The organism is Pelagibacterium xiamenense, from assembly GCF_021166475.1.
GTDB classification, from domain to species: Bacteria; Pseudomonadota; Alphaproteobacteria; order Rhizobiales; family Devosiaceae; genus Pelagibacterium; species Pelagibacterium xiamenense.
On sequence record NZ_JAJOYS010000002.1, the window covers coordinates 166,291 to 221,811 of the forward strand.

General features: G+C 62.6%; 59 protein-coding genes (2 of these 59 cut by a window edge). 26 read left to right on the forward strand and 33 right to left on the reverse strand.

All coding sequences use genetic code 11. From position 1 onward, the window contains the following. The 5 genes in view from fliR to flgB are tightly spaced (at most 44 nt apart) and all read right to left on the reverse strand, a layout consistent with a single transcriptional unit that may run on beyond the window. Positions 1–495, reverse strand: partial view of a flagellar biosynthetic protein FliR gene (gene fliR, locus LSG43_RS08785; protein ID WP_231803193.1) — the 5' portion only. 267 nt of this gene lie to the left of the window's left edge; 495 of the gene's 762 nt are visible here — the first part of the coding sequence; its start codon is at positions 493–495; its stop codon lies off the left edge, out of view. 1 nt (position 496) lies between these two features. Continuing rightward, the gene (gene fliQ / locus LSG43_RS08790; RefSeq protein WP_231803195.1) at positions 497–763 is read right to left on the reverse strand and encodes a flagellar biosynthesis protein FliQ; all 267 of its coding nucleotides are present in this window, start codon (positions 761–763) and stop codon (positions 497–499) included. A gap of 44 nt (positions 764–807) precedes the next feature. Next, complete coding sequence (fliE, locus tag LSG43_RS08795; protein WP_231803197.1) at positions 808–1,131, reverse strand: flagellar hook-basal body complex protein FliE; 324 nt, start codon at positions 1,129–1,131, stop codon at positions 808–810. Between the two features lie 13 nt (positions 1,132–1,144). Further along, positions 1,145–1,546: a flagellar basal body rod protein FlgC gene (gene flgC, locus LSG43_RS08800; RefSeq protein ID WP_439652018.1), complete on the reverse strand. Its 402-nt coding sequence runs from the start codon at positions 1,544–1,546 to the stop codon at positions 1,145–1,147. A gap of 26 nt (positions 1,547–1,572) precedes the next feature. Further along, positions 1,573–1,977: a flagellar basal body rod protein FlgB gene (flgB, locus tag LSG43_RS08805; protein ID WP_231803201.1), complete on the reverse strand. Its 405-nt coding sequence runs from the start codon at positions 1,975–1,977 to the stop codon at positions 1,573–1,575. A 207-nt stretch (positions 1,978–2,184) separates the two neighbouring features. Between flgB and LSG43_RS08810 the strand changes: the two genes are divergently transcribed. Further along, on the forward strand, positions 2,185–2,811 hold the full coding sequence (locus tag LSG43_RS08810; protein ID WP_369412469.1) for a hypothetical protein: 627 nt from the start codon (positions 2,185–2,187) through the stop codon (positions 2,809–2,811). A 31-nt stretch (positions 2,812–2,842) separates the two neighbouring features. Continuing rightward, positions 2,843–3,583 (forward strand): flagellar type III secretion system pore protein FliP, encoded by a 741-nt coding sequence (gene fliP / locus LSG43_RS08815; RefSeq protein ID WP_231803203.1) that lies wholly within the window; start codon positions 2,843–2,845, stop codon positions 3,581–3,583. A gap of 79 nt (positions 3,584–3,662) precedes the next feature. Here fliP and LSG43_RS08820 read toward each other — a convergent pair whose 3' ends face one another. The 8 genes from LSG43_RS08820 to LSG43_RS08855 form a co-directional block, all read right to left on the reverse strand. Then, positions 3,663–4,076 (reverse strand): hypothetical protein, encoded by a 414-nt coding sequence (locus LSG43_RS08820; protein WP_231803205.1) that lies wholly within the window; start codon positions 4,074–4,076, stop codon positions 3,663–3,665. Positions 4,077–4,092: 16 nt separating this feature from the next. Continuing rightward, on the reverse strand, positions 4,093–5,001 hold the full coding sequence (locus LSG43_RS08825; RefSeq protein ID WP_231803207.1) for a hypothetical protein: 909 nt from the start codon (positions 4,999–5,001) through the stop codon (positions 4,093–4,095). A gap of 136 nt (positions 5,002–5,137) precedes the next feature. Continuing rightward, positions 5,138–6,115, reverse strand: coding sequence for a helix-turn-helix domain-containing protein (locus tag LSG43_RS08830; protein WP_231803209.1), 978 nt, complete (start codon positions 6,113–6,115; stop codon positions 5,138–5,140). Between the two features lie 62 nt (positions 6,116–6,177). Next, on the reverse strand, positions 6,178–9,402 hold the full coding sequence (locus LSG43_RS08835; protein ID WP_231803211.1) for a hypothetical protein: 3,225 nt from the start codon (positions 9,400–9,402) through the stop codon (positions 6,178–6,180). Between the two features lie 307 nt (positions 9,403–9,709). Continuing rightward, a complete protein-coding gene (locus LSG43_RS08840) occupies positions 9,710–10,492 on the reverse strand; it encodes a MotE family protein (RefSeq protein ID WP_231803213.1) in 783 nt (260 codons plus the stop codon). Beyond that, complete coding sequence (locus LSG43_RS08845) at positions 10,489–10,911, reverse strand: DUF6468 domain-containing protein (RefSeq protein ID WP_231803215.1); 423 nt, start codon at positions 10,909–10,911, stop codon at positions 10,489–10,491. The genes LSG43_RS08840 and LSG43_RS08845 overlap by 4 nt, the downstream gene beginning before the upstream one ends. Further along, the gene (fliM, locus tag LSG43_RS08850) at positions 10,911–11,999 is read right to left on the reverse strand and encodes a flagellar motor switch protein FliM (protein WP_231803218.1); all 1,089 of its coding nucleotides are present in this window, start codon (positions 11,997–11,999) and stop codon (positions 10,911–10,913) included. Before fliM ends, LSG43_RS08845 begins: the two co-directional genes overlap by 1 nt. Positions 12,000–12,007: 8 nt before the next feature. Next, positions 12,008–12,499: a flagellar basal body-associated FliL family protein gene (locus LSG43_RS08855; RefSeq protein ID WP_231803220.1), complete on the reverse strand. Its 492-nt coding sequence runs from the start codon at positions 12,497–12,499 to the stop codon at positions 12,008–12,010. A 278-nt stretch (positions 12,500–12,777) separates the two neighbouring features. Here LSG43_RS08855 and flgF point away from each other — a divergent pair, with 278 nt between their 5' ends. From flgF to flgH, 4 genes are all read left to right on the forward strand, one after another. After that, entirely contained in the window at positions 12,778–13,521 is a 744-nt protein-coding gene (gene flgF / locus LSG43_RS08860; RefSeq protein ID WP_231803222.1) for a flagellar basal-body rod protein FlgF, read from the forward strand. Between the two features lie 79 nt (positions 13,522–13,600). Beyond that, positions 13,601–14,386, forward strand: coding sequence for a flagellar basal-body rod protein FlgG (gene flgG / locus LSG43_RS08865; protein WP_231803224.1), 786 nt, complete (start codon positions 13,601–13,603; stop codon positions 14,384–14,386). Between the two features lie 21 nt (positions 14,387–14,407). Then, the gene (gene flgA, locus LSG43_RS08870; protein WP_231803226.1) at positions 14,408–15,361 is read left to right on the forward strand and encodes a flagellar basal body P-ring formation chaperone FlgA; all 954 of its coding nucleotides are present in this window, start codon (positions 14,408–14,410) and stop codon (positions 15,359–15,361) included. A gap of 56 nt (positions 15,362–15,417) precedes the next feature. Then, positions 15,418–16,158 carry a flagellar basal body L-ring protein FlgH gene (gene flgH / locus LSG43_RS08875; protein WP_231803228.1) on the forward strand — a complete coding sequence of 247 codons (741 nt, stop codon included), beginning with the start codon at positions 15,418–15,420 and terminating at the stop codon, positions 16,156–16,158. A gap of 182 nt (positions 16,159–16,340) precedes the next feature. Here flgH and LSG43_RS08880 read toward each other — a convergent pair whose 3' ends face one another. From LSG43_RS08880 to LSG43_RS08895, 4 genes are all read right to left on the reverse strand, one after another. Next, positions 16,341–16,778 carry a hypothetical protein gene (locus LSG43_RS08880; RefSeq protein ID WP_231803230.1) on the reverse strand — a complete coding sequence of 146 codons (438 nt, stop codon included), beginning with the start codon at positions 16,776–16,778 and terminating at the stop codon, positions 16,341–16,343. A 123-nt stretch (positions 16,779–16,901) separates the two neighbouring features. Further along, entirely contained in the window at positions 16,902–18,158 is a 1,257-nt protein-coding gene (locus LSG43_RS08885; protein ID WP_231803232.1) for an RNA polymerase sigma factor, read from the reverse strand. Positions 18,159–18,165: 7 nt separating this feature from the next. After that, a complete protein-coding gene (locus LSG43_RS08890; RefSeq protein WP_231803234.1) occupies positions 18,166–18,525 on the reverse strand; it encodes a YciI family protein in 360 nt (119 codons plus the stop codon). Next, positions 18,522–18,884, reverse strand: coding sequence for a YciI family protein (locus tag LSG43_RS08895; protein ID WP_231803236.1), 363 nt, complete (start codon positions 18,882–18,884; stop codon positions 18,522–18,524). Before LSG43_RS08895 ends, LSG43_RS08890 begins: the two co-directional genes overlap by 4 nt. A 155-nt stretch (positions 18,885–19,039) precedes the next feature. On the opposite strand from LSG43_RS08895, the gene LSG43_RS08900 reads away from it, so the two are divergent. From LSG43_RS08900 to LSG43_RS08910, 3 genes are read left to right on the forward strand one after another with little or no spacing between them, the layout of a single operon-like run. After that, entirely contained in the window at positions 19,040–19,252 is a 213-nt protein-coding gene (locus LSG43_RS08900) for a hypothetical protein (protein ID WP_231803238.1), read from the forward strand. A gap of 32 nt (positions 19,253–19,284) precedes the next feature. Continuing rightward, positions 19,285–20,778 carry a carboxypeptidase M32 gene (locus LSG43_RS08905; protein ID WP_231803240.1) on the forward strand — a complete coding sequence of 498 codons (1,494 nt, stop codon included), beginning with the start codon at positions 19,285–19,287 and terminating at the stop codon, positions 20,776–20,778. A gap of 45 nt (positions 20,779–20,823) precedes the next feature. Further along, a complete protein-coding gene (locus LSG43_RS08910) occupies positions 20,824–21,387 on the forward strand; it encodes a dihydrofolate reductase family protein (protein ID WP_231803242.1) in 564 nt (187 codons plus the stop codon). A gap of 432 nt (positions 21,388–21,819) precedes the next feature. Here LSG43_RS08910 and LSG43_RS08915 read toward each other — a convergent pair whose 3' ends face one another. After that, positions 21,820–22,071: a GlsB/YeaQ/YmgE family stress response membrane protein gene (locus tag LSG43_RS08915; protein ID WP_231803245.1), complete on the reverse strand. Its 252-nt coding sequence runs from the start codon at positions 22,069–22,071 to the stop codon at positions 21,820–21,822. 182 nt (positions 22,072–22,253) lie between these two features. On the opposite strand from LSG43_RS08915, the gene LSG43_RS08920 reads away from it, so the two are divergent. Continuing rightward, positions 22,254–24,695 carry a S8 family peptidase gene (locus LSG43_RS08920; RefSeq protein WP_231803247.1) on the forward strand — a complete coding sequence of 814 codons (2,442 nt, stop codon included), beginning with the start codon at positions 22,254–22,256 and terminating at the stop codon, positions 24,693–24,695. A gap of 160 nt (positions 24,696–24,855) precedes the next feature. Continuing rightward, complete coding sequence (locus tag LSG43_RS08925; RefSeq protein ID WP_231803249.1) at positions 24,856–26,436, forward strand: ABC-F family ATP-binding cassette domain-containing protein; 1,581 nt, start codon at positions 24,856–24,858, stop codon at positions 26,434–26,436. Between the two features lie 3 nt (positions 26,437–26,439). Here the strand turns inward: LSG43_RS08925 and LSG43_RS08930 are convergent, their stop codons facing one another. The 3 genes from LSG43_RS08930 to LSG43_RS08940 form a co-directional block, all read right to left on the reverse strand. Next, a complete protein-coding gene (locus LSG43_RS08930) occupies positions 26,440–27,411 on the reverse strand; it encodes an OmpA family protein (protein WP_231803251.1) in 972 nt (323 codons plus the stop codon). 148 nt (positions 27,412–27,559) lie between these two features. Next, on the reverse strand, positions 27,560–27,979 hold the full coding sequence (gene dksA, locus LSG43_RS08935) for an RNA polymerase-binding protein DksA (RefSeq protein ID WP_231803253.1): 420 nt from the start codon (positions 27,977–27,979) through the stop codon (positions 27,560–27,562). A gap of 192 nt (positions 27,980–28,171) precedes the next feature. Continuing rightward, positions 28,172–28,594 (reverse strand): flagellar assembly protein FliX, encoded by a 423-nt coding sequence (locus LSG43_RS08940; protein ID WP_231803255.1) that lies wholly within the window; start codon positions 28,592–28,594, stop codon positions 28,172–28,174. Positions 28,595–28,841: 247 nt separating this feature from the next. Here LSG43_RS08940 and LSG43_RS08945 point away from each other — a divergent pair, with 247 nt between their 5' ends. The 7 genes from LSG43_RS08945 to flaF all read left to right on the forward strand — a co-directional run bounded on the left by LSG43_RS08945 (position 28,842) and on the right by flaF (position 35,584). Continuing rightward, on the forward strand, positions 28,842–29,966 hold the full coding sequence (locus tag LSG43_RS08945; RefSeq protein WP_231803257.1) for a flagellar basal body P-ring protein FlgI: 1,125 nt from the start codon (positions 28,842–28,844) through the stop codon (positions 29,964–29,966). Next, complete coding sequence (locus tag LSG43_RS08950; RefSeq protein ID WP_231803259.1) at positions 29,966–30,295, forward strand: rod-binding protein; 330 nt, start codon at positions 29,966–29,968, stop codon at positions 30,293–30,295. Before LSG43_RS08945 ends, LSG43_RS08950 begins: the two co-directional genes overlap by 1 nt. Further along, positions 30,292–30,759: a hypothetical protein gene (locus LSG43_RS08955; RefSeq protein ID WP_231803261.1), complete on the forward strand. Its 468-nt coding sequence runs from the start codon at positions 30,292–30,294 to the stop codon at positions 30,757–30,759. The genes LSG43_RS08950 and LSG43_RS08955 overlap by 4 nt, the downstream gene beginning before the upstream one ends. Before the next feature lie 601 nt (positions 30,760–31,360). Beyond that, entirely contained in the window at positions 31,361–32,920 is a 1,560-nt protein-coding gene (locus tag LSG43_RS08960; RefSeq protein ID WP_231803263.1) for a flagellin N-terminal helical domain-containing protein, read from the forward strand. 247 nt (positions 32,921–33,167) lie between these two features. Beyond that, on the forward strand, positions 33,168–34,718 hold the full coding sequence (locus LSG43_RS08965; RefSeq protein WP_231803265.1) for a flagellin N-terminal helical domain-containing protein: 1,551 nt from the start codon (positions 33,168–33,170) through the stop codon (positions 34,716–34,718). Between the two features lie 109 nt (positions 34,719–34,827). Then, complete coding sequence (flbT, locus tag LSG43_RS08970) at positions 34,828–35,256, forward strand: flagellar biosynthesis repressor FlbT (RefSeq protein ID WP_231803279.1); 429 nt, start codon at positions 34,828–34,830, stop codon at positions 35,254–35,256. Next, on the forward strand, positions 35,204–35,584 hold the full coding sequence (gene flaF, locus LSG43_RS08975; protein ID WP_231803281.1) for a flagellar biosynthesis regulator FlaF: 381 nt from the start codon (positions 35,204–35,206) through the stop codon (positions 35,582–35,584). Before flbT ends, flaF begins: the two co-directional genes overlap by 53 nt. Positions 35,585–35,952: 368 nt before the next feature. Here flaF and LSG43_RS08980 read toward each other — a convergent pair whose 3' ends face one another. From LSG43_RS08980 to LSG43_RS08990, 3 genes are all read right to left on the reverse strand, one after another. After that, entirely contained in the window at positions 35,953–37,479 is a 1,527-nt protein-coding gene (locus LSG43_RS08980; protein ID WP_231803283.1) for a flagellin N-terminal helical domain-containing protein, read from the reverse strand. Between the two features lie 9 nt (positions 37,480–37,488). Next, positions 37,489–39,333: a flagellar hook-associated protein FlgK gene (gene flgK, locus LSG43_RS08985; RefSeq protein WP_369412471.1), complete on the reverse strand. Its 1,845-nt coding sequence runs from the start codon at positions 39,331–39,333 to the stop codon at positions 37,489–37,491. Positions 39,334–39,407: 74 nt separating this feature from the next. Further along, positions 39,408–40,997: a flagellar hook protein FlgE gene (locus LSG43_RS08990; RefSeq protein WP_231803287.1), complete on the reverse strand. Its 1,590-nt coding sequence runs from the start codon at positions 40,995–40,997 to the stop codon at positions 39,408–39,410. A 252-nt stretch (positions 40,998–41,249) separates the two neighbouring features. Here LSG43_RS08990 and LSG43_RS08995 point away from each other — a divergent pair, with 252 nt between their 5' ends. From LSG43_RS08995 to LSG43_RS09010, 4 genes are all read left to right on the forward strand, one after another. Continuing rightward, entirely contained in the window at positions 41,250–42,116 is an 867-nt protein-coding gene (locus LSG43_RS08995; protein WP_231803289.1) for an ATPase, read from the forward strand. 32 nt (positions 42,117–42,148) lie between these two features. Beyond that, the gene (locus LSG43_RS09000) at positions 42,149–43,069 is read left to right on the forward strand and encodes a homoserine O-succinyltransferase (protein ID WP_231803291.1); all 921 of its coding nucleotides are present in this window, start codon (positions 42,149–42,151) and stop codon (positions 43,067–43,069) included. Between the two features lie 206 nt (positions 43,070–43,275). Further along, positions 43,276–44,736, forward strand: a complete 1,461-nt coding sequence (locus tag LSG43_RS09005; RefSeq protein ID WP_231803292.1) for a YcjX family GTP-binding protein — start codon at positions 43,276–43,278, stop codon at positions 44,734–44,736. Continuing rightward, complete coding sequence (locus LSG43_RS09010; protein WP_231803294.1) at positions 44,733–45,761, forward strand: YcjF family protein; 1,029 nt, start codon at positions 44,733–44,735, stop codon at positions 45,759–45,761. The genes LSG43_RS09005 and LSG43_RS09010 overlap by 4 nt, the downstream gene beginning before the upstream one ends. 65 nt (positions 45,762–45,826) lie before the next feature. On the opposite strand, the gene LSG43_RS09015 is transcribed toward LSG43_RS09010, so the two are convergent. Continuing rightward, positions 45,827–46,093 carry a DUF2147 domain-containing protein gene (locus tag LSG43_RS09015; protein ID WP_231803296.1) on the reverse strand — a complete coding sequence of 89 codons (267 nt, stop codon included), beginning with the start codon at positions 46,091–46,093 and terminating at the stop codon, positions 45,827–45,829. A gap of 332 nt (positions 46,094–46,425) precedes the next feature. Then, positions 46,426–46,704 (reverse strand): hypothetical protein, encoded by a 279-nt coding sequence (locus LSG43_RS09020; protein WP_231803298.1) that lies wholly within the window; start codon positions 46,702–46,704, stop codon positions 46,426–46,428. 161 nt (positions 46,705–46,865) lie between these two features. On the opposite strand from LSG43_RS09020, the gene LSG43_RS09025 reads away from it, so the two are divergent. The 4 genes from LSG43_RS09025 to arsC are packed head-to-tail and all read left to right on the forward strand — an operon-like array spanning position 46,866 to position 49,245. Next, positions 46,866–47,225 (forward strand): ArsR/SmtB family transcription factor, encoded by a 360-nt coding sequence (locus LSG43_RS09025; protein WP_231803300.1) that lies wholly within the window; start codon positions 46,866–46,868, stop codon positions 47,223–47,225. Further along, the gene (locus tag LSG43_RS09030; RefSeq protein WP_231803302.1) at positions 47,218–47,718 is read left to right on the forward strand and encodes an arsenate reductase ArsC; all 501 of its coding nucleotides are present in this window, start codon (positions 47,218–47,220) and stop codon (positions 47,716–47,718) included. Before LSG43_RS09025 ends, LSG43_RS09030 begins: the two co-directional genes overlap by 8 nt. 6 nt (positions 47,719–47,724) lie before the next feature. Beyond that, complete coding sequence (gene arsB / locus LSG43_RS09035; protein WP_231803304.1) at positions 47,725–48,786, forward strand: ACR3 family arsenite efflux transporter; 1,062 nt, start codon at positions 47,725–47,727, stop codon at positions 48,784–48,786. A 36-nt stretch (positions 48,787–48,822) separates the two neighbouring features. Continuing rightward, positions 48,823–49,245 (forward strand): arsenate reductase (glutaredoxin), encoded by a 423-nt coding sequence (gene arsC, locus LSG43_RS09040; RefSeq protein ID WP_231803306.1) that lies wholly within the window; start codon positions 48,823–48,825, stop codon positions 49,243–49,245. Positions 49,246–49,248: 3 nt separating this feature from the next. Here arsC and LSG43_RS09045 read toward each other — a convergent pair whose 3' ends face one another. From LSG43_RS09045 to cysG, 7 genes are all read right to left on the reverse strand, one after another. Continuing rightward, positions 49,249–49,863, reverse strand: coding sequence for a LysE family translocator (locus tag LSG43_RS09045; protein WP_231803308.1), 615 nt, complete (start codon positions 49,861–49,863; stop codon positions 49,249–49,251). Positions 49,864–49,951: 88 nt separating this feature from the next. Further along, positions 49,952–50,281, reverse strand: a complete 330-nt coding sequence (locus tag LSG43_RS09050; protein WP_231803310.1) for a 2Fe-2S iron-sulfur cluster-binding protein — start codon at positions 50,279–50,281, stop codon at positions 49,952–49,954. 2 nt (positions 50,282–50,283) lie between these two features. After that, positions 50,284–51,315 carry an NAD(P)/FAD-dependent oxidoreductase gene (locus LSG43_RS09055; RefSeq protein WP_231803312.1) on the reverse strand — a complete coding sequence of 344 codons (1,032 nt, stop codon included), beginning with the start codon at positions 51,313–51,315 and terminating at the stop codon, positions 50,284–50,286. Positions 51,316–51,376: 61 nt separating this feature from the next. Beyond that, a complete protein-coding gene (locus LSG43_RS09060; protein ID WP_231803314.1) occupies positions 51,377–52,663 on the reverse strand; it encodes a phosphoadenylyl-sulfate reductase in 1,287 nt (428 codons plus the stop codon). Beyond that, positions 52,650–54,308, reverse strand: a complete 1,659-nt coding sequence (locus tag LSG43_RS09065; protein WP_231803316.1) for a nitrite/sulfite reductase — start codon at positions 54,306–54,308, stop codon at positions 52,650–52,652. The genes LSG43_RS09060 and LSG43_RS09065 overlap by 14 nt, the downstream gene beginning before the upstream one ends. Then, on the reverse strand, positions 54,295–54,600 hold the full coding sequence (locus LSG43_RS09070) for a DUF2849 domain-containing protein (RefSeq protein ID WP_231803318.1): 306 nt from the start codon (positions 54,598–54,600) through the stop codon (positions 54,295–54,297). The genes LSG43_RS09065 and LSG43_RS09070 overlap by 14 nt, the downstream gene beginning before the upstream one ends. A gap of 7 nt (positions 54,601–54,607) precedes the next feature. After that, positions 54,608–55,521, reverse strand: partial view of a siroheme synthase CysG gene (gene cysG, locus LSG43_RS09075; RefSeq protein ID WP_231803320.1) — the 3' portion only. 481 nt of this gene lie beyond the right edge of the window; the window shows 914 of its 1,395 coding nt (coding positions 482–1,395); its start codon lies off the right edge, out of view; its stop codon occupies positions 54,608–54,610.

Sequence of the window (55,521 nt, forward strand, 5' to 3'; positions counted from 1 at the left end):
CAGCATCAGCGGCGCATCCGGCGGGAAATAGGCGTAGCTTTCGTAAACCCCCGCCAGCAGCATGTGGTGCATATCGGTGGCGAAAATCAGCGTGACGCCGGTAAACGCGAGGAAATTCCCCACGATCGCCCCCTGCACGCCATCCTGCGTAGGGTCCGCGGTCTGCGCGGTTGAAAGCCCCATCTGATAGGCAATCACCGCACCGGCCACCTGGGCGGCGGTCAGCAACAGCCGGATAAGCCCTCCGATGATGAATCCAATCGCCAACTCGTGCCCGTAAGCCACTGCAAGTCCAGCCAGATTGCTCGGCATAGGTCCGAGTGAGGGCACGATGAGAGGATAAAGCACAAACGCAAAGATCAGCGCGAATGTGAGCCGCATTCGCGCCGGAATCGTCTGTTCGCCCAGCGCCGGCAGCAGCATCATTATCGTGCCCAGCCGCGCGAAAAGCAGGAAGAAATGATAAGCGACCTCCGGGCCCCAGGTGATCGTCATGCTAGCCGCCGAAGATGATCATGTCGGCGATCCGGTTCATATATCCCGCCATCGTCGCCCCCATGAACGGCAGCGCGATCAGGAGCGTGACGAAGATCGCGAGGATTTTCGGCACGAACACCAGCGTCATTTCCTGGATTTGCGTAAGGGCCTGAAAAAGCGCGATGATGACGCCGACGACCAGCCCCACCACCATCATCGGAGCCGATATGATGATGAGCACCCAGATCCCTTCCCGGGCGATGTCGAGCACTTCTGCGCCGCTCATGGCTCCTGCCGTTCAGTAACGAATCGTTAAGGCGAGCTTACACCCTAGATCGGCATCCGCATGATCTCTTCGTACGCCGAGATCACCCGGTCGCGCACCGTCACCATGGTTTCCATCGTGGATTCGGTTTCCGCAAGCGCGGTCACCACGTCGACCACGGAAGCCTTGCCGTTGACCAGATCCATGCTCGCCTGGTCGGACACCTTGCCCGCCTCGACGACGTTCTGGAGCTGGTCGGCCAGAAGCTGTCCGAAATCGGCACCCGGCGCTTCGGCCTGCTGCAGCGGCGATTTGCCGGATGCCTGGTCGGAAACCAGCCGCGAAATATTCCCGTAAGCATTCGCTGCCGCGGTAAATGGTGTGGACATCTTCTCTTACCCCTTATCCGCGCAGGATATCGAGCGTCCGCCCCAGCATCTGGCGCGAGACGGAAACGACATTGAGATTGGCTTCGTAGGTGCGCTGAGCCTCGCGCATATCCATGGTTTCGATCAGCGTGTTGACGTTGGGATATTTGACATACCCGTTCTCGTCAGCCGCCGGATGCCCCGGCTCGTAGCGCGATGTAAAATCGCTCATGTCGTACGAAAGCCGCCCCACCCGGACCTCGTAGGCGTTAAGGTCGTCGTTGAGCATGGCGTGGAACGTGGGGATCTTGCGTCGATAAGGGTCCTCGTCGGGCGTGGTGCCCGCAGAATCCGCGTTCGCCATATTCTCCGCGATCACCCGCATGCGGGCCGTCTGGGCGGAAAGCCCGCTCGCGGCGACCTTTATTGAGTCCATAAAGTCGTTCATTGCGCCTCAGCCCCTTAAGCCTGCTTACCCAGTGCGATCCGCAGCAGCCGCATCGAACGCGTGTAGATCGTTGTCGCGGCCTGGTAATCCATCTGGTTGGTGGTAACCTTCATCATCTCTTCTTCGAGCGTCACCCCGTTACCCTCGGGCATGATCTCGAAATTGTTGAGCTGCCGCGCCCCGTACGCATCGGCCCGCGATCCGCCCACCGAAAAGTGCCGCGGATCGGTTGCGCGCGCCGCCACGCTCACCCGCGAACCTTCGAGTTCCTGATCGAACGTGTAGGGCGCAAGGTCCCGTCCGCGATATCCAGGCGTCTCGGCGTTCGCCACGTTCTCCGCCAGAAGCGTCTGGCGGGTCTGATGCCATTGCATCCGGTCCTTGAGTGCGGCAAAGATCGGCAGGTCGCCCATGGCCATGGTGATCGTGCTCCGGCAAGCGGCAAAAGGTGAATCTACTAGGCAAATCTTGCCCGCCTCATGGTTAACGACACGTTAACCGCAATCGGGACCCTTTCGCATTTTGGCCGCACGAGCGATTATGCTAGGCAGAACTTGCCGCCCGATTCCGGTCTTCCGGACGGTAGGCGCTGGTGCAATTCTTAACGACTTCGGGGAGACTCGCTCTTGGACACCATGGCCAACCTGCTTGGCTTCGAGAACAACTATCTCACCGCGATCCTCGCGTTGGGCATAGTGATCGTTCTGATCGTTCTCGGCGTCTGGCTCGTCAAGCTTCTCGGCGACGCCACCCGCTCGGTTGGGCGCAACCGTAACCGGCGCCTGATGCTGGTCGACAGCGTGGCACTCGACCAGAAGCGTCAGGCCCTGCTGATCCGGCGCGACAATGTCGAGCATCTGATTGTCACCGGTGGACCCAACGACCTCGTCGTCGAAACCGGGATCGAGCCGCCGGCCCAGCCGGCCATGCCGCGCTCCCGGCGCCTGCGAAATGGCAATACCGAGCTTGAATCCGCCGGCGAGGCGACAGAAACGTCCGATAAGCCAGTCGCCCGACTGCGCGCCATAGGCGGCCGAAAATCCTCCGGTTCGCTCCGCCACACCGGCTTCCTGCGCAGCGCCGAGGGCGACGAACCGCAACTCGGCGGTGGAAAGACCGACAATACGGCCCGAGTCGTTCCCGACTCAGCTAAAACCGGCTCAGAGCCGGTCGTCTCCGAAGACGATCGGCCGCAAAAGGAAACTGAGCCAGCCCATGGGGAATTCGCCGAGGACGGCGCCAAGAACCGCTAAGACGCCGATGGGGCGGGCCTTCGGGCCCGCTATGGCGTTTCGCCGTTTCATCCTCCCCGCGCTGGCACTGGGACTGATCGTCCTCATTCCCGCTGCCGGCATCGCGCAAGACATCTCCATCGACTTTGGCGATGACACTACGCTGACCGAGCGCGCCGTCCAGCTCATTGCGCTCATCACGCTCCTCTCGCTCGCCCCCTCCATCCTCGTGATGGTGACGAGCTTCACGCGCATCGTCGTCGTCCTGTCGTTGCTGCGCACGGCCATCGGTCTGCAGACCGCCCCACCCAACTCGGTCATGATTTCGCTGGCGCTGTTCCTCACCGCCTTCATCATGGCCCCCACTCTGCAGCAAAGCTACGATCAGGGCATAGCCCCATTGATCGCGGGCGATGTCGAACTGACCGAGGCGATCGAGCTGGGTGCCGGGCCCCTGCATGAGTTCATGCGCACCCACGTGCGCGAGCGCGACGTCATGCTCTTTATGGACCTGACAGGAACAGAACCGCCCGAAACACCCGAGGAACTCGAACTGCGCATCCTCATCCCGGCCTTCATGATCTCCGAACTGCGCCGCGCCTTCGAGATCGGCTTCCTTTTGTTCCTGCCCTTCGTCGTCATCGACATGGTCGTCGCGTCCGTGCTCATGAGCATGGGCATGATGATGCTGCCGCCAGTGATCATCTCCCTGCCGTTCAAGCTCATCTTCTTCGTTCTGGTAGACGGCTGGCACCTCGTCGCGGGATCGCTAATCCGCAGCTTCACGGGGTGAAGCCGCGATTTCAGAGTCCCGGGAAGCCCCTCGACAGCGAAAGCCGTCAGGGGCGCGTTAGCCTTCCAGGGCGCGGCTTTTAAGGCTCCAATTCGCTGCCGGTGCCCGACCCGGCGAGACCGCTTTGAACAAGAGACGGCACAGGCATTTCGGTAAGGGAGTCGATCGCGAGCTTTTCCAGTTGTCCCCTGCCGAGCAATCCCTCGTCCGCCGCGATCTGGGCATAAACTGCGGCAAAGCCGTCCAGATCCGCTGGGGAAAGCCGCTGCAGCAGCACGATAACCTCATCGATCGTCATGCCAGTACTTTCCTGCAGCGCCTTGATTGTCTCGGCCTGCGCGGCCATCTCATCGCTGTACTCCCCCGTTTCAAGCGCAACCACCAGCGCTTCGATGTCCTCCTCAGTGATGGCCTGGGCCATCGAGGGCGTGGCGAGCCACGGCGCGCTCAGCACCGCGACAAGGGCAAAACGGCACGCGTTGAGCGCTTTCATGTGAGCCTCCTGCGGTCTAGAAATACGTTGCGATGCCGAGCCGCGCCGTCACCGACCCCTGCCGTATGCCGCCGACAACGACACCGGCATTTCCATAGATCGAGAATTGCGGACTCAGTTCGTGTGAAGCGCCAACCGAGATGACGCCGTAGTTCTCATCGAGCGGATTTTCGCCCGCGAGCGGCTCGGCCACGAAAAGATGAACGAAGGACGCGCTCGCGTTCAAGGTCGTGGCGTCGGTTACGTCCCAGGTCCCGGTTATCTTGAGGCTGTTGGCGAGGCTAGTTGCCTGGCTCGCGTCGACGCTGTTCTGCGGCGCATAATCGGCATGAAGCCGCGCGAACTCGAGCATATTGGAAATCGCGACTGTAGCCTCGTCGCCCTTGTAGATGTCGACGCCGAACCCGGCGCGCGCCGAAATGCGCCTGATATCGGTCAAGCTCGTGTCCGCATCGTTGAAAACGACTTCCTGCGTACCGGCGGCGGCGCCGGCACCGAGGTACATCCGCACGTGTGGCGTCAGCGCGATTGCTGCAGACAGGTCGCCCCCAAGCACGGTTCCGGTCGCCTCGGTGGTGGCGAAGGGGTTGGAGCCCGTACCGGAGGAACGCTCCACGGTGAGCGAAGGCAGCACAACGGCGTTGGCGTCCGGAACGGCAACCATGAGCCCCAACCTGACGCCGCCGGTACCGGTATTTGCCGGATGGGCGACCGAATCGTCCTGTCGTACAGATGAATAGCTCAGTTCCGCAAAGGCTCCGAACGGACCGCGCGGGGATGAAGACACGGCGACGTCCTGGGACCTTTCGGTTTGATCCACCACATTCTGCGCCCGAGCGGCAACGGACGACGTGCCCGTTGCGAAAACCGACAATGCAAGTGCCGCCCCGATCCGCAGGCCCGTCCTGTAAGCACGCGCGGTCATGTCTATCCTCCGGAATTTTCAAAGGAGCGTGACGTTCGCGCCGCCCCACTTCACGTATGGACCGAATGTTAGAGATGAACGGTCATGCAGTGGGTCTCAATTGTATGCGAATGGTCTCAAATGGCCTGCCGGGGGGCTATTGGCCGCATTCGTGCCGATAGGCCTGCGGCGTGCAGCCGGCATGAGCGCGAAAGGCGCGTGCGAAAGATGCGGCGCTTGTGTAGCCGCACCGGTATGCGATCTGATCGATGTTCAGCCTCTGATGCGCGACCAGAAGATGCGCGGCGTACGCAAGTCGCGCCGAGCGGATCGACCCGCCTATACTGGCGCCGTGCCTTTCAAAGACGCGGAACAGTTGCGCCCGCGAACACCCGAGCGCGCCTGCGATATCGGCTGCAGTCAGCCCCGGCTCACTCAGGTGGAGTGCGATATAACGCTTCGCTGCCTCAAGCACGGCGCTTCCCCCGGCGACCTCGTCGACCCCAATCGAACGCGGTGTCGCCTGCGCCAGCGCTCCGGCCGTAAGGTCAACCGCGGCACCCATCGCCACCTGCGCCTCGTCCGCACCGAGCGTCCCGGCTGCACCAGCCAGTGTGCGCAGATGCTCCAGAACGAAATGTCCCAGTCCCGATTCTGGCAGCACGAACGCTCCGCGCTCGCCCACGGCCCGCTCCCCGCCCAGTGACACAGCGACCCGCGCGCGTGGAACGGTGAGGCAGAACTGCCGGTGCTCTCGGGTATGGGTCGTCAGGGGGCGGCTGCTATCCATCACGACAATGCCCGTTTTCGGCGTCACCACACGTTCCGCACCGGTTGCATCGATCAGCATCGCCGACCCCGAGATCGTGACGCTCAAAAGGACGAAGGCGCCGTCCGGCTTGCCGAAATGCGTGGTGGTGTCGTCATTATAGGCGAGCGCGAAGGTCTCGCCTCCCGTGCCGCGATAGTGCAACATCTCGCCCCGAAAGCGAGCCGAACGATCCCGCCGCGTGAGTTCGAGCGAAACGCGGGGAAACAGGCTGCGCCAGTAGTCGAACCGCTCGGCCTCCGGGAATCGTGTTGTCGAAATCTGCCGGAAGCCGTTCTCCGGCTTGCGCTGCTGTTCGTTTGCCATCGCCGGACCCTCGTAGCGGCCCAAGGTTATGGCAACTCGACGAGCGGTGTCAAAAATCGAGCTTAACTGTTTCCTGTCGCCCCGACCGCACGCAACGGCGTAAGCGCGTCCTGCGCCGTATAGGCCTGCCGGTAGGCGTTGAGGAACGCGTTAAGCGAATCCACCCCCGCGACCTGCCGCGCAATATCGCGGAATGCCCCGCCTGCCGGCTCGACCGTCGAGGTCACGTAGTCGAACATCGGCCATTCGGGCGCCCGCGACATCGCCTCGGAATACCGGCCCCGCAGCCGCGACAGGCTGAGCTGGTCCTGCGCAAGCACATACCCCACCGCCGCCTTGACGATTTGCGTCCGCGCAACTGGGCTTAGCTGCCCGTCTTCCAGATCGGGGGCATAAAGCAACTCGATCAGTTCGGATGCCTGGCTGTAGTGCTCGCCGTTCCACAGCGCCTCGATGCGCAGCAGCTCTGTATCCCGCCCGGTCACGCCCGAAAGCAGGTCGAGCGCGAGGTCGTTCCGGTTCGCATCGATCAGCGCACGCGCCTCGAGGACGCGCCTCTGCCGGTCGAGCGTCACCGGCAGCCCCGAAATCCGTGTCTCTCCCAGAACCTGCAGTGCCGCCCCTGGTTGACGGTTGGCGATGTAGACGATCGCGAGGTCTGCGGCAACCTGCGCCCGCGCGGCGCCCTCAAGACGATGATCGATCTGATATCGCAAGAGCTCGGACGCCTGATCGAGCAGGTCGACCTTGATCAGCCGCTGCGCCAGATTGCGGATCATGAGATCGCCCTCGGTGCCCGGCGGCGTCAGATGCCGGAAGTCGTAATAGATGCTGAGCGCTGAAACCGCATCGAGCCGGTCCGCCTCGCCGTCGAGAAAAAGCCCGGTGAATTCGTCCCGTGCCCGCTCGACCAGGCCCGCAATGACCGTAGTGTCGTCATACATCGCCGCAGCCTGCCGCGTTGCATTCAAGGCTTCGCGATAGTTTCCATTTCGGTACTGCAGGTCCGTGAGCTTCTCGATGATGCCGAGCTCGACCTGATCGCCGCGCCAAAGTGTCGCCTGCACCGAAAGCGTGTCCACCGCCCGCGCGACGTCGAGCCGTTCCATCTTGTCCAGCAGCTTGATAGTCCGGAGGACTGCCTCCGCGGTCGTCGGCCGGTTGTCGATATTGATGACGCGCCCGTAGCTTTCGAGGGCTTCGGTATGCCGCCCGCCGAGCTCGTCCAGCATCCCGCCCAGGAGCTCGTATTCGGCGAGTTGAGGGCGCGCGAGCATGCCCATCTCGATATTCCCGAGAAATGCCGCGGCATTGTCCTCGTCGCCACGCTCGATCGCCGCGCGCGCTGCCGCAAGATGGAACCGCGTCCGCACCCAGCGCGGATAAAGCGCGATCACGGCCTGCGCCCCGAGCGCATCGAGCCGCGCGCCGTCATAATCGCCGAGCTCCGTGCGAGCGATGGCCCGCCAGACCATCGCGTCCGCCTGATCCGAGAGGATGCTGGCCTCGAGAATGTCCATCGCCGCCTCGGGCCGGTGCGCCGCGACATTGGCCGCCGCTTCGGCCATCATGACAACCGGTTCGATATCCCGCAGGCGCAGATCGTCGTCGAGGACTGACAGCACGCCCAGGGATTCGTGCGCCAATCCATTGGCCAGGTAGAATTGCGCAAGCATCAGCCGCGCCCGATCGAGCGCATTGCCCTCGGCTTCGGCCACAATGTTCATGATGTCGTCACGGCGCACGAAAAACGCGTCCGGCGTCTCGGCGACAAGTTCGATGAGATCCAGCGCCGTCTCGCGGTTCTCCGTCGGCGTGCGATAGCGCAATTCGTCCGCTGGCGACACGGTCAGCCCGTCGACCGCCGAAACCACCGCCAGGTGGTCCTCGATGGTGACCTCGACCTGCTCATGCAGGGGCCGGATGACAAGCCCATGCACCGTCCGTGGCGCCGAGAAATCCACATAGTTCAGGTCGCGCACGATGCCCTTGGCCGGCGGGTACGCCGTCACGACCTCGAGAACGTCCCCGACATCCGGATCGCGCAGTTCGTGCACATGGGCGGGCTGCCCCAGGTTGGCCGTGATCTCGTAAAGCCCGGTATCGGTCATCCGCCGTTCGAGCGCCAGTGCCTCGGTCGCGTTGAGAAGCACGTCGCCCAGCGAGAGCACCCATGCACGGCCTTCCGACCCGATGGTCGCGAGCCTGTCCTCATCGAGCGCCAGCCGGATGACCTGCGCGTTCCCCGTCCCCTGCACGGAAAACGCATCGACCAGCGAAGCCGCCTGTTCCCCCGTCCGGTCCTCCGGTGCGTTGATGCGCACCTCGGTGTCGAAAATCAGCCAGACCGTATAGCCCCGCTTGAAAACGGCCGCAGGCACGTCCGAGGGGAATGGAAAAACGATGCGCTCGGTCGCGCCCACGCGCGTCACGAACGGCGTGATTTCGTCGACCATCGCCGCATCGACCGCCGGGGTGTCCGTAGCATTTTCGGCCGTAGCGCTGGCTTCCCCGCCCTCTTCCTCTCCGGCGACATCGAGGCTCGCAAGATCGATACCGGCGGGCGGGATGTCGGGCCGGTCGATATCGAGCACGAAGGTCGTCGGGCTTTCCGAATAGAACCGTATGCCCGTCTCGGTAGCCAGTTCGAGCGCAACGACGCTCCCCGCCGGGCTCACCGTATTTTCCACCCCCGCGAGCTCCTCGGGCAGATCGGACAGGATCTGGTAAAGATCGACGGGCACGGGCCAATCGAACGTAATCTGCCCGTTCCCCTCCTCGTCGCGCGCGAAGTCTGCGGTCGTGCCGACATTCCAGTCGAAGAGGATACGCGTAAAGGTCGGGTGCCTGCCGACATGGACCGTCGCGGTCGGATTGTACTCCTCGACGAGTTCCGCCCGCCGCCGTTGCGCCGCCAGTTCCTCGGCCTCTTCGGCCCGTTCCGCCAGCCGCGCGACGACCTCCTCGGGCAGGCTCGGTGGCAGCCCGACCCAGTCCTCGGGCAGAAGATCGACGTAAAGCTGCTCGCCGGCCACGATCGTGTTGACCTGGAGCGGCTTGCGCAGCCCCATGCGGAACGCCCGCCGGTCCGGATCCATCCGCGCGATGGCCACATATTCGCCAAGCACTGTGCCGAAATCCGGAACCACGGCATCCATAGCCGCGTCGAACGCGATGACGAGGACCCCGTTCTCGCTCGTAACGTCGTGCTCTGGCAGCGTGAACCTGTCGGGAAAGGTCACGATAATGCGGCCGTAGTCCTCAAAACGCTGAGCTTCGACCGTCACGTCTTCCTGAGCGTGCGCGGCGCCAACTGCGAACGCGGAGCAGAGCAAAAGGCAAACTGCAAGAGCGCGTGCGGTTGCCCGGACGCGCATGAACGCTTCAATGCCCCTGATGAACGTCGTCAAAAGCGTTCTACCCTGCCGCGCTGGCGCATGTCCGGCGAAAGCCTTTCTGCTCTCGCGCCCCGGACGCGCTAATGATTTCGCATCGCCGGCATGTTCGATCCGGCGCGTGTTTAGGCTAAGACCTTAGGGGCGAGCGCTTAAAATGCCCTTACCGGATCGCTTAAAACGAACCGCGAGTGCGCGCCTATTCGCCCACAATCTGGGGCAAGTTTTCGAAACCGGTGTCCGGCACCTCTGGCGCAGCGGCACCGTCCGGCTCCGCAAGCCGCACAGTCAGCTCCTGCGCGCGGGCCGACGTCATTTCAGCCATGACGGGCCCAAGTTTGCGCGGGTTCATCGCCTGGCCGACGCGCACGAGGACGTCCATATCGAGTTCATCGAAAATCCGCGCCGCGTCCTTGGCCCGCATCGCCTCGTACATGGCGACCACGGCGGTGAACTGTGCGTTTTCCTCCGCCTCCTGCGTATCGACCATCGCGTTTATCCGCGCTTCGACTGCCGCAAGCTCGCTCATGCGCTCTTCGACTCGCATTTCGGCCGCCTCGACCACCGCGAGCCGATCATCGAGTTCCGCCGCCAAAGCTTCGAGTGCCGCACGGCGCTCGGCCAGGCGTTGCAGGATCAGCGCCTCGGTATCCTCGGCGGCGCTTTCGAGCGGGCGGGCCTCGCCGCTGCCGGAACTCTCCATAATGGAGATGTCCTGGTCCGCGTCGCTGTCGGGCGTGGATTGGAACATGGCCGCAGCAGCGGCTTCGGCCGCAGCCAACTCTTCGGCGCTAAAGGCATCCTGTCCCTCGGCGTCGTCGGCCTCGCCCCCGGTCGCCATCTCCGGCGCCGCATCCTGCGCGCTGGCAACCTGAACGCCCGTCAGCGTATAGCCGCCCCCCGTCACCAGCCCGACCGTCTTGAGAACGAGCAGAGCCGATGCCGCAAGTACGACGATGGGCAGCAGGCGAATGGATCTCACGCGGCGGTCTCCCGGCGGCGTTGATGTTCGGCGAGCGTTTCGAGCGCGGACTTCGCGCGATTGGGCTCGACCCGGTGCCCGCCATGGCCGCGCGCGGCTTCGGTGATCTTGGAAATCCGGTCCATCACCGCCTGTCCGGCGTTGACGTGATTGGCCAGTTCGATCGCGAACCGTTCGGCGTCGTTGAGCTTCTGGTTCAGCATCTCGTCCGTTTCGATCGCCGTCTGCTTGAGCCCCTTGATCGCGCCATTGGCCATGTTGGTGGCCTGAACCAGATCCCCGATCATCTGCTGGAGCGCCGCCCGGTCGGCGTGCAGCTTCTTCAGCCGTCGATTAAGCAGAATGCAATATCCGATTGTCGTCGCGAGAAGAACCGCAACCGCTGCCTCGATGACCAGCCCCATCGGCAATCCCGTCATCACTTCTTCTCCTCTTTTTCTTCCATCGCCTCGAATGCAGCCATCGTGACCTTGGGCGGGTTGAGCGGCCGCGTGACGCGCACCGAAACATTGTTGCGGATATGCCCCATGACCGCCTTGGTGAGCTCCACGTCCCCGCATCGGAGCGTCACCGCGTCGGTGGGCTTCATATCGAAAAGGATCGTCTCGCCCTCGCTCAGGTTGAGCACGCGCGAGAGCGGCAGATCGAGTTCGTGCAGCACGGCCTCGATCTCGGTATCGGCGGAGTAGATTTCCGTCGCCAGATGCCCTTCCCAGATCGGATCGCGCCCGAACTTCTCGCCCATATACATCTGGAGCAATTGCTCGCGGATGGGCTCGATTGTGGCATAGGGCAGAAGGATCTCGACCTTGCCGCCGCGATCGTCCATGTCGATGCGCAGTTCGACGAGGATCGCCGCGTTGCCGGGCCGCGAAATCGCCGCGAAACGCGGATTGGTCTCCATCCGGTCGAGTTTGAAATTGACCTGCCCAAGAGGCTCGAAGGCCTTGTGCATATCATCGAGAATGTGCTCGATCATCCGCCGCGCCAGCGCCATCTCGATCGTCGTATAGGGCCGCCCCTCGACGCGGATCACGCTTTGCCCGCGCCGCCCGCCCAAAAGCACGTCGATCATCGAATAGATGAGCGCGCTGTCGACGGTCAGAAGGCCGAAATTGTCCCATTCCTCGGCCTTGATGACCGAAAGGATCGCCGGCAGCGGGATCGAATTGAGATAGTCCCCGAACCGCACCGACGAAATCGAATCCAGCGACACCTCGACGTTGTCCGAGGTGAAATTGCGCAGCGTGGTCGTCGAAAGCCGCACCAGCCGGTCGAATGCGATTTCGAGCATCGGCAGGCGTTCGTAGCTCACCAGTGCCGAGTTGATCAGCGCCCGCACGCCCGAAAGCTCGACATTCGAACTCGCCGAGGCGTCAAAACCCAGAAGCGAGTCGATTTCGTCCTGATTGAGCACCCGGTCGTCGGAGTCCGAATTCCCGGCCTCCGCCTCGAGCATGGCGGCCCAGTCTTCGCTCAATCCGCTGTCGCCATCAGGATCCGACATGTCGCCTCCTACTGAACGAGGATTTCTTTAAACAGGACATTCTCGACCGTCGCGGGATAGACCGCGAGGTTGATCCGCCGCTGCAATTCTTCCTTGAGCCGGTAAATACCCGCCGAGCCCTCGAGATCGCTGCGCCGCAGTTCACGCAGATAGACCTGGAACGCGTCCATCACCCGCGGCAGGCGCGGTTCAATGACCGGGATCATGGACTCGCTTTGAACTTCGAGCGCGATGGAGAGCTTGAGAAATTCCGCCGCCTGCCCGTTGGTGTTGAGATTGACCGTGATCTCCGGCAGGTCATAGAAAACCGAGGTCTGGCTTTCCGCACCCGCCACCGCCGCAGGCTGTCCACCGCCCGTTCCCATGAGGAAGAACGCCCCCGCCCCGGCGGCAAGCAGCAACCCAATGGCGGCACCGCCGATCAGGAGCAGCCGTCCCCGCCCACTCTTGGGCGCTTCGTCCTGGACGCCGTCTTCTTCATTTTCGGTAACGTCGGTCATAAATCGATCCGAATCCCCTATAATTCCGGGGCTTTCCCCGCATCTCCAGCTAATCCCGGCGTGGTTAACGAATAGTTACCAATCACCTTAACCCGGCAGGTTTTACCCGGCAGCTTTTGCCGCTGCGTTAACTATATTCCGCCCGCCCTTCATATCGGATTCAGCGCAAAGCATTGATTTTATTAAATTTATAAGTTTGGCACGGCGCATGCATTGCTCCTGTCGAGCGTTACGGCTTGGGGAAGTCGGCCGCTCGATGAAAAACGGGGAAACGCGCAATGCTACAGAACGCGCAACTGATCGGGCTATCGCGCCAGATGGCGCTCCAGCGCCAGATGGATGTCGTGGCCAACAACATGGCCAACATCAACTCGACGGGCTTCAAGGGCGAAAGCATCCTGTTTCAGGAATACGTAATGCCCAAAGCCCTCGACCGGACCTTTCCGGGCGGCAGTCAGACGCTGAGCTACGTCCAGGACTGGGCGACGATGCACGATTTCGCCCCCGGCACCTTGGTCCGGACGGGCAACCCGCTCGATGTTGCGCTGGAAGGCGAAGGTTTCCTTGCCGTCCAGACGCCCCAGGGTGAACGCTGGACACGCAACGGCGTTCTTCAGATCAACGCCGAAGGCGTGCTGATCAACCATAGCGGACATCCCGTCCAGTCGCAGGGCGGCGGGCAATTCCTGTTTGCCGCCGACGAAACCGACATCACCATCAATGAAGACGGCACCGTGTCCTCGAGCGCCGGACTCAAGGGACAGCTTCGTATCGTCGAATTCGCCAATACCCAGGAACTGAACCGCCATGGCGACACGCTGTTTTCCGGCGGCACACCCCAGGTTGCCGAGGCGACCACCGTCATTCAGGGCGCGACCGAGCGCTCCAATGTCACCGGCGTTGCCGAAATGTCCGAAATGATCCGCATCACCCGCGCCTACACCTCCCTGGCCGATCTCATGCAGCGTCAGGACGAACTCCGCCGCAGCGCCATCCAGCGCCTCGGCGACATGCAGGCTTAATGGAGCGATCTCGCGAAAGAGTGGGCCTCACTCTTTCGGTTCGAGAGCGCGACCACTGACACACTAAGGAGCGATCCACATGCAGGCACTGTACATCGCATCGACCGGCATGGCCGCGCAGGAGCGGAACGTCGAAGTTCTCTCCAACAATATCGCCAACATGCGCACCACCGGCTTCAAACGCCAGCGCGCGGAATTCCAGGACCTTCTTTACCAGACCTACCGCCGCGCCGGCGCCGCGACATCCGACACAGGCACGCAGGTCCCGGTCGGCATCGAAATCGGTTCGGGTGTCCAGGTCGCCGCCACCTCACGCCTTATGAGCCAGGGGAGCGTGGCGCCGACCGAACAAAGCCTCGACCTCGCCATTTCCGGGGAAGGTTTCTTCATGATCGAACTGCCCGACGGTGAGACCGCCTATACCCGCGACGGCACATTCCAGCGCGACGCCAATGGCCAGCTTGTCACCACCGAGGGCTACGCAGTCCAGCCCGGGATCATCATCCCGCAGGACGCCACATCGGTTTCGATCAGCCGCGACGGCCTCGTCGAGGCCTATATCAACGACGCAACCACGCCCGTTCAGCTCGGCCAGATCCAGCTGGCGCGCTTCGCCAATAAGGCCGGCCTCGAATCCATGGGCGAGAACCTCTTCCGCGAGACGCCCGCCAGCGGCGAGGCCCAGATCGGCGCTGCAGATGCCGACGGCATGGGCCATCTCATGCAGGGCTACCTCGAAAGCGCCAACGTAAACGCCGTCACCGAAATGGCCGACCTGATCGCCGCCCAGCGCGCCTACGAAATGAACGCGCGCGTCATCTCGGGCGCCGACCAGATGCTCCAGGCCGCCGCCCAGGTCCGCTAGGACACGTGAAGGAGAACCGCGATGTTCGCTTCGACCCTCAAATGCCTCGCCCTCGCCGCTGCCATCGCGGCCACGACGACGCTCGCCTACGCCGATCCGGTCCTGCGCGGCGATGTCACGGTCACCTCCGAGCTCGTCACAGTCGGTGACCTCTTTGCAGGGGCCGGACTCAAGGCCGAAACCGCGATCTTCCGCGCCCCGGCGCCCGGCACCACCGGCACATTGGGCATCGACGACGTCGCCGCCGCTGTCGAAGGCGCCGGCATCACCGAGTTTGACCCCGCGGGGCTGACGTCCATCAAGGTCACCCGCGCCGGCGTCGCGGTCGACCTGCCTCTCCTTAGCGATCTCATCGCCGCCGATCTTTCGAGCCGCGGCATCCTGAGCGCCAACATGAACATGGACATCGCGCTCGATCGCCCGATTCCGCAGATCGTTGCCGCCGACACCGCGCGCCCCGCAAGCCTCACCATGCTGCGCTATATGCCCGGCTCCTCGACCTTCTCCGCCCGCTTCAATGTCTCGGGCCTGTCCGAGCCGCTCGATATCGAAGGCCAGATCCAGCTCATGATCGAAGCCCCGCACCTGCGGCGCAGCCTTCCCGAGGGCACCATCCTCGGCGCCGATGACGTCGAGTGGCGCATGGTCCCGCTCGCTTACGCCGAAACGACCGGCCTCGTCTCGCTCAATGAAATCGTGGGCAAGCAGCTCCAGCGCCAGATCCGTGCCGGCGTCGTGCTGCGCCCTAACGACATCTCGGCGCCCGAACTGATCGGCCGCAACCAGAACGTCACCGTGCTCTACCAGGAAGGCGCGCTGACCCTCACGACCCGTGGCCAGGCGCTCAATTCCGCCAGCCTCGACGAGCCGGTCAGCGTCCTCAACACCATGACCAACAAGGTCTTGCAAGGCACCGCAACGGCCAATGGCATGGTCCTTGTTACCGGCGGCAATCCACAGATCGCCGGACTTTAGCTTCACGCATGCTGCGCTTGGGGAAGCGTGGCCCACATCAAACGGGAAACACTAAAATGAACCGCATTTTCAAACTCGCGACCGGCCTTCTGCTCGTCACGTCGCTCGCTGCCTGCGCCACCACCGATCGCCTCTCGCGCATCGGTGAAGAACCGCCACTGACCCCGATCACCGACCCGACGGTCCAGGCCGGCTACCGCCCGGTGACCATGCCCATGCCCGCCGCCGAGCCCGCGAGTTACCAGCCCAATTCCCTGTTCCGCTCCGATGCCACAGGCTTTTTCCCGGACCAGCGCGCCCGCCAGATCGGCGACATCCTGACCGTCAACGTCACCATCGACGACAGCGCCCGGATCGGCAACCAGACCACTTCCACCCGCTCCTCGAGCAACGACATGGGTGTGGGCGGCGTGCTTGGCTCGGTCTTCAACAGCGTCGCGCCCGACGAGGTGTCCGCCGACGCCGCCATCGGAACGACCTCCGGCGTCTCGAATGCGGGCAACGGCTCGGTAAACCGCTCGGAACGCATCACGACGCAGGTCGCCGCCGTCGTTACGCAAATCCTCCCCAACGGCAACCTCGTCATCGAGGGCCGCCAGGAAGTCCGCGTCAACTTCGAGGTCCGCGACCTCATCGTCGCCGGCATCGTCCGCCCCGAGGACATCGCCTCCAACAACACCATCGACTCCTCGAAGATCGCAGAAGCGCGCATCGCCTACGGCGGCCGGGGTCAGATCACCGACGTCCAGCAGCCGCGCTACGGTCAGCAGGTCCTCGACGCGATCCTGCCTTTCTGATCGGGCGGCCGCCCCGGCCGCCCCAATCCTCCCCAGATCCGCCGCCGATCCCCCAATTCGCGGCGCCGGATCTCCCCGGCCCGGCTTCCCCGCCGGACCGAAAAGAGAAGGGGCGCGGCGTTTTCCCGGCCGCGCCCCTTTTTGCGATGCAACGAAGCGACGCCTAGGCGGCCAAGCGCCCGCTAGTCTTCGTCATCGTCATCATCATCATCATCATCGTCATCATCGTCGTCATCATCGTCGTCGTCGTCGTCATCATCGTCGTCATCGTCGTCTTCGTCTTCGTCTTCGTCATCATCGTCATCATCGTCGTCGTCATCGTCTACGTCGTCATCGTCGTCGTCGTCGTCGTCATCGTCGCCATGATCATCGTCGTCCTCCCCGTGGTCATCATCCTCGTCGTCCAGCACACCAGATCGCAGCAGAGCTGCCGTAGAAGCGCCGTTTGATGCTTCGTGAGCGATCGCAAGTCCCTCGCCGGCGGAACACCCCGCAACCTCCTCGACCCCGAGAAGTTGCGCGATCGTCCGCGGGCGGCAGTCGCCATCGTCCGCAATGGCCAACGTTGGAACCGCCAGAGCCAGCCCCGCGGCGACGAGCGTGTATTTGAGCTTAATCATCGAATTGCATTCCTTCCCTGGACCATGTCCCACGCGGACACCCTTCTGCACTGTCTAGGCACAGGCATTTAAATTCATGACAATGAGTTAAATAGAATGCCACGCATATCGCGGGTGCGATCCCTACGGGGAAGCCATTCCGCCCAAATCGGCAATTCTGTGCTCGAGAAACCGGCGCTCCGGCCCCTGTTGGCATAGCGCCAGCGCGCGCTCGAACGAACCCAGAGCCTCTCGTTCCCTCCCCATCCGCACCAGCATATCCGCCCGCGCTGCATGGGCCAGGTGATAATCCGCCAGAGTGCCATCCTCGAGCAGCGCGTCAATGAGCGCCAGCCCATCGCCCGGTGACTGCGCCATCCCCACCGCCACCGCCCGATTCAAATCCACGACCGCCGAGGGTGCCGCCCGACGCAAGACATCGTAAAGCGCCACGATCTGGCCCCAGTCCGTGTCCTCTGCGCGCTCCGCCTGCGCATGCACCAGCGCGATCGCAGCCTGCAGCGTATAGGGCCCGATCTGCCGTGTCGCGAATGCCCGCTCGACCAGATCCCCGCCCTCCGCAATCAACTCGCGCCGCCACAGCCCTCTGTCCTGATCGGCAAGAAGGACCACCTCCCCCGCCGCGCTCGTCCGCGCAGCCCGCCGCGATTCGTGCAGCAGCATCAGCGCGAGCAGCCCCATCGCCTCGGCATCGGGCAAAAGCGAAACCAGCAGCCGCGCGACACGTATCGCTTCATCGGAAAGATCGACGCGCGTCAGGCTCTCCCCCGAATGCGCCGAATAGCCTTCATTGAAGACCAGATAAATCACCTTGAGCACCGCATCGAGCCGCCCGGGCAGATCCGAATGCGCAGGCACCTCATAGGGTACATTTGCCGACCGTATCCGCGCCTTGGCGCGCACGATCCGCTGCGCCAGCGCCGGGGGGCGCATCAGGAACGCGCGGGCGATCTCCTCGGTGGAAAGCCCGCACACCGTCCGCAGCGTCAGCGCCACCTGCGCCTCGGGCGAAAGCACCGGATGGCAGCAGGTAAAGATCATCCGCAACTGATCGTCCGCGATCTCGTCCGGCTCCACCCCGGCCTGCGCCTCCGCCTCTTCCTCGATCTGCCGCGTCAGCTCCGCTTCGGCGGCATCGAACCGCGCCCGCCTGCGCAATTTGTCGATGGCCCGGAACCGCCCCGCCGAAACCAGCCACGCGTATGGGCTCGCCGGCACCCCATCCGTTGGCCACCGGTCGGCGGCCGCCAGAAACGCATCGTGCAGCGCCTCTTCGGCGAGGTCGAAATCGCGCAAGAGCCGGATGAGCGTCGCCAGCACCCGACGCGAATGCACGCGCCAGGCCTCTTCGATCACGCCGTTCCTGGCTGCCGCAATCATCGCCCCCTCACGCGGGCATCTCGACCACCATCGTCGGCCGCACCTCGACCGCCCCGATCTTGGCCATCGGGTCACCCTTGGCGAGTTCCACCGCGTGGTCGATATCCCGCGCCTCAACGAGGATGAACCCCGCGACCTGTTCCTTGGTCTCCATGAACGGCCCATCTGTGACGAGCGCGTCCCCGCCCCGGACACGCACCGTCCGCGCCTCCTCTGGCCCCTTGAGCGCCTGCGCCATGACAAAGACGCCTTTTTCCGCGAGCTCCGCATCATACCCAAGGCATGCGCGATCAAGCTCTTTCCAATCGGCATCGCTCATCGTCGCGATGACGTCCGAGTCGAGCAGCACAAGGCACATGAACTTCATTCCGGAATCCTTTCCAGCGTATCGACGGGCCGCACCTCGACCGACCCCACCCGCGCAAGCGGCATCCGCCCGGCGAGCTGGATCGCCTCGTTGAGATCCCGCGCCTCGACGAGAAAGAAGCCTGAAAGATGCTCCTTGGTCTCCATGAACGGCCCGTCGGTGGTCGCCAGCGTCCCGTCCCAAGCCCGCACCGTCACGGCTTCGTCAGGCATCTTGAGCGCCTCGGAGACCACATAATGCCCGCTCGCGCGCAATTCGTCGTCGTAGTCGAGCATCCGGTTGGTGAAGCTGTCGCGCTCTTTCTGCGTCATCGGCGCGAATTTGGTCTCATCGAGATAGATCAGAAACATGTACTGCATCGGCCCGCCCTTCTTTCGAGACAATGTTGACCACACCCCTTGTCGATTGGGGAGCACGCTTTTCGACAGCGCAGGAACTTTTTTCCCGGACCTGTCGATCGGCGCCCGCCTGGTTCGACCAGTCGTACACATCATTTGCGATTGGAGATTGAGAGATGTTCGATATCGTGTTGGCTGCCGCGGTCACCCACCTTGGCGCGGCGCGGCGCGGGACCGATTGGGTGTACGAGCCGCCCGCGCATATTCTCCTGCGCCTTGCCGCGACCTTTGTCCTGATCGGCGGCTTTTACGCCGTACTCGAATTTGGCTCGCGCGCCCCCGCGGAAATGCCGCCGGCCGACCTTCCAATCGCCAGCGCGCAACGCTAAGACGGAAGCAGTGACCGTCCCGGAGTATCCCCATGTCCTTCGCAAAGCTCGAAGCCCTTGGCAAAAGGCTCGAATCCATCGAGCACGCCATCGCCATTCTCTCGGCCGACGAAGCGACGAACATGCCGGTCGGCGGCGGCGAAAAGCGCGCCGAAGCGCTGGCCTACCTCTCGGGCCTGATGCACGAAACGTCCACCGCCCGTGAGGTTGGCGACCTCATTGCGGCCGCCGAGGCCGAGGATCTCGAGCCCGACCACCGCGCCGCCGTCGCCGAGTTCCGCCGCGTCTATACCAACGCCACCTGCCTGCCCTCCGATTTCGTCCGCCGCCAGACCGAGACCAATATCCGCTCCGAACAGCTCTGGCGCGACCTTCGGGCCAAGAACGATTGGGCAGGCTTCGCCCCGGCGCTCGAAAACGTCGTCGCGCTCGCCCGCGAGGAAGCCGCCATGCGCTCCGATGCGCTCGGGCTTGACCCCTACGATGCGCTGATGGAGCAATACGATCCGGGTAACCGCACGCGCGAGATCGATCCCGTTTTCCAGACGCTCAAGGACTTCCTCGTCGATTTCGTCCCGCAAGCGCTCGCCGCCCAGGACGAGCGTCACGCCAAACGCCCCCTCAAGACCGTCACCGGCCCCTTCCCGATCGAACACCAGCGCGAACTCGGCCTCTCGATGATGGCCGCGCTCGGCTTCGATTTCACCCACGGCCGCCTCGACGTCTCCCACCACCCGTTCTGCGGCGGCGTCCCGACCGACGTGCGCATGACAACCCGGTACCGCACCGACGAGTTTCTCTCCGCGCTCATGGGGGTCCTGCACGAAACCGGCCACGCGCTCTACGAGCAGGGCCTGCCCAAGCAGTGGGGACACCTGCCCTTGGGCAAGGCGCGCGGCATGGCCATTCACGAAAGCCAGTCGCTCTTTGTCGAATGTCAGCTCGCCCATGCGCCTGAATTCTGGGTCTGGGCCATGCCGCAGGTTTCAAAGCATCTGGGCGATGCGGCGCTCGGCGGCTGGGAGATCGAAGATGTCGTCGCCTCGGTCAACAGGATCGACAAGGGCCTCATCCGCGTCGACGCCGACGAGGTCACCTACCCCCTCCACGTCATTTTGCGCTACGAGCTCGAACAGGCATTGATTGGCGGCGAACTCGAAGTCGCCGGCATCCCCGAGGCCTGGGACGCCAAGATGATGGAATATCTGGGCCTTTCTACCCTCGACAATCCCGCCGACGGCCCCATGCAGGACGTCCACTGGCCCGTCGGCGCCTTCGGCTATTTCCCCTCTTATACCCTCGGCGCCATGATCGCCGCCCAGCAATGGGCCGCAATCGAAAGGGCTCACCCCGACGTTCTTGACGAGATCGCCGAGGGCCGCTTCGACACGGTCAACGCCTGGCGCCGCCAAAACATCTGGCAAAACGCCTCCCGCTATTCCACCCCCGAGCTCCTCGAAAAAGCGACCGGAAGCCCCCTCGACCCGCAGATTTTCATCGCGCATCTGAAGCGGCGGTATCTCTAAGAGCCCGTTATGAACCCCGGCGGCAACCCATACCAAGGAGATGCCATGCGCCCCCTACGCTATTCCATCAACATCACGCTGGACGGCTGCTGCGATCATAACGCGGCGGTTGCCGACGAAGAGCTGCACCGCCACGCGACGCAGAGCATCGCCGAGGCCGACGCCCTCCTCTTTGGCCGGGTCATCTACCAGATGATGGAGGAGGCATGGCGAGCACCGGCGCAAACCGGCGTTGCGCCCAAGTGGATGGACGGCTGGATGCTCCCCTTCGCCCGGACAATCGACGCGGCGAAGAAATACGTCGTGTCGGACACCCTCGAAAGCGTCGACTGGAACGCCGAGCTAATCCGCGGAAACGATCTGGAAGCGACCGTCAAAGCGCTCAAGAAGGAGCCGGGGAACGGGTTGTTCGCTGGCGGCGTCAAATTCCCGCTGGCCTTGGCGGAACTGGGGCTGATCGACGAATACGAATTCATCGTGCACCCCAGGCTCGCCGGCCACGGCCCGACCATATTCGCTGGGCTGACCAAATATATCGACCTGGAACCCGTAAGCCGGCATCAGTTCGCCTCGGGCGCGATGGTGTTGCGCTATGCGCCCGTGACGTAGCGACCGGGCGTCGAAGTCCGATTGAGTATCCGGCGAAAACCGAAACTTATCCCCGTCCCTGAAACGTCACCTATGATGCTTCCCACGGACCCGCTTTTATGGGCGCGAGCGCAACGAACGTTTGGGCGGGACCGGTCCGGGTCCGATGGGAGTCGTCCCAGCGGAGGCCCAAAGCGGACAGAGGCCGGACGGGGATTGATTTCCCCGTCGCACCGGGGAAACCCGGAGGGGCACCGAACGGTTTCCTTTTAACGGGAAACGGTTACGACAAACCCCAGCCCGGGACGCCGCCACAAGCCAAAAACCCCGGATGTATGCGGCGAGACGGGTCTCGCTATTTTATATTCAGTATGAGGCGCGTCTCGCCCCATACCGTCCACGTTATCTGACACCGGGGCTTAAAGGCCGCCGGAGGCTTCCGCGCGCCGTGCCCTACCCCTTGATCAGCCGCAACAGCACCAGAAGGATCACCGCGCCGATCGTCGCATGCACCACCGCCGCCAGAAACCCCGTGCCCAGGCTCACGCCAACGAACGGAAACAGCCACCCTGCGATTACCGCGCCGACTACGCCGACCACCATGTTCCCCACGAGCCCGAACCCGCCGCCATGCACCAGCTTCCCGGCAATCCAACCCGCGATCACGCCGACGATCAGAAAGATCAAAAGACTCTCAATGCCCATTTCGACCTCTTAATTCACTAATTCTGAACTAAATCCAGACACACTACTCGATAGTCGAAGTAGTCGATTCGCCAAAAGTTACCAAAACCTTGCATACGAACTTGTCCGCATGCCCGAATTTGGCCATAGTCCCGCCGGCCGCCACCCGGCGGCTGTGAAGATCACAGGGGGACATTGAAGATATGCCGGCTCTTCCCGGGCGCAAGCAGACTCTGCGCCGGATTTCGACACTTGCTGCCTGCTCCACGGCAACCCTTGTATTGGTCGCTTGCGGCGGTGCGGGCGGTGGTGGGAGCGGGAGCGGCTTCACGGTCCCCGATCCTGTAAATCCCTTCTCTGATTCCGCATCGAATGCGTGGGTAACGTCAAGCGACGCGACGAACTTCAATCCGATCGAAGCCGGCAATTGGTTCAATTCCGCGGCATATGCCTTCATCAACAACGATGGAGGTTCGCCGACTGCAAGTGAGTTTTATGGCAACGCATTCGCTGACGGGCCTTACAACGGCAATGCATACAAAGTCGTGCGCCTCCACACCGCGCACGGCGCTGGTCTGTCTGGGGCAGGCCTCTATGTCGCCATCGTCGACGACGGCTTTCGCACCACACACGAGGTATTCAACGGGAAAATAGGCAGCGCCTATGGTGGCTCCGTGGTTATTGCAGACCACGGAACGCACGTCGCCTCACTCATCGGCGCCAATCCCAATACTTCCGACATGGTTGGCGTAGCTTACGGCGCCAACCTGCACCTGACCTCCACCGAATACACAGGCGTCGACCCTTCCGTTCTCGCCCTGGCCACCGCCGAGGCCGCAAGCCTCAACGCGGTAGCCCAGAACAATAGCTGGGGCTACACCGCGCCGGGCGGAGGCGAACTGCTCCTTCAGGACGTTCAGGAGTATATGTACGACAACAATATAAGCTCCGCCGCCACAGCGCTGACTGCGTTACTCGGCTCGTCAAACAGCAATTGGCAGGCTTACTTCGACGCGCTCGAAGACTTTCAGGATTCGGGCGTCATTGTATGGGCCCTCTCCAACGACAGCGCCCTGAACGATGCCGACGCGACGGCCGGTCTCGCCGTTCTCGAACCGGACCTGCAAGGCGCCTGGATAACCGTTGCAAACGGCCTGTTCGATCTCGACAGCAATCTAAACATCACCGACGCCGCCCTCATCTCTGCCCCTTGCGGACAAACGGCACAGTTCTGCCTCACCGCCAGCGGAACGACCTTCGCGGCGTCCGGCGATTCCGACACAAGCTACGAGGCGGGCACCGGCACCTCCTACGCCGCCCCCATCGTCACCGGCGCCGTGGCACTGATCGCCGAAGCCTTCCCCTCGCTCTCGCCCGAGGAATGGACAAAGCGCCTCCTCGCCTCGGCCTATAACGACTTCAACGAATTCACCGAGGACGGCATCACCGATTTCGGCAATGGCGTTGAAAAATACTATTCCGAAACTTGGGGCCAGGGCGTCCTCGACCTTGAAGCGGCTCTCAGCCCCATCGGCTCCGTCTCGCTCATTAACGGCCGCGACGTCCAGTCCGGCTCCCGTCACGCCCTCTCGAGTTCCCATCTCGACACCGGCGGCGCCTTCGGGGATAGCGTCACGCGCGCGCTTTCGGGCACCGACATCGCCGTCTTCGACGCGCTCAACGGCGACTTCTATATCGACGGCAGCCTTCTCACCCGCGACACCACCGCCAGTACCGCTGATTCAGCGGCCATCCCGCGGCTGGGCACGGATGACGTCGATAAGCTCGACCTCGGCGCATGGGGCCTTGCCGCAGGCGATGAGATCGCCTTCGAGGATCTGGGCTATTCCTTCGGTTTCGCCGCCGTGGGCGGATCGGAATATCTCCAGGGTACGCTGGGGCTTTCGAGCGAGAACGTCGACAACGCCTCGGTCCTCTCGCTGGCCAACGACACCACCGCTGTCTACGGCCGCCTCGACATGGGCTTTGCCGATTTCGAGCATTACGGTTTCATCGGCACGCACGACAACGCGGAGAACGCCGCCCTTGCAGGCGTCGGCGGCGCCGTCGCGTTCGATTTCGACGCGCTCGAACTCACCATCGGCGCCGCGCAGATGTCCGAGCGGGGCGGCTATCTCGGCATGACCGCCTCCGAGGCCTTCACTGACACGCAAGAGACCGCCATCAGCGCCCTGTCCCTCGCCGCCTCCACGGGCCTCACAGAAAACTTCACGCTCTTTGGCGGCATAGAATACGGCGTCGCGTCCGGCACCGAGGGATCGGGCTACGTATCCGATCTTGCATCCGCCACCTTCTCGGGTTTCCAGGTGGGTGCGCAGGCGTCCAACCTCTGGCTTAATGCGGATCGCCTCACCCTCACCGCCTCCCAACCGCTGCGCGTCGAAACAGGCACCATGAGCATGGAGGTCCCGGTCGGGCGCACGCCCGGCGGCGAGATCCTCTACGACACGGTCACCGCCGACCTCGCCCCCTCGGGCCGCCAGCTCGACCTCGGCGTCTCCTACGCCTTCGAGCCCAACCCCGACGGCATTTTCGAACTCGGCTTCGTCTACAGCCTCGACGCCGGCCACATCGCCGGCGAGGAAGCCGCCGCCATCGGCGCGACCTTCAAGCAGGCGTTCTGAGCCACCCGCCAGGGGCGGACCGCCGGCCCGCCCTTGACTTCCCCGCCTCCGTCCCTATCTTTTCGATCATCCGAAACGCAAACAGGATGTGTGCCGCACGCAATGGATTTCCACCCGACAGCAAGCCTCTTCCGCCCTGTCATCCGGGAAATCCGCACCCATGCCTTCCATCACCGTTTCGAACCTCTCCTGGTCCACGCCTGACGGCCACACGCTTTTCGAAAATCTCGATCTCGCCTTCGCCCCCCAGCGCACCGGCCTCATCGGCCGCAACGGCGTTGGCAAATCGACGCTTCTGAGCCTGATCGCCGGGACCCTCGCGCCTCAATCGGGCGCAATCGCCCGCGACGGCACGCTGGGTATACTGCGCCAGAGCGTTCGCCCCGAAGCGGGCGAAACCATCGCCTCGCTCTTCGGCACCACCGAGGCCCTTGCGCTCCTCGAACGCGCCGAAGCCGGCACAGCGAACACCGATGAACTCGCCACCGCCGACTGGACCCTCGAGGCACGCATGGCCGTCGCCCTCGATAAGCTCGGCCTTTCAGCCACACCGCAAACCCCGCTTTCGACACTCTCGGGCGGCCAACGCACCCGCGCCATGCTCGCCGCGCTCATTTTCGCTGAGCCCGATTTCATTCTCCTCGACGAACCCACCAACAATCTCGACCGGGATGGTCGCGACGCCGTCATCGCCCTGCTCGCCGCCTGGCGCGGCGGCGCCGTCGTCATAAGCCACGACCGTGAACTGCTCGAAACGATGGACCAGATCGTCGAAATGACGACCCTCGGCGTCACCGTCTACGGCGGCAACTGGACCCACTACCACGAACGCAAGGCGATCGAGTTGGCGTCAGCCCGGCACGACCTCGCCACCGCCGAACGCCGCATCGCCGAGGTGGACCGCAAGGTTCAGGAAACGCGCGAACGCAAAGCCCACAAGGACAGCACCGGAAGACGCAGGCGCGCCAAGGGCGATACGCCGAAAATCCTGCTCAACGCCATGCGCAACAAGGCCGAAAACACCAGTGGCGAAAATGCCCGCCTCGCCACCCGTCAGCGCGAAGACGCCGCCAAACAGGCCGCCGAGGCCCGCGAAAAGATCGAAGTCCTGGACCCTCTGGCCGTCGCGCTGCCCCCGGCCGACCTCCCCCGAGGCAAGACCGTTCTCCAGCTCGCCGCCGTCTCCGCGGGTTACGACCCGGACACGCCGGTCATCCGCGATTTCTCCCTCGAAGTCACCGGCCCCGAGCGCATCGCCGTCACTGGCCCCAACGGCTCGGGCAAGACGACACTCCTCAAGCTGATCACCGGCGACCTCGCGCCGTTCTCCGGCACCATCCGCGTTCCGGCAAGGCTCGCCCTCCTCGACCAGCAGGTCGCTCTTCTCGAGCGGACCCAAACCATCCGCGACAACTTTCGCCGCCTCAACCCGCAAAGCACCGAAAACGCCTGCCGCGCAGCCCTCGCCCGCTTCCGTTTCCGTGCCGACGCAGCACTCCGGACCGTCGACAGCCTTTCGGGCGGCCAGATGCTCCGCGCCGGCCTCGCCTGCACACTTGGCGGCCCAACCCCGCCACAGCTCCTCATCCTGGATGAGCCAACCAACCACCTCGACCTCGACGCCATCGAGGCTATCGAAGCGGGGTTGAAGGCCTACGACGGCGCCCTCCTCGTCGTCAGCCACGATCGCCCCTTCCTTAAGGCCATCGGCATAGAACGGGAAATCACGCTCGGCGGATGATGCCTACCCCTCCGAATAAAGCTCCACGATCTCCACCCGCCGGTTCTGCGCCCGCCCCTCTTCGGTGCGATTGGTCGCGACCGGCGCCACCATGCCGGCGCCTGCGGGCGTCAGCCGCCCCGCCGCAACCCCGTATCCCGACACCACCGCGTCAACCACTGCCTGAGCCCGCCGCTGCGAAAGCCCCAGATTATAGTCGAACGCCCCGATGGAATCGGTATGCCCCACGATCACCACGTTCAGGCTCTCGTTCTCAGACAGAAGCCGTGCCAGTTCGGCAATCTGCGCATCGGACTCCGGCAGGAGATCGGCGGAATCGAAGTCGAAATAAATCCCGTAGATCGCGATACGTCCGTCCTGCGCAAACGCTTCCTCCATCGCTGAGGCTTCAACAAACCCGATCTGATCGGTATCCATTGCGTCGCTTTCGACGACCGTGACCGCCACATGCGGCACAACTGCCGTACCCGAACCGGTCTCGACCGCAAGCATCCCCACGTGAGCGCCCTTGGTTCGCGCAAAAAGGTAGATCGACTTGTCCCACGTCGTCGGCATCCCGATCCCGCCGCGCGCCGCATCCCAGAGCGCGGACATACCGCCGCGTTCGAGACAGTCCTCCCGCACGCAGAACACTACCGTTTCGAACCCGTTCCCTTCGAGCGCCTGCTGATAGTTGCGCATCACTTCAAGGGCCGACCGCCCCTCGGGACCTTCATACCGGATTGAGGTGACTTCCCCAGCAAGATCCACGGTCCAGCCCTCGGGCTCACGCTCTTGGCCAGCCGGCACAATCCGGTCCGGCAGCGCAATCTCGTCGTAAGCGCGCTGTTCGAAAGCGACGATCTGCGAACCCTGATAGCGCCCAACGAGCGGATGGTCACCGCTACCCGCAATATCCTGCGCCAATGCACCTGCCGCCAAAAGCGAAACCAGACCCGAAAGAACGACCGCCTGGATGTACGGAATCATCGTCATCTCCCCTCGCCCTCACGCCGCTCCCCGGCGCAGCGCGATCCTATAACTCCACGGCAATTTTCGGCAACCCTGCGATGCACCGAAACAAAAAACGCCCCGCCGGAACAAACCGACAGGGCGCGCAACTATTTTGGCTCGAGAGCAGGGATCAGTCGTCCCGATAAACCTTCTCACGCCTCTCGTGCATTTCCTGCGCTTCGAGGCTCAGCGTCGCGATCGGCCGGGCATCGAGCCGTGCCAACCCGATAGGCTCGCCGGTCTCTTCGCAATAGCCGTAGCTGCCGTCGTCGATCCGCTTGATCGCGGCATCGATCTTGGCGATCAGTTTGCGCTGGCGGTCGCGGGTACGCAGTTCCAAGGCCCGGTCGCTTTCCGAGGAGGCCCTGTCGGCCATATCCGGATGGTTCGTGCTCTCTTCCTGGAGATTTTCGAGGGTCTCGCGGCTTTCGCGAAGGATTTCGTCCTTCCAGGCCTCGAGCTTGTTGCGGAAATATTCGCGCTGGCGGGGGTTCATGAACTCCTCGTCCTCGGAAGGACGATAATCGTCAGCTAGGGCATCAACCGACATCGATAGACTCACTCCCGGTAAGACCATAGGTCGGCGCCTATATAAATTTATGCGCAATCCAGGGCAACCGGCTTTTCCGGATGAGCTTAATTTACTGGTGAAAGTCACGGAACTGTTACACTCGGACTTGAGCCAGGTCGCGCCGGATTGTAATGCGCCCGCCGACTTTTCCATGAGCCGACACCCACACACCTAAAAAGACGGATACTTCCCCAGCTTCGCCAATTCCACGCGTACCCTCAGCTCGATATCGGCCACCAGTTCGTCGAGCCCGGGCTCGGAATGCCTCTTGGCCTGTCCCAATAGCGCCATGGCCCGGTTGAGCTTGCCCTCGCTCACGCGCCCGGCCAGAAGGTCGGCGCGAATGTCCTCGAGTGCGTCGAGCAGGCTGTTGGCGCGCTTGATCGCCTTGCGCCGCCCCGTCGTCGCATCGTCAACCGCCTGCAACGCCAGAAGGGCATCGATACCGCCCGCCGAATGCGGGGCCGAGGTCGGCGCCGCACGCTGGCCTGGCTGGTTCTCGTCGATCGTAAACCGTGCACCGGTATCCTGCCCCCGGTTCGTACCAGGCTTGCCGGGGCTCGAAACAATCCGTCCTGTCCCGTCGATCCGCATCCCATGCCCATCGGTTAACAAACTCTGACCGGCAGATTTTGCCCATGAACGTTAATATTGCCTTAACCACCCGGCAACTCCTGCCCGACCCCGCGCCGCGAACAATCGCAGTGTTGGAAAAAGGTGCGCAATTTCAATGTATTAACGCAACCGGTCAAAACTGGCACGCTTTTCGCTACCTAAGCGCCGAGACCACGCGAACCCTTGGGGAAGGCGTTCGCACCGCATAGGGAATCGGGGAAAGAACATGTCGCAACCGCTCGTTCGCATCGCGCTGACAGGCCTCCTGGCCTTATCCGCCGTGCTGGCGCCGCTGGCATCGGCGCAGGCCGCGCCCGCACGCATCAAGGATATCGTCGACATCGAGGGCATCCGCGACAATCAGCTTGTCGGCTATGGCCTCGTGGTCGGCCTTAACGGTACGGGCGATGGGTTGAACAATTCGCCCTTCACCCGCCAGAGCCTCGTTGCCATGCTTGAGCGCATGGGCGTCAACACCCGCGGCGAAAGTATGCGTACTGCCAACGTCGCTGCCGTCATGGTCACAACCAACCTGCCCCCCTTCGCGACCCAGGGCACCCGCGTCGACGTCAACGTCTCGGCGCTGGGCGACGCTTCGAGCCTGCAGGGCGGCACACTGCTCGTCACGCCCCTGCTCGGCGCCGACGGCGAGGTCTACGCCATCGCGCAGGGCCAGGTGATCGCCAATGGCTTTTCCGCAGAAGGCGACGCCGCCACCGTCATTTCCGGCGTCCCCACCACCGGCACTGTCTCCTCTGGGGGACTGGTCGAGCGCGAAATCAATTTCTCCCTCGCCGCCCAGAATTCCTTGCGGCTCGCGCTCAAGAACCCGGACCTGACCACCGCCCGCCGCATCGCCCTGGCCATCAACGACCTCATCGGCATGCCCGCCGCGATCCCCGCCGACCCGGCGACTGTCCGGCTCACCCTGCCGCACAACTTCAACGGCAACATCGTCGACCTGCTGACCGACGTCGAGCAACTCGTCGTCCAGACAGACCAGGCTGCGCGCATCGTCATCAACGAGAATTCCGGCATCATCGTCATTGGCCGCGACGTTCGCGTCTCCGCCGTTGCCATCGCCCATGCCAATCTCACCATCACCATTGCGGAGAACCCGCAGGTGGTGCAGCCCGAACCCTTCAGCTTGGGCGAAACGGCGGTGGAGCCCAACACCCAGATCGACGTCCTCTCCGACGAGCGCCAGCTCGCCGTTGTCCCGGAATCGATTTCCCTGCAGGAACTCGTCGACGGCCTCAACGCCCTGGGCATCAGTCCGCGCGACCTGATCGCGATCCTTCAGGCCATCAAGGCCTCGGGCGCCCTCCAGGCCGAGATCGAGGTGATCTGATGGACGCAATCGCCTCCCGCCCCCTCGCCCTCGACGCCACCGACCAGCCCCGGATCGACCGCCTTCGCGAAAAAGCCGAAGAACTTGAGGGCGTGTTTCTTAACACCCTCGTCTCTGAAATGTTCAAGGGCCTCTCGACCGACGAGAGCGGCTTTGGCGGCGGCCACGCCGAGGAAACCTGGCGCGGCATGCTCTCCGAGCAATACGCCGCCGAAATGGCCAAGGCCGGTGGTATCGGCGTCGCCGATCAGATCCTCGCCTCTCTGGCGCAAGACCAACAGGCACTCAATGTGCCGATCAATCACGCAATCGGAGCCTATCAACGATGACCGCAGCCGAACGACTTGCCGCCCTGGAAAATCTCGATGCGGCAACTCTGTGCGATAGGGCCGAGACCGCGCTTTCGGCGCTCGTCGAGGTGATGAACCGCGAAACCACATACCTGCGCGCCGGCCATATGAGGGAGGCCTCCGCGCTGACGGCGGAAAAGACCCAGCTTGCACAGGACTATGTCACCATCGCCCGTGCCGTTCAGCGCGCGTCGGACCGCCTCAAGGCTGAAGCGCCCGCGCGCGTCGAGGCGCTCCGCCGGGGTCACGAGGCGCTCGCCACCCAGATGGCCGAAAACCTGCGCGTCCTGGCCACCGCCAAATCGGTCACCGAAAGCCTGCTCGGCGAAGTCGCGCAAAAAATGCAGCAATACGATACGCCCAGGACCTACGGCGCCCCTGGCCCTGCCACCAAAAAGACGCCGACCTCGGCCAGCGGCCTGTCGATCAATAAGGCGCTGTGACGCGCATTCCCGTCTCATTTTAAGACAAATGGAGCGAAATTCGTAACCGGCCACTCATTGCCATAAGCAGATACTGCCCGGCAAATTTTGCCGCATGCGGCGCAAAGTGGTTAATAAATGGTTGGTTCGATTTCACTGCTGCAGGGCCCTTTCGGTGTCGCCGCATCGACGCGGCGACCCAACCCCAAACCCGGCACACAAGGCATCGCCCCGGTAGCCGCAGGCGTTGGCGCCAGCCTCGATCCGGCGACCCGGCGCATGGCGGGCGCACCTTCGCCCCTGCCACCCGATCTTGAGCAAAATCAAGAACCTATAGGCACGGTCGAACCCGCGACGCTGTTCGAAGTTAGCCGCCTGGCAGCCGCCCTGCTCCCTGCGGATCCACAGGCGCACACCGCTCCAAATCCCCGGAGCGAACCCTGGACACCACCCCAGTCCAGCCTTGCCCTTCGCGACCGCCGCGTATAACCGCAATTCGTTAATCCGCCCCCTCCCGGTCACCGTTTGTTAACCTTTCGGTAGCAACTGGCGCGGCACACTATGGTTAACAGCTCGCTAACCGGGCTGATTCTGTTCACGCCGAACCAAGAAGAGAACCGCCATGTCCTCCGACGTTTCCCTGTCGAAAGCCGTCCGCTCCAATCTGCTGCACCTGCAGAACACGGCAAAAATGATGGACCGCACCCAGGAGCGTCTTGCCACCGGCCTCAAGGTGAATTCGGCGCTGGACAACCCCACCAACTTCTTCACCGCGGCCTCGCTCAAGGGCCGTGCCGCCGATATCGGCACCCTGCTCGACGCCATGAGCAACGGCATCCGCACCATTGAAGCGGCGGACAATGGCCTGTCGGCGATCACCAAGACGATTGAGTCCATGCAGTCTACGCTGCGCCAGGCGCGGCAGGACAAGTCGTTCCAGACCCAATCCTACACTCTGGGTGCCGGCTTTGCCGCCGCCGACCAGATATCCTTCTCGGATGGCGCGGTGGGCGCGACACCGGTCGGCGTGGATCTGACGACGTCCCAGGGCGTATTGACGGGTGCAGCTTATACCGATCTTGATTTCGACAATGGCGGCGTCTTTGGCGAAACGCTCACCTTCGATATCGCCACAAATGGCGGCACGGCATCCAGCGTCACCGTCGAGGCCGTCGACGCAGATACTCTGCGGGTATCGATCAACGGCAACACCTACGATACCGACGTCGCTGACACCAATGCCGTGACCGGAGACGAGCTCGCCACTGCGCTCAACACGGCGTTTGCAGGTGAAGACGTCGGTGTCACGACCGATTTCGCTGGCGGTGCCATGGAATTCACGGCCGATGACGCCACCGGCAGCAGCGACGCAGCGGTTACCGTGTCCAACGTTGCCGCATCCGGCGCGCCTGTTCTGACGGCGAGCTTCGGCTTCAACGCTGGTGGCACCGCCTCGACCGCCAACACGACCGACCGGACCGTCGACCAGCTGGTTACCGCGATCAACGCCAATGCCGACCTCGACGACAAGGTCCGCGCGTCCAACGACAACGGCAAGCTCCGCATCGAGAACCAGTCGACGAGTGCCCTCTCCGTTACCGGCGCCAACGACGGCACGATCGATGCCAGCGCTTCGGTAAGCGAAATCGACGGCAACGACATTCGCGCCAGCCTCGCCCGCCAGTTCAACGAGTTGCGCACCGAGCTCGACCGCGTCGCCGACGATGCCTCCTATAACGGGGTAAACCTCCTGCGCGGCGACCAGCTCAAGATCGTCTTCAACGAGTCCGGAACCTCCACCATCGAGATCGAGGCCAAGAACGCCAAAGGCGAGGCCCGCGCGATCAACGTCTCCAATCTGGGCATCCTCGAGGTCGACCCTGAGGATCTCGACGCCGATGAAGACATCGACACTCTGCTTGCCAATCTCCAGGTTTCGCTCAACGAAGTCCGCGCTCAGGCGTCCGATTTGGGTTCAACGCTCTCGGTCGTTCAGAACCGCGAGGATTTCACCAAGGAGATGATCAACACGCTCGAAACAGGCGCGTCGAACCTCACCCTCGCCGACTCCAACGAGGAGGCCGCCAACATGCTCGCGCTCCAGACCCGCCAGCAGCTCTCCCAGACCGCTCTTTCGCTCGCCAGCCAGGCCGATCAGGCGGTCCTGCGGCTCTTCGGCTAACCCAGGCCACATCTCCGATCGGCAAGGCGGGCTACAGGCCCGCCTTTCTCTTTGCCGGCAGGCTCGATTGTACTGCAGCAAAGCGCTTCAGGCCCCGTTAACCTTCCGCTTGCGGCACCAGCAGGTGCGGGCGCAATTCGTCAATTCAAAGAACGGCTTTAACTTTTCTTTAGAGCCTCCCGCCGCAGTGTCGGCGCAGTCGTCTCAGGATGAGGCGCTTCGCATACGATCCTAGAAGGGGATACTGATGTCTGATATCACGCTTTCGAAAGCGGTTCGCTCGAACCTGCTCTCCCTCCAGAACACTGCCGACATGATGTCCGCGACCCAGACCAAGCTGGCGACCGGTAAGAAAGTCAATTCGGCTCTCGACAACCCCACGAACTTCTTCACCTCCTCGGGGCTTAACGCCCGCGCCAGCGACATGAACGCGCTTCTGGACTCCATGGCCAATGGTATCCAGACGCTCGAAGCCGCTGACAACGGTCTTTCCGCCATCACCAAGACGCTCGAATCGATGCAGTCGACCCTGCGTCAGGCCCGTCAGGACAAGTCCTTCGAGACCACGTCCTACGCAATCGACGGCGCCGACCTTGACGGCACGGAAACCATCTCGTTCAGCGGCGGTGCCGTTGGCGATACGGCTGTTGAAGTTGACCTGACCCAATCTCAGGGCACGTTCACCGGCACCGGCTTCTCCGCGCTCGACTTCGACAGCGCCGCGGATAATTCCTACGCCGGCACGCTCGATTTCGACGTTGCAGTCGACGGCGGCACGGCTCAGTCGGTTGCCATCAGCGCGGTCGATGCCGACACGCTCAGCATCACCGTTGACGGCGGATCCGCGACGACACTCGATGTCGCCGACGTGGAAGCTGTGACCGTTGATGAACTCGCTGATCTCGTCAACGCCGCATTCGATGCCAACGACGTCGACATCACCGCTTCGGTTGATGGTGGCGAGCTCGTTCTGACGGCGGACAACGCCGCAGATTCGTCGACCGCGTCGGTTGCCGTCTCGAACGTCGCTGAAACGCTGGCCGGCGCTTCGGACTCCGGCCTTGCCGGCGGTGCCGAAAGCCTCTCGAACACCGAAGCCAAGTCGGTCGACGCTCTTGTGACCGCGATCAACAACAACGCCTCGCTCGATGGTGCTATCCGTGCCTCGAACGACAACGGCAAGCTCCGCATCGAAAACCAGTCGACGCAGGACCTGACCGTGACCGGTGTTGACGGCGACGGCGAAATCGACGGTGAAGCGGGCACGAGCACGATCGAAGGCAACTCTGTCCGCGCCGGCCTGGCCGATCAGTTCAACGAACTGCGCGACCAGCTCGACAAGATCGCTGACGACGCCTCGTTCAACGGTATCAATCTGCTGCGTGGCGACAACCTGCAGATCACGTTCAACGAGACTGGCACGTCGGAAATCAACATCCAGACCGAGAATGGCGAGACCATCAACTCGGGCAATCTGGGCGTTCCGACCACGCTCGAAGCCGCTGATCTCGACAGCGACACCAACATCGACTCGATCCTTTCCGATGTGAAGTCGGCCCTCAACGAGGTCCGGTCGCAGTCCTCGACCTTCGGCTCGAACCTCTCGATCGTGCAGAATCGTCAGGACTTCACCAAGAACATGATCAACACGCTGGAGACCGGCGCGTCCAACCTCACCCTGGCCGATGCCAACGAGGAAGCCGCCAACCTTCTCGCCCTGCAGACCCGTCAGCAGCTGTCCTCGACCGCTCTGTCGATGGCTTCGCAGGCCGACCAGGCAGTGCTCCGTCTCTTCTAAGAATAAGAAGAGAGATCATCATCGATGGATTGGGGCGGGCCAGAAGGCCCGCCCTTTTCTTTTGGCCTGTCAAATCGCATAGTTCGCCAAGAATTCCGGAGAGCGAATCATGGCCTTGAAAGTCGAACTCAAGCCCGGCGAGAAAATGCTGATCGGCAATTGCGTAGTCACCAATTCCGACCAGCGCACGCGGCTGTTCATCGAAGGCTCGGCACCGATCCTGCGCGAAAAGGACATTCTGACGCCGACGACCGCCGATACGCCCGCAAAGGCCCTCTATCTGGCCATCCAGATCATGTATGTCGAACAGAACGTTGGAAATCTGCAGAAGAGCTATTTCGAACTGGTCAACGATATCGTTGCCGCTGCCCCCTCCACGTTGCAGTTCGTCGACCAGATCAATAACGAGATATTAACTGGCAATTTGTACAAAGCCCTGAGGATCGCGCGCAAGTTGATCGATTACGAAGGGGAGTTGCTTACCAATGCATCAACACGGAGCTCTGGCGTATCAGCAGACGGCTCGTCAGACGGCTAACCCCCGAGACCTCGAAGCCAATCTTCTCGCCAAGCTCGCCGGCCGCCTCCAGCAGATCCGTGACAACTGGCCGGTTTCTCCTTCTGAACTCGAAGAAGCCCTGACGCGCAACCGCAAGGTCTGGAGCATCTTCGTCGCTGCCGTCACCGATGAGGGCAGCCCCCTGCCGGCCCCCGTCCGCGAAAATATTGCCAACCTGGGCATTTTCGTCATGGGTCAGACGCTGGAAGTCATGGGCGCCCCGGCACCCGAAAAGCTCGATGCCCTGATCAACATCAATCGCCAGATCGCCGCAGGCCTGCGCTCCAAGCCGAACCAAGCCGCCTAAGCGCGCCTTTGCAGGTTTTCTGCGCAAACTTATCCCCGCCTCCCAAACCTCGACTATTCTTTTGCGTACGGACCCGCTTTTATGGGCGCGAGCGCAACGAACGTTTGGGCGGGACCGGTCCGGGTCCGATGGGAGTCGTCCCAGCGGAGGTCCGAACGTCACCGAGGCCAGCCACAGCGATCCTGTGGTCACCGGGGAAACCTGGCGGGGATTGGCCCCAGCCCGAGCGGACGCCAAGCCAAAAATCCCGGATGTATGCGGCGAGGCGGGCCTCGCATCTAAATTATCAGTATGAGGCATCGTCTCGCCGCATACCGTCCACGCTGTTTGACACCGGGGCTTAAAGGCCGCCGGACGAATAGGCATGCCTACCTGAGGTAGTTCACCAGCGTCAGTTGGCTCACCATCGATGTCACCTGATAGCTCGCCTGGAGGCGGGTCTGGAGCGTGAGGATTTTTGCCGCAACCTCTTCTTCAGGCGCCGACTCGATGTCCGCCAGCATCGTCTGCAGTTGTGCGTCGTATTGCGTATGGCGCTCCTTGACGGTGTTCATCGTGGAATTGGCAAGCCCCAATTCCATCATGATCACCTCGATCGAGCCGGGATTGGCGTTGTTGTCTTCCGAAAGCCGACCGCGCTGGATGTCCACCATGCCCTCATAGCGCGCGGCATTGGTTTCATCGACCGGCGTAAACGAACTCGCCGCAAAGACCGCAAGGCCTTTGACGAGCTCATTGAGCCCATATTCGTTGGCCTGAACGCCGTAATTGACCTTGGTGCTTTCATCGACATTCGTCGTGACGGTCTTGCGCGGATTGGTGCTGTCCTGGCCGTTGTACCAGCGCACCGTATTGTCATAATTGGTATCCGCGACAAGCGCCTCGGGCGGCCCCGCGTCGTACCGCATCACCGGCGCGCCCGAGGCATTGAAGAAATTATCCGCTGCCGCGTAGGTGGAAGCGGATTCAAGCGAGGTCGGCACAAGTTCGTCGAGCTTGGCCTGCAACGCCGTCTGGAAATTCGCTGCCGTTTCCGCTTCGTCCGCGCCGATCAGATACGATCCCGACGGAGGGGGATTTTCATCGGTCGCCTTGAGCGTGATGTATTCTACACGGCCCCGATCGTCCGGGTAGCTCAACCCGATCGTGATTTCGTCGCCGGCCTCGAGCGCGGAGATGTCGGTGAATTCGACCGAAACCGTATTGGCGACTGGCGCGTCAGGATCGTGCGCTGCCGCGATGTCGGTCACCGTGGCATAGGCCCCGCCGCCGGTTATACTCGAGAGCTTGAAGCCGAAGACGTGATCCCCGTCCTCGGTCAGCGATACCGTCTGCCCGGCGAGGGTGTTGTCCAACCGTCCATTGTTCGCGGTATCGGCGGCATTGCGCTCGGCCATCACGTCGAGAAACCCGGCCTTGCCGCCTGCGCCGTTCATGATCATGTCGTAGGCGGAGACCGGCTTGGTATCGGACGCGTTGCCGCCGAAAATGTACTGGCCGGTGATGTCGGTATTGAGCAGGTCGACAACCTCCCGCAACAGGTTTTCCGCCTGCTGCTGGGCATTGACCAGCACCGTGCCGTCCGAGCCATACGCATTGGGCACCGCAAGCGCCCGCGCCTCGGCTTCGATTTCCTCGAGCCGCTCGAGCGAATTGTTGTAAAAGCTCAGCCGCGTTTCGGTGGTGAGGATGTTGGCCTGATACCCCTCGATCCGCTGCAGCCGCCTACGAATGTTGAGATCGTGCACGCGATCGAGCCCGAGCGAAGCGAGCGTGTTGTAACGCTTCCCGGTCGCAAGCTGCTGCTGCAGATTTTCCATCTGCTTTTGCATGTTCGCAATCGTCGTCATGTTGCTCGACTGCGCGTAGAATGACTTGTTGACGATCGTAGTCATCGCGGGACCTTACATTTGCATCAGCGCGTCGATGAGTTCCTGCACGGTCGAGACCACCCGCGCACTCGCCGAATACGCGTTCTGGAGCTCAATGAGCCGTGCCATTTCCTCGTCGACATTCACGCCGTATTCCGAGCTCATCTTCGTGACCACCGACTCCAGCGTCGACATGTGCTGGCTATCGAGGCTCTGCGCCTTGGACACCACATTGCCCTGATGATTGATCATCTGGGAGATCATGTCGCTCACCGAGCCCGAAAGCCGCACGCCACCGTCCGAAAGCGCCGTCATCTTTTCCGAGACGAACTCCATGGACTTGAGCGCGTCGAGCAGGAATTGCGGCCGGTCCGAATCCCCCAGCGAAACACCAGCGTCGTATTGCACCAGCAGCGCGCTGTCCGCGACGATCGCCGAATTGATCTGGATACGCCCAGCGAACCCCACCATCTGGTCCGTGCCGTCGACGCTTCCGGTATAAGCCGCGTCATTGGCGTCCGTGAACAGGTTGAGCGCCAGATCGCCATTCTGATCGCCCGAAGCGGCGGCATAGCCGGTCATCGAGGTAATCGTGGACGTCGCGCCGCCGTCGTCCATGACGCGCAGCACCCCGCCGCCTTGATCCGAGAAGGTAACATCGGGCCCCAGAGCCGCGTTGAGCGCCGCTGCTGCCGCCGTCTGGTCGGACAGATCAAGCGCGATAACATCCTCGCCGGCCGCATTGGGCGATGGCAAGGCGGTGCCGTCTTCCGAGTGGACCAGCCGGACCGTATGCGTGCCCGCCGAGTCGGTATATTTGACCAGGACCGAGTCGCCGGGCTCCACGTCGGAAAGATCGATTTCGAACCCCGCCGGAACCCCCGCGCCGCCGCCGCCCACCGCCGTACCATCGGTCGTGACCGTGTTGAGCGCTTGCGCCAGCCCGGCCGCGATCTCATCGAGCTGGTTCTGCACCGTCACCAGAGTATCGTCGCGCAGCTCGATAAGCCCGGCAATCCGCCCTGAACTCAAAAGGTCTTTAGCCACCAGGTCGATTTCGAGCCCTGACGGCGTCCGCATCACCAATGTGCCGACGCCATTGGCGTCCGGATCGCTGTCATAGAGCTTGCCGGCGTTGAGCGTTCCGCCCGAGTTGAACTCGAAGAACGAAGGCTCGACATCGAGAATGCCGACCCCGGATTCGGTCATCAGCGCAACGGTGCCGTCGTCGCGATAGGAGGCCTTGACGTCGATGAGTTCCGAGATCGACGCGACCAGCCGGTCGCGTTCATCCATCAGCCCGAGCCGGGACGTTTCGTCCTGCGACAGATCGAGAATGCGAACGTTGACGTCCGCAAGCGCTCTGAGGTTCCGGTTAAGCTCGGAAACCGAGTTGGAAATCTGGCTCTCGGCTTCCTGTCGCATCTCTTGGACGGCGCCGGTCAGCCCGTTCAGCTGCTCGACCAGCGCCTGGGCCGTATTGAGCACGTCCGCCCGTGTCGTCAGGTCGTTCGGATTGGTCGCCATCGACTGCAGCGCGTTCTCGAACGAGGCGTAGAGCGTGTCGAGCGAGTTGTCGTCTCCTGGCATCCCGAGATGCATCTGGAGACGGTCGAGATATTCGGCCTGAATGTTGTAGAAACTGGCGTTCGAAACCGCGACGAGATGCTGCTTTTCCAGCGCCTGGTTGAACGCACGCTCGAGCGCCAGAGTACGCACCTGCGCGCTGGTGCCGAAGCTGGTTTCGGAAATGACGAGCGACTGCTTGTGGTAGCCGGGCGTCCCCGCATTGGCGACATTGCGCGAGACCACGTCGATGCCGCGCTGGCTCGCATTCATACCCCCAAGAGCATTCGATAATGTCGAACTCAGACCCACGGCTCAAACCCCATATCGCCCGTGCCACCCTAAGACAAAAGCGCCGTCCCGGTTTGCCGGGACGGCAGACATCGTCACCGGATCATGTTGAGGGCTTCCTGCAGCATTTCGTCGGACGTCGTCACGATACGCGTCCCCGCAGCGTAGGCTTGCTGCGTTACGATCAGCTTAGTAAATTCCTCGGAAATGTCCGTATTGGAGTTCTCCAATGCTCCGCCGGTCATACTGCCCTCGGTCGAAATGATCGCTTCGCCGGACTCCGCGGTCGCCGAGTAAATACCCCCATCAAGCCGCTTGAGCATGTTCTCGGCATTGAATGTCGCCGTCACCAGCTGGAAGAGCTCCACCTGCTCGCCGTTCGAATAGGTCGCAACCACACGGCCGGAGTCGTTGATCGCCACGGACATGAACGAGCCGGCAGGGTAACCATCCTGATCGAGCGCCGAGACCGACGCGCGGCCATTGGCATTGTCGTACTGCGAAACGCCATCCTCGCCGAAGTCGAGCTCGACATCTCCGATCAGCGTCCCGTTGATCGTCAGATCATCGAGCGTCAGCGAGATACTGTCACCCGCCGCCACCGCGGCGCCGCCAACCGAGGCCACCGTACCGTCGTCGTTGAACGCAAAATCGCCGTTCGGCACTTCGGTCCAGGTCTCAGGATCGCTCTGGCTCATATAAAAGAGCTGCCAGGTATCGGGAGCCTCGCTCATCTTGCCCCAACGCATCTGGACGTTGGCCGAGGCACCGTTCGGCGCATAAACGGTGATCGCCCCGCCTTCTACCGTCTGCTCGAGGAATTCGGGGATGCCCTGACTCGAAACGCCCGGCAGTTCACCCGTGCCACCGATCGTAATCCCGGTCTGGACGTCATCGGCCTCGATGACAAGATCGCCACCCACGATCGACGCGGTTGCGTTGATATTGGCATTGCCGTTGATCCAGTTGATCAGATCCTGAACGGTCGTTCCGTCCACACCCTCGGTGAACGTTTCGACGCCGTCGCCCGTATCGATCGTAAAGGTATCGCCAGCCGTGAAATCGGCAAAACCCGAAAGAGCATCGGTACCCGCGACAGTACCCGTATTCGTGCTTGTCTCCGCCGGGGCATTGAGGAGGCCGACAGCCGGTACAGCAGGCAGGTTCAGCGCATAGTTGATCCGGCTCGTCGCCTGCGCCGCGATCAGCCCGTTGCTGACCTGGATCATCTGCGGAACCGAACCCGAGACGTTGCCCGTCGAGGGATCGATCGGCACGCCCTTGAGATAATAACCCGCGCCATTGACCAAATAGCCTTCGCGGTCGAGCGAGAAGTCCCCACGCCGCGTGTAGAAGTTTGCGTCGCCAAAGACCGACGAGCCGTCCGTCGTACCGGTCTTTTCCGCGACAACGAAGAACCCCGACCCGTTGAGCGCCACATGCGTGCTCGTCGCGGATGTGATGATGTCGCCGCGCACGTCATTGGTCGAGCGCGAATAGGAAAGCACCGCCCCCGGCGACTGCCGGCCGACTGCCGCATCCGGGATCAGATCGATAAACCCGGTCTCCATCCGCTTGTAGCCGGTGGTCTGCGAGTTCGCGATATTGCCCGAGATGTTTTCCAGCGCGAACGACTGGGCCTGCAGCCCCGTAACGGCAGTCGCCAATGCCCCATAGATACCCATACAACTCTCCGTTTCGATCGCGGCCCGGCCGCAAGTAGTCAAAACAAGATAAGCAAGCACAGTGCCAATCCGCTAAACCTTTGAATCTATGCGGAATCCCTGCTGTTGACGGATCGCCGCCGCCGGATCGCCGGGAAAAATCCGCCCGACGACCGGCAAATCTTGCCGCGCTTCACGGGGCTTGCTTGTTTCGCGATGGACGATGGTCTAAACCCCTTGGCCGCAAGCCAAGAACGCGAACGGTGCCCGAAAATGCTCTTTGAGTCCGCAGATCAGTTCCGAGCCCTCGACCGCAAGGCGGTGACGGTCTTCGGCATGGCCGGCGTCGGCAAGACGCGCCTGGGAAATCTTCTGCGCCGTTCGGACTGGTTCCATTTCTCCGTCGATTTCCGCATCGGCACGCGGCATATGGGCGAATACATCGTCGACAACTTCAAGCACCACGCAATGAAGGTCCCCTTTCTGGCCGAGCTCCTGCGGTCGGACTCGATTTACATCTCCTCCAACATCACCTTCGACAATCTCGAGCCGCTTTCGACCTACCTGGGGACCCCGGGCGACCCCGAAAAAGGTGGCCTGCCCTTCGCTGAATATCAGCGCCGGCAGGAGCAGCATCGGGTCGCCGAGGTCTATTCGCTGCTCGATGTCCCCTATTTCATCGAGCGCGCCAAGGACCTATATGACTACGACAGTTTCCTGTGCGACACCGGCGGCTCGCTCATCGAGGTGCTCGACCCGCACAACCCCGAGGACCCCGTGGTCAAGGCGCTGACCGAGCATACAGTGTTGCTCTATCTCAAGGGCTCCGAACAGGACGCCCACAAACTCGTCTCGCGCTTCAAGGCCCAGCCCAAGCCGATGTACTACCCGCCGGATTTCCTCGTCGCCAAATGGGAAGAGTTCAAGTCCGCCAACGGCGTCGCCAACGACAACGACGTCGACCCCGACGCCTTCGCGGTCTGGGGCTTCGAAGCCCTGCTCAAGGATCGCCTGCCCCGCTACCAGGCCCTGGCCGACAATTTCGGCTACGAGGTCGAGGCGACCGATCTCGCCGCGGTTAAGAACGAGTCCGAATTCATAGAGCTCATGTGCAGCGCCATCGACGCCAAGAACGCCTGACCTGCACGAGAACTCTATCGAGGACCACCTGAATGCCCATCCGTATCCCCGACGAACTGCCCGCCAAAAAGACGCTCGAATCCGAGGGCGTCGTCGTCATGGATTCGACCCGCGCCGCGCGCCAGGACATCCGCCCGCTCGAGATAGGCCTCTTGAACCTGATGCCCAACAAGGAGCGCACCGAGACCCAGTTCGCGCGCCTGATCGCGGCAACCCCCTTGCAGATCGACCTTTCGCTCGTGCGCGTCACCGATCACACTTCGAAGAACACACCCGAGGAATACCTCCAGACCTTCTATCAGACCTGGGAGGAGGTCCGGACCCGCAAGTTCGACGGCTTCGTCGTCACCGGCGCCCCGATCGCCAACCTCCCTTTCGAAGACGTGCGCTACTGGCCGGAAATGCTCGAGATCATGGACTGGACCCAGTCCAACGTCCATTCGACCATGTTCATCTGTTGGGGAGCCCAGGCCGCCCTGCACCACTTCCACGGCGTCAAGCGCTACCGCCTGCCGCAAAAGGCGTTCGGCGTCTACCGCCACAAGGTTGTCGACTGGCGCTCGCCCTATCTGCGCGGCTTTTCGGACGACCTCGCCGTTCCCGTCTCGCGCTACAACGATATCGATCGCACCACCCTAGGCAACGACCTCGACATCCTCATCGACAACGACGAGATCGGCATCTGCATGCTCGGCGACAAGAAATACCGAGCCCTCTACATGCTCAACCATCTCGAATACGACAACCGCTCGCTCGTCGATGAATACGAGCGCGACATCAAGGCCGGGCTGGCGACCCCGATGCCGGTTAACCTCTTCCCCGGCGACGACCCGGACAAGACGCCGGAAAACCGCTGGCGCAGCCACGCGCACCTGTTGTTCCAGAACTGGATCAACGAAATCTACCAGACGACGCCGTATGAGATCGACAGGATCGGACTGAACGACACCTGACGGGCTCACGACCGGTATCGCGGTCCGCCACTGCAGAAAGAGCGCTTGCCCCCCTGCCAGGCCGGACGGTGCTCCCGGCCAGGCCTCCGCTCGGGCCACCGCAGGGCGCTCGACCGATGCAGGTGTACCGGGCCGAACCATCTCGCCCGCCTTGCAAATTCCGGCGCACCGCCTACCTTCATTCCGCAATCAGGAAAGAAAGCCGCGTGCCCAGCAATCTCCCAACAACATTCGCAGACGAGGTCGGTATCACGCTGGGCAATCTGGCCGACGCGGCAACCGGCGCCGTGACGCCGACCTTGCGTCTTGGGGTCACCGGCCTCTCGCGCGCCGGCAAGACGATCTTCATTACCGCGCTCATCCACAACCTTGTGACCGGTGCGCGCCTGCCGGGCTTCGCCCCAATGAACGAAGGCCGCCTGATCGGCGCGCGGCTCGCCGAGCACCCGGACAATGCGACCCCGCGCTTTGCCTATGAAAACCACCTCGCCGCGCTCCTGGGCGATCCACCCTTCTGGCCCGAGAGCACGCGGCGCATTTCGCAATTGCGCCTCACCCTGCGCTACCAGAGCCGCAATTGGCTCAAGTCCCAGTTCGGCGTCTCGACGCTCAACCTCGATATCGTCGACTATCCCGGCGAATGGCTCCTCGATCTGCCGCTGCTCACCAAGAGCTTTGCAGCCTGGAGCGAAGAGGCCCTTTCGCTCGCGCGGCGCCCCGCCCGCAGGCATGACGCCAAAGATTTCCTCGACATTCTTGAGACTGTGGACCTCACGGCCCCTTCAAACGAAGCAACGGCCGAGAAGCTTGCCGAAGCCTTCACGCACTACCTTCGCGAATCCAAGTCCGACCGTCAGGCGCTCTCAACGCTGCCGCCCGGACGCTTTCTCATGCCCGGCGACCTCGAAGGTTCGCCGGCCCTCACCTTTGCGCCCCTCCCCCCGCCATCGGGCCCGGTCAAATCGGACAGCCTCTACGCCATGCTCGAGAGGCGATACGAGGCGTATAAATCGCTCATCGTACGCCCGTTCTTCCGCGACCATTTCGCGCGACTGGACCGGCAGATCGTCCTTGTCGATGCGCTGCGCGCACTTAACGCCGGCCCCGAAGCCGTTGCCGACCTCGAAGCCGCGTTGACATCCGTGCTGGCGTGTTTCCGGCAGGGCAGTTCCAATCCGATTTCCCGGCTTCTCAATCGCAGGATCGACCGAATTCTGTTCGCGGCAACAAAAGCCGATCATCTCCACCACTCCTCACACCCTCGCCTCGAAGCCATCCTCAACCGGCTCGTTGCGAGCGCGGCACGGCGCGCCAAATTCTCAGGCGCCCAGACACGACCGCTCGCCATCGCGGCAGTCCGCGCGACCCGCGAGGGCACGATCAAGGACAACGGCGAAGCGCTTCCCACAATCATCGGCACGCCCGAAAAAGGCCAGGCCCTGGGCAACACGACATACGATGGCGGCACCGAAATCGCATTGTTTCCCGGGGACTTGCCGGAAAATCCCGATTCACTGTTCAAAACATCTGAATCAACGCCTCAACTCAATTTCCTGCGCTTCCTGCCGCCCCGGAACCTCACCCAGACCGAAGCAGGCGATCCGGTTCTGCCCAATATCCGGCTCGACCGCGCTATCGACTTTCTGATCGGAGACCGGCTCGCATGAGAGAACCTCGCGCCGTTCCAACCCGTTCGCCGGAAAACGCGGGCAACACGGCCCGGGCGCCGCGCGCATTCGCGAGCGATCGCGCCGAGGAGGCCGAGGATGTTTTCAAAGACAGCGCCGAAGCCCTTTCGCAATCGGACGTAACCCCCGAGCCCAGAAGGCGCGGCGGCTTCTGGCGCGGCCTTGCGCTTTGGACCGGCGGCACGCTCGTTTCGCTGGGCCTCGGCCTTGCCGCCGAGCGTCTGATCCGCGACCTCTTTGCGCGTTACGACTGGCTCGGTTGGGTGGGTCTGGGCGTTCTGGGCATATTCGTTCTCGCGCTCATCGTCCTCATCGTCCGCGAGATCGCCGGGTTAATGCGCCTGCGCATGCTCGATGCACTCCGCGAACGGGCGGCCCGGACGCTCGTCAGCGATAACCTCAAGGACGCCCGTGCGGTCGCAAGCCATGTACTCGAACTATATTCCGGCCGTGCCGAACTGGCCAAGGCGCGCGATACGCTGCATGGCGATCTGAAGCACCAGCTCGACGGTGCGGAAATGATCCGCATCACGGAGCGGGCGATCATGGCCCCGCTCGACAGGAAGGCCCGCGCGCTGACCGCCGCCAGCGCCAGACGGGTGGCACTCGTCACCGCAGTGGCGCCCCGCGCCCTCATCGACATCGCCTTTATCGTTTTCGAGAGTTTCCGCCTCGCGCGCAATCTCGCCGACCTTTACGGCGCGAGGCCGGGCCTGTTCGGCTTCCTGCGGCTCGTCCGCGCCATCCTCGCACACCTGGCCGTGACCGGCGGCCTGGTTTTGACTGACGGCCTCGTCGAACAACTCGTCGGCCAGGGCCTCGCGGCCAAGCTTTCCGCTCGGCTCGGCGAAGGCGTGGTCAATGGGCTAATGACGGTGCGGGTCGGAATTGCCGCCATCCGCGTCGTCCGCCCGCTTCCCTTCGATACTCAGAAATCGCCGGTCGTGACGGACTTCATCGGCGACCTCACAAGGGTCGCGACGGAGAAAACCGCACAGCAATAAGGGCGGTGCCAGATGGCATCGCCCTCCAAACTTGCAATCTCATGGTGAGATGTAAGAGCGGGTCCTTAGATAAGGCCCGCCTTCTGGCAGTCGCTGTAGGAGATCGACGAGATCTGCACGTTGGGCGTCGCCAGCTCCGCGGTCAGCGAAGGCTCAACGTCGAACGCGTCCGAAAGCGAGGACTTGCTGCCCATTTCTTCGCAGTACTGGGCAACATAGGGCAGGTCCTGGTCGGACACGGTGATCGTTCCGATAGGCGTCTGCGCAAAGGCAGTGCCTGCGGCGAGAGCACCAACGAGGGTAGCGGAAGCAAGAAGCAGATTGGTTTTCATTGAAGTAGTCCTTTTTAAGGTTTGTGTCCGGCTGGAAGGTCGTTGCCCGCCAGTTCCGAACCCCCAAACGCTCGCTCCGCCGGATGGCCTTTGTTGGACCAATTTTGGGCACAATTGCCTTAATCGGATGAATTCGTGATAAAAATTTAGCAATGATTTGAAAAGGTTGCGCGGGGTTCCTATATCGACAATTCGCCGGAATGCGGCCCTCGGCAAGCCTGTCGAAACGCCTGTTCAAATTTGTATCCGATTGCTCCGATATGCGTCTTCCGAGACGTCCGTAGGAGGCCCGGCCGACTTGGCGACCGGACCATTCCCGTTTGGCAATCGGCCTATTCGACAAGGCCGGCTTCTTCACAGTCGTCGATCGTGATCGACGAGAGGTCGATGTTAGGGGTCTGAACCTCCTCGAGCGGACCGGCTTCGGAATCATCGCTGTCCGAGTCGGCGTCCGAGTGTTCACCTGCGAGGTCTTCACAGTAAGCCTGGACATGGGGCAGTTGTTCATCGGTCACAGTGATCGTGCCGATAGGCGTCTGGGCGAATGCGCCCGCGCCGAGCGTAAGTCCGGCGAACAGTGCGAAGGGCGTGGCGAGAGCTTTGAGCTTCATATCTTTCTCCTCTTAGACAAGAGCATAAGCGGCGGACGGCATGTCCGCCCTTCGCCAAACGATGCCGGCGGCGCGCCGTTGCGGCCCTTAACTTTGGTTATTGGATGACAGCAGCGTCAGCGCGTTTGACACGCCGTTTATATATCGATATATCTCGATACATGGATACTAATAACGCCATCGACGCCTTCTCTGCACTCGCGCAACCGACGCGCCTCGACATCTTCCGCCGGCTCATCAAGGCCGGAACTGATGGGCTGTCCGCCGGAGCAGTCGCCGAGGCGGTAGAGGGACGTCAGAATACGGTCTCGAACCACCTCTCCGTGCTCGCGCGAGCAGGCCTGATCGAGGGCCAACGCGACGGCAGGACAATCACCTACCGCGCAAATTTCGCGCAGGCCGGTCAGCTTGTCGCATTTTTGCTGGAGGATTGCTGTGGCGGGCGCCCCGAAATCTGCGCGCCACTCGTGAATACCCTTTCGTGCCTGCAACCGGATACTGCGGAGACCTGCTGTGACTGAGCCCGTCTATAACGTCCTCTTCCTGTGTACGGGCAATTCAGCCCGCTCGATCCTCGCCGAGGCTCTGCTCAACCGTGATGGTCGGGGCCGGTTCCGGGCCTATTCCGCCGGCAGCCATCCCAAGGGTGAGGTCCACCCTTTCACTATTCACATGCTCAAAACCCTCAATATCGACCCGGGATTTGCCCGATCGAAAAGCTGGGACGAATTCGCCGAACCGGGCGCGCCAGAATTCGATTTCATCTTTACCGTCTGCGACGACGCCGCGAAGGAAGAATGCCCCGTCTGGCCCGGCCATCCGATGACCGCGCATTGGGGCGTACCCGATCCCGCCGCCGCCGAGGGCACCGATAGCGAGAAGCACGTCGCTTTCGCCGAGGCCGCCCGGCAGCTGGGCAACCGCATTTCGCTCCTGATCAACCTGCCCCTCGAGAGCATCGACCGGCTGGCGCTCAAGACCAAACTCGCCGCCATCGGCCAGACCAAGGACTGAATTCCTATGACCATCGATACCACTGCCCCCGCGCCCGCGGGCGGAATCGGCTTTTTTGAAAAATGGCTGTCCGTCTGGGTCGCTGCCGCGATTGTTGCCGGCGTCGTCCTTGGCAATCTGTTCCCAGGCGCCTTCGCCGCCCTGGCAGCGCTCGAATACGCCTCGGTGAATTTTGTGGTGGCGATCCTCATCTGGGCCATGGTCTACCCCATGATGGTCGCGGTTGATTTCGCCTCGATCGCGAAAATTGGCGAGCGTCCCAAGGGTCTGGTCCTGACCATTGTCGTCAACTGGCTCGTAAAGCCGTTCACCATGGCCCTCCTGGGCGTCGTGTTCTTCAACTACCTTTTCGCGCCCCTGATCGACCCCGCCGATGCCCAGCAATATATCGCCGGCCTCATCTTGCTTGGCGCCGCGCCCTGCACCGCCATGGTGTTCATCTGGTCACAACTCACGCGCGGAGACGCGACCTACACCCTCGTGCAGGTTTCGGTGAACGACGTCATCATGGTCTTCGCCTTCGCGCCCATCGTGGCCCTTCTGCTCGGCCTGACCGAACTGACAGTGCCCTGGCAGACCCTGCTGCTGTCCGTCGGTCTTTATGTCATCGTTCCGCTCATTGCCGGCATGATAACGCGCGCGCTTCTGCTTAGCGATGGTGACCAGCAGTCGCTCGACGCGTTCAATGCCCGCGTCAAGCCGTTCTCGGTGCTCGGACTGCTCATTACCGTGGTGCTCTTGTTTGGCTTCCAGGGCGCGACCATCCTGGCCAACCCGCTGATCATCGTCCTTATTGCCATCCCTCTGCTCATTCAGTCCTACGGGATCTTCGGCATTACGTTCTGGGCGGCATGGAAGTGGAAAATTCCGTTCAATATCGCGGCGCCATGCGCCTTGATCGGCACATCCAACTTCTTCGAACTTGCCGTGGCCGTGGCAATATCCCTGTTCGGGCTTAATTCCGGAGCAGCGCTCGCGACGGTCGTTGGCGTCCTCGTTGAGGTTCCGGTGATGCTCTCCCTCGTGGCTCTGGCCAATCGCAACCGGCACCGTTTCACCGAGCAATAGTTCCGCCTCGAGGACACGTCACGACAGGATCAGGCCATGACCATCACCATTTACCACAACCCCGACTGCGGCACTTCGCGCAACACCCTCGCCATGATCCGTCAAAGCGGCGAGGAACCTGTGATAATCGAATATCTCAAAACCCCGCCCGACCGCGCCACGCTTGTCGATCTCATTTCCCGTTCGGGCCTCACGGTCCGCGCCGCCATGCGCGCCAAGGAGCCGGTCTTTGCAGAACTTGGCCTCGGGGATTCGAGCCTGTCGGACGACGCCTTGCTCGACGCAATGCTCGCCCACCCGATCCTCATCAACCGCCCCTTCGTCGTGACGCCACGCGGCGTCCGTCAGTGCCGTCCGTCCGAGGTGGTCCTCGACATCCTGCCCAATCCCGATATCGGCCCGTTCACGAAGGAAGACGGCGAAGTCGTGATCGATGCAGAGGGCCAGCGCGTCAAATAGCGCTTACTGCTTGGCGACGATGAAGGCCGCCGCCCCGGCCATTGCGCCGGCAGCACCCCGGTTGAGAAACTTGAGGGCGCGCGGATTGCGCAGGAAGTTCCGTGCCTTTGCGGCCAACGCGATATAGGGCACGAGAACGACATAGAGCACGGCAATGGAGATCACGACCAGCCAGCCAAAATCGGCAGGCGTCACCTGTTCGAGGTCCACCACGGTGGGCAGCAGTGCCATATAAAAGATGATGGTTTTTGGATTTGAGATCGTTACTGAGAAGCCCGAGAGCATCGACGCGAAGAACCCGCTTCCCTTACGGGCCGAGACCTTTTCCGGATCGATCCCCGCCCGCCAGAAGCTGATCGCCAGGTAGACGAGATACGCCGCCCCGGCGAACTTGATGACGACAAACAGACCCGAGTACGTCGCTGCGATCGCCGTAAGCCCAAGCACCGCGAAGCTGAGATAGGTAAGGTCGCCTAAAACCAGCCCTCCGAGAAACCACAGCGCCGGCCGGAATCCCGAACCGAGCGCCTTGCCCACCGCTGCCGCGATCCCCGGCCCGGGAATCGCCGCCGCGATGGCGAGCGCAACGGCATAGGGAAGAAAGTCGAGTAGGAACATGGCATCGTGCTCACGGGGCCCAGGCAGGCACGATGCTCTACACCGGAATGGCCTCGGAGAAAAGCGGCACCTTCGCGCCGGCCCTGAGCTAGGCTGCGTCTTCCTGGCGCGCGGAGTCTGCCAGCGTCACCTTGAGCCCGTCGAGTTCTTCGCTCATCAGGATTTGGCACGAAAGCCGCGAATTGGGCTGGATATCGGGCACGGAATCCAGCATGTCCTCTTCCTCGTCCGATGGCGGGTTGAGCTTGTCTTCCCATTCCGCGTCGACGAAGACGTGACAGGTCGCGCACGAGCACGACCCGCCGCACTCGGCCTTGATGTTGAGGCCCCAGTCGCGGATCACCTCCATCACGCGCCAGCCCTCGAGCGCTTCGAGCTCATGGACGGTGCCTTCCTGGTCGGTGACGATGATCTGCATCTTTATGCGACTCCGAGTTTCTTCTGCAGCTTGGTCGAGGACGTGGTGTACTGGAAGATGACCTTCTCGTCCGGGTGAACGATGCGCTTGGCAGCCTGCGCCATCAGCGCGCCCTCGTGGAAGCCCGAAAGGATGAGCTTCAGCTTACCCGGATACCAGTTGATGTCGCCGATGGCAAAGATGCCCGGCACGCTGGTCTCGAATTTCTCGGTATCAACCTTGATGAGCGCGTTGTCGTGCAGGTCGAGGCCCCAGTCCGCAACCGGTCCGAGCTTCATGGTGAGCCCGAAGAACGGCAAAAGACGGGTTGCGGGAATGCCCATCTCGCCGGCCTTGGTGTTGAGCACGACTTCCTCGAGCTGCCCGTCCTTGCCTTCAAGCCTGCCGAGCTGGCCGATGACGAAGTTGATCCGGCCCTCTTCGACGAGCGCGTGCATCTTGTTGACGCTGTCCGCGTGGCCACGGAACTGGTCACGCCGGTGAACGAGCGTAAGCGACCGCGCGATGGGTTCGAGGTTGAGCGTCCAATCCAGAGCCGAGTCCCCGCCCCCGACGATGACCACGTCCTGGTCGCGGAACTCTTCCATCTTGCGCACGGCATAAAAGACCGATTTGCCTTCATACTGCTCGACGTCGGCAACCGGCGGACGCTTGGGCTGGAACGAACCGCCGCCCGCGGCGACCACGATCACCTTGGTGTTAAAGACCGTCTCCGCGTCCGTCGTCACCCGGAAGCCGCCCTCGGGCAGCTTCTCGACATTGGTGACCATCTGCGAATAGTGGAATTCGGGCGAAAACGGCGCAATCTGCTTCATCAGATTGTCCGTAAGCCCCTGCCCCGAAATTTCGGGGAAAGCGGGAATGTCGTAGATCGGCTTTTCCGGGTACAGCTCGGCGCACTGTCCCCCGGGCCGGTCCAGAATGTCGATGACGTGGCATTTCAGGTCGACCAGACCCAGCTCGAACACGGCAAAAAGCCCCACCGGGCCCGCGCCAATGATCACGACATCGGTTGTGATTTCATTTCCGCTCATTGAATGGTCCTTATCAGGATCGATCTATCGGTTTGGGGCGCTCTATAGATGAGCTTGCCTCTCAAGTATAGCTTCCATTGCGCCGCAGGAAGGGCCGCGTGCCGGCCGGCACTTCGCCCAGCCCCACCGGCTGGTAGTAGTGCGAAACCGCCGCCAGAGCGTCCTTTTCCAGCGCCTCACGCGTAGGCTTGTGCGTCACGATGAACGCGTTGATGCCGCAACGGCGCATGAAGGGGATCTGGTCGGTCAGAACATCGCCTACCGCCCGCATCTCGCCCTCGTAGCCGTAGCGCTCACGCACCAGCCGTGCGCTGGAATAGCCGCGCCCGTCGGTGAACTTGGGGAAATTGATTGCAATCGAAGAGAACCGGTCCAGATCCTCTGCGACGTCCTCGACCTTCTCACCGGGATCGACCTGCAGTCCGATCGGATGCGGGCTGGCAAGGAAAGCGTCGCGGTTCTCAAGGAAAACCGTGACCGGCACATGCGTATAGCGCACGTCGCCGGGAACGTCGTCCTCGGCCCAGGCGCGCCAGGGATCGGCCTTGAACTCACCGTCCTTGAACAGGGTCTTCTCCGACTGGCTCATGGGCGCCGCAATCTTCCCGTTGAAGTCAAAGTGGATACCGCATTCCTGCTTGTTGAGCCCGCGCCAACGGCCCGCGCGCGGGTCCTCGCCTTCGGCAACGGCGCTTGTGCACGGCGCACAGCCGATGGATTTGTAGCCCTCGGCGTAAAGCGGGTGCTCGGGCAGGCCGTGCTCGGCCTTGTACGCCTCGATATCGGCATGCGTAAAGTACGCAAGCGGGTTGACCTTGATGCGGTCGTCGCTCGTCAACTCGAAATGCGGCAGCACGCCCCGGTCCGAAGTCTGGAACCGCTTGCGGCCGGTCACCCATCCGCCATAGCCCGAGACCACTTTTTCGAGCGGTTCGGTCTTGCGGATATGGCAGCAGCTGTCGGGGTCCGTCTCCCAGAGGTTGCCGTTGGGATCGAACCGCTCGATATCGCCGCTGTCCGGATGGAGCGCCAGTACGTTCGTCAGCCCCAACTGCTGCTTGAGCGTTTCCACATAAGCGAGCGTTTCGGGGAAATGCTTGCCCGTCTCCAGAAACAGCACCGGCAGATCTGGGTTCACCTTCGACACGACGTGCAAGAGCACCGCCGAATCCGCCCCGAACGAAGAGACGATCGCCAGATCGCCCGGCAGCAATTCCTCGGCAGCCTGACGCAGCACGCCCTCGGCATCCATCTCGTCGAACATGCCGTTGAGCGCGATGATGCCGAGCGACCGCAGCTTGTCGGGCTTGGCCTCCGCGACCGTGAACATGGGATTAGCCGTTGCCATAAAGCGCCTCCTTGAACGGCGCGTCGCCCAGCCGGCGATAGGCCGCGATGAAGGTTTCATCCGGGGTTTCCCGGTGGGCGATATAGGTGTCCACCAGCTTCTCGATGGCGCCGGGCACCTCCTCGGCGACGAAACCGCGTCCCAGGATGTTGCCGATGGCCGCATTTTCGCTCGCATCGCCACCAACGGTGATCTGATAAAGCTCCGTGCCCTTCTTCTCGACACCAAGAATACCAATGTGACCGACGTGGTGATGCCCGCAGGCATTGATGCAGCCCGAGATCTTGATCTTGAGGTCCCCGATCTCCTTCTGCCGCTCGGGTGCCGAGAAGCGCTTGGAGATATCTTGCGCGATCGGGATCGAGCGGGCATTGGCCAGCGCGCAGTAATCGAGCCCCGGGCAGGTGATCATATCCGTGATCTCGCCCGCATTGGCTTCGGCCAACTCAGCCTCCACCAGCGCGTCATAGACCGCCTTGAGATCGGTGAGCGCGACATGCGGCAGAACGAGGTTCTGCTCGTGGGTCACGCGCAATTCGTCGAAGCTGTACTTTTCCGCGAGATCCGCAACGACCTCCATCTGCTCGGCCGTCGCATCGCCCGGCGCGCCACCGATGGGCTTCAGCGAGATCGTGACCGAGGTATAGCCCTGCTTGGCATGCGGGAAGGTGTTGTTCTCAAGGAACCGTCCATAGGCCGGATTGAGGATCTTCTCCTTCTCCACATCGATATCGACAACGCCGACGTCCTTGAATGCGGGCAGCGCGAAATAGTCGGTGATCCGGTCCAGCTCTTCCTGCGGCAGGGTCAAAACGCCACCGCGTACCTGCGCGAACTCTTCCTCGACCTGCCCCTTGATCGTCTCGAGGCCTTCCTCGTGAACGAGGATTTTGATGCGCGCCTTGTACTTGTTGTCCCGGCGCCCATAGCGGTTGTAGACGCGCAGGATCGACTCCAGATACGCCAGCAGGTGTTCATGCGGCACGAAACCGTTGATGAGCTTGGCGATCATCGGCGTACGGCCAAGCCCGCCGCCGACATAAACCGCCCAGCCGACATCGCCCTTGCCGTTGGTCTGCGCCATCAGCCCGATATCGTGGAACTTCACCGCCGCGCGGTCGTTCGGCGCGCCGGTGATGGCGATCTTGAACTTGCGCGGCAGGAAGGTGAATTCCGGGTGCAGACTCGACCACTGCCGGATGATCTCGGCAACCGGACGCGGATCGATGATCTCGTCGGCCGCCGCGCCGGCGAACTGGTCGGTCGTGACGTTTCTTATGCAGTTCCCCGAAGTCTGGATCGCGTGCATCTCGACCGAGGCGAGATCCGCAAGGATCGCCGGCACGTCGCGCAGCTTGGGCCAGTTGTACTGGATGTTCTGCCGCGTCGTGAAATGTCCGTAGCCACGGTCGTACTTGCGTGCGATATGCGCCAGCATCCGCATCTGCTTTGACGACAGCGTGCCATAGGGCACGGCGACGCGCAGCATATAGGCGTGAAGCTGCAGATAAAGACCGTTCATAAGCCGCAGGGGCCGGAACTGGTCTTCATTGAGCTCGCCCGAAATGCGGCGGCGCACCTGGTCTGAAAACTGGGCAACGCGTTCGTTTACAAACGCGGCGTCGAACTCGTCATATCGATACATGGCCGTCCTCGTCGAGGTTCTGGCGGGAAAAACGCGGAGTGGTGGGGCCCTCGGCGCGGATGCGCTCACGGATACGGTTGGGGACGATCACACCGTCCTCGACGCTCACCGCCTCGGCCTCGATGCTGATGACCATGCCGGTGGCCTGGGTCGCGGCGATCGCAGCGTCACGCGCCTCGGCGTCGTCCTTTGCAAAGACCCGCGCCTTTTGCAGGTCCTCGCCCCAATGCCCTTCGCCGTCGAGATAGACGACGGCGCCCGAGAGCAGTTCGTTTCCCGTGAGGATTTCCATTGCCGTCCTAAGCTGTCCTTTTCACGTCGGGCGCGATCTCGGCGGCTTGCGCCCAGTCACCGCTCGCGACCGCATGTCCGATGAAGATAATGGCCGGTCCATCGGCGAAGTCGATGGCATCCTGCGCCATCGCTCCCACCGTGCCTGAATAGAGTGCCTTGTCCGCGCGGCCCGCATTGACAACGATCCCGACCGGCGTCACGGGCGAAAGTCCGTGCGCCAGCAGATCGCCCGCTACCGTGGCGGCGATGGACTTGCCCATATAGAGCCCGAGCGTCAAGCCCGATTGCGCGAGCGACGCCCAATGCGCGAGGTCGGTGTTATCCGCACCATGCGCGGTGGCAAAGACGAACCCGCTCGAAACCTTGCGCAACGTCACCGGCGTCGCCGTATCGGCCGCGGCCGCGAGCGCCGAGGTCACACCCGGCACGATGGAATAGGCAATCCCCGCCTTGCGCAGCGCGGCGACTTCCTCGCCTGCGCGCCCGAACACCATCGGGTCGCCGGACTTCAACCGCGCAACCTTCTTGCCCTCGCGGGCAAGGCGCACAATGAGCGTATTGATCTGCGCCTGGGAAAACGAATGATGCCCCTTGGCCTTCCCGACCGAAATCCGTTCCGCGTCGCGCCGGCCCATCTCGATGACGGCGGCAGGCACGAGTTGGTCGTGTACGATCACATCGGCTTCCTGCAGGCGGCGCTGCGCGCGCAGGGTCAGCAGGTCTTCTGCGCCCGGACCCGCACCGATGAGCCACACGACACCCTCGCCGCTCTCAGCCGCCGCATGCGCATCGAGCAACCGGTCGGCCTCGGCCTCGCCCTGCCCCGCATCGACCGCGGCTTCCACAGCGGCGCTCGTTACCAGCGCCTCGTAGTAGCGCCGGCGCGCCCCGCCGTCGGCAAGCGCTGCGGAAACCTTGT

Coding starts and splice junctions, on each gene's coding strand:
- fliQ (WP_231803195.1), bottom strand. CDS start 763: ATGAGCGGCGCAGAAGTGCTCGACATCGCCCGGGAAGGGATCTGGGTG.
- fliE (WP_231803197.1), bottom strand. CDS start 1,131: ATGTCCACACCATTTACCGCGGCAGCGAATGCTTACGGGAATATTTCG.
- flgC (WP_439652018.1), bottom strand. CDS start 1,546: ATGGACTCAATAAAGGTCGCCGCGAGCGGGCTTTCCGCCCAGACGGCC.
- flgB (WP_231803201.1), bottom strand. CDS start 1,977: ATGGCCATGGGCGACCTGCCGATCTTTGCCGCACTCAAGGACCGGATG.
- fliP (WP_231803203.1), top strand. CDS start 2,843: ATGGCGTTTCGCCGTTTCATCCTCCCCGCGCTGGCACTGGGACTGATC.
- LSG43_RS08820 (WP_231803205.1), bottom strand. CDS start 4,076: ATGAAAGCGCTCAACGCGTGCCGTTTTGCCCTTGTCGCGGTGCTGAGC.
- LSG43_RS08825 (WP_231803207.1), bottom strand. CDS start 5,001: ATGACCGCGCGTGCTTACAGGACGGGCCTGCGGATCGGGGCGGCACTT.
- LSG43_RS08830 (WP_231803209.1), bottom strand. CDS start 6,115: ATGGCAAACGAACAGCAGCGCAAGCCGGAGAACGGCTTCCGGCAGATT.
- LSG43_RS08845 (WP_231803215.1), bottom strand. CDS start 10,911: ATGACGGGATTGCCGATGGGGCTGGTCATCGAGGCAGCGGTTGCGGTT.
- fliM (WP_231803218.1), bottom strand. CDS start 11,999: ATGTCGGATCCTGATGGCGACAGCGGATTGAGCGAAGACTGGGCCGCC.
- LSG43_RS08855 (WP_231803220.1), bottom strand. CDS start 12,499: ATGACCGACGTTACCGAAAATGAAGAAGACGGCGTCCAGGACGAAGCG.
- flgF (WP_231803222.1), top strand. CDS start 12,778: ATGCTACAGAACGCGCAACTGATCGGGCTATCGCGCCAGATGGCGCTC.
- flgG (WP_231803224.1), top strand. CDS start 13,601: ATGCAGGCACTGTACATCGCATCGACCGGCATGGCCGCGCAGGAGCGG.
- flgA (WP_231803226.1), top strand. CDS start 14,408: ATGTTCGCTTCGACCCTCAAATGCCTCGCCCTCGCCGCTGCCATCGCG.
- flgH (WP_231803228.1), top strand. CDS start 15,418: ATGAACCGCATTTTCAAACTCGCGACCGGCCTTCTGCTCGTCACGTCG.
- LSG43_RS08880 (WP_231803230.1), bottom strand. CDS start 16,778: ATGATTAAGCTCAAATACACGCTCGTCGCCGCGGGGCTGGCTCTGGCG.
- LSG43_RS08885 (WP_231803232.1), bottom strand. CDS start 18,158: ATGATTGCGGCAGCCAGGAACGGCGTGATCGAAGAGGCCTGGCGCGTG.
- LSG43_RS08890 (WP_231803234.1), bottom strand. CDS start 18,525: ATGAAGTTCATGTGCCTTGTGCTGCTCGACTCGGACGTCATCGCGACG.
- LSG43_RS08895 (WP_231803236.1), bottom strand. CDS start 18,884: ATGCAGTACATGTTTCTGATCTATCTCGATGAGACCAAATTCGCGCCG.
- LSG43_RS08900 (WP_231803238.1), top strand. CDS start 19,040: ATGTTCGATATCGTGTTGGCTGCCGCGGTCACCCACCTTGGCGCGGCG.
- LSG43_RS08905 (WP_231803240.1), top strand. CDS start 19,285: ATGTCCTTCGCAAAGCTCGAAGCCCTTGGCAAAAGGCTCGAATCCATC.
- LSG43_RS08910 (WP_231803242.1), top strand. CDS start 20,824: ATGCGCCCCCTACGCTATTCCATCAACATCACGCTGGACGGCTGCTGC.
- LSG43_RS08915 (WP_231803245.1), bottom strand. CDS start 22,071: ATGGGCATTGAGAGTCTTTTGATCTTTCTGATCGTCGGCGTGATCGCG.
- LSG43_RS08920 (WP_231803247.1), top strand. CDS start 22,254: ATGCCGGCTCTTCCCGGGCGCAAGCAGACTCTGCGCCGGATTTCGACA.
- LSG43_RS08925 (WP_231803249.1), top strand. CDS start 24,856: ATGCCTTCCATCACCGTTTCGAACCTCTCCTGGTCCACGCCTGACGGC.
- LSG43_RS08930 (WP_231803251.1), bottom strand. CDS start 27,411: ATGACGATGATTCCGTACATCCAGGCGGTCGTTCTTTCGGGTCTGGTT.
- dksA (WP_231803253.1), bottom strand. CDS start 27,979: ATGTCGGTTGATGCCCTAGCTGACGATTATCGTCCTTCCGAGGACGAG.
- LSG43_RS08940 (WP_231803255.1), bottom strand. CDS start 28,594: ATGCGGATCGACGGGACAGGACGGATTGTTTCGAGCCCCGGCAAGCCT.
- LSG43_RS08945 (WP_231803257.1), top strand. CDS start 28,842: ATGTCGCAACCGCTCGTTCGCATCGCGCTGACAGGCCTCCTGGCCTTA.
- LSG43_RS08950 (WP_231803259.1), top strand. CDS start 29,966: ATGGACGCAATCGCCTCCCGCCCCCTCGCCCTCGACGCCACCGACCAG.
- LSG43_RS08955 (WP_231803261.1), top strand. CDS start 30,292: ATGACCGCAGCCGAACGACTTGCCGCCCTGGAAAATCTCGATGCGGCA.
- LSG43_RS08960 (WP_231803263.1), top strand. CDS start 31,361: ATGTCCTCCGACGTTTCCCTGTCGAAAGCCGTCCGCTCCAATCTGCTG.
- LSG43_RS08965 (WP_231803265.1), top strand. CDS start 33,168: ATGTCTGATATCACGCTTTCGAAAGCGGTTCGCTCGAACCTGCTCTCC.
- flbT (WP_231803279.1), top strand. CDS start 34,828: ATGGCCTTGAAAGTCGAACTCAAGCCCGGCGAGAAAATGCTGATCGGC.
- flaF (WP_231803281.1), top strand. CDS start 35,204: ATGCATCAACACGGAGCTCTGGCGTATCAGCAGACGGCTCGTCAGACG.
- LSG43_RS08980 (WP_231803283.1), bottom strand. CDS start 37,479: ATGACTACGATCGTCAACAAGTCATTCTACGCGCAGTCGAGCAACATG.
- LSG43_RS08990 (WP_231803287.1), bottom strand. CDS start 40,997: ATGGGTATCTATGGGGCATTGGCGACTGCCGTTACGGGGCTGCAGGCC.
- LSG43_RS08995 (WP_231803289.1), top strand. CDS start 41,250: ATGCTCTTTGAGTCCGCAGATCAGTTCCGAGCCCTCGACCGCAAGGCG.
- LSG43_RS09000 (WP_231803291.1), top strand. CDS start 42,149: ATGCCCATCCGTATCCCCGACGAACTGCCCGCCAAAAAGACGCTCGAA.
- LSG43_RS09010 (WP_231803294.1), top strand. CDS start 44,733: ATGAGAGAACCTCGCGCCGTTCCAACCCGTTCGCCGGAAAACGCGGGC.
- LSG43_RS09015 (WP_231803296.1), bottom strand. CDS start 46,093: ATGAAAACCAATCTGCTTCTTGCTTCCGCTACCCTCGTTGGTGCTCTC.
- LSG43_RS09020 (WP_231803298.1), bottom strand. CDS start 46,704: ATGAAGCTCAAAGCTCTCGCCACGCCCTTCGCACTGTTCGCCGGACTT.
- LSG43_RS09025 (WP_231803300.1), top strand. CDS start 46,866: ATGGATACTAATAACGCCATCGACGCCTTCTCTGCACTCGCGCAACCG.
- arsB (WP_231803304.1), top strand. CDS start 47,725: ATGACCATCGATACCACTGCCCCCGCGCCCGCGGGCGGAATCGGCTTT.
- arsC (WP_231803306.1), top strand. CDS start 48,823: ATGACCATCACCATTTACCACAACCCCGACTGCGGCACTTCGCGCAAC.
- LSG43_RS09045 (WP_231803308.1), bottom strand. CDS start 49,863: ATGTTCCTACTCGACTTTCTTCCCTATGCCGTTGCGCTCGCCATCGCG.
- LSG43_RS09050 (WP_231803310.1), bottom strand. CDS start 50,281: ATGCAGATCATCGTCACCGACCAGGAAGGCACCGTCCATGAGCTCGAA.
- LSG43_RS09055 (WP_231803312.1), bottom strand. CDS start 51,315: ATGAGCGGAAATGAAATCACAACCGATGTCGTGATCATTGGCGCGGGC.
- LSG43_RS09060 (WP_231803314.1), bottom strand. CDS start 52,663: ATGGCAACGGCTAATCCCATGTTCACGGTCGCGGAGGCCAAGCCCGAC.
- LSG43_RS09065 (WP_231803316.1), bottom strand. CDS start 54,308: ATGTATCGATATGACGAGTTCGACGCCGCGTTTGTAAACGAACGCGTT.
- LSG43_RS09070 (WP_231803318.1), bottom strand. CDS start 54,600: ATGGAAATCCTCACGGGAAACGAACTGCTCTCGGGCGCCGTCGTCTAT.